General features: G+C 32.9%; 56 protein-coding genes (2 of these 56 cut by a window edge). 18 read left to right on the top strand and 38 right to left on the bottom strand.

All coding sequences use genetic code 11. The features are described from left to right. The 16 genes from JOOMADRAFT_RS04665 to hemA form a co-directional block, all read right to left on the bottom strand. On the bottom strand, positions 1-1,083 hold the 5' portion of the coding sequence (locus JOOMADRAFT_RS04665) for a CNNM domain-containing protein (RefSeq protein WP_008611651.1). Its footprint begins 24 nt before the window's first position; only the first 1,083 of its 1,107 coding nucleotides appear in the window; it begins with the start codon at positions 1,081-1,083; the stop codon falls past the left edge of the window. Positions 1,084-1,179: 96 nt separating this feature from the next. Beyond that, positions 1,180-1,683, bottom strand: a complete 504-nt coding sequence (locus tag JOOMADRAFT_RS04670; protein WP_008611654.1) for a DinB family protein — start codon at positions 1,681-1,683, stop codon at positions 1,180-1,182. A 4-nt stretch (positions 1,684-1,687) separates the two neighbouring features. Then, complete coding sequence (gene hemB / locus JOOMADRAFT_RS04675) at positions 1,688-2,677, bottom strand: porphobilinogen synthase (protein ID WP_008611655.1); 990 nt, start codon at positions 2,675-2,677, stop codon at positions 1,688-1,690. Positions 2,678-2,815: 138 nt separating this feature from the next. Continuing rightward, positions 2,816-3,793: a DUF4421 family protein gene (locus tag JOOMADRAFT_RS04680; RefSeq protein WP_008611656.1), complete on the bottom strand. Its 978-nt coding sequence runs from the start codon at positions 3,791-3,793 to the stop codon at positions 2,816-2,818. Then, entirely contained in the window at positions 3,781-4,686 is a 906-nt protein-coding gene (hemF, locus tag JOOMADRAFT_RS04685) for an oxygen-dependent coproporphyrinogen oxidase (protein WP_008611657.1), read from the bottom strand. Before hemF ends, JOOMADRAFT_RS04680 begins: the two co-directional genes overlap by 13 nt. Before the next feature lie 4 nt (positions 4,687-4,690). Beyond that, positions 4,691-5,314 (bottom strand): hypothetical protein, encoded by a 624-nt coding sequence (locus JOOMADRAFT_RS04690; RefSeq protein ID WP_008611658.1) that lies wholly within the window; start codon positions 5,312-5,314, stop codon positions 4,691-4,693. Between the two features lie 5 nt (positions 5,315-5,319). Further along, complete coding sequence (locus JOOMADRAFT_RS04695) at positions 5,320-6,867, bottom strand: hypothetical protein (protein WP_008611659.1); 1,548 nt, start codon at positions 6,865-6,867, stop codon at positions 5,320-5,322. A gap of 21 nt (positions 6,868-6,888) precedes the next feature. Further along, on the bottom strand, positions 6,889-7,266 hold the full coding sequence (locus JOOMADRAFT_RS04700; RefSeq protein WP_008611660.1) for a hypothetical protein: 378 nt from the start codon (positions 7,264-7,266) through the stop codon (positions 6,889-6,891). A 58-nt stretch (positions 7,267-7,324) separates the two neighbouring features. Continuing rightward, positions 7,325-7,723 carry a hypothetical protein gene (locus JOOMADRAFT_RS04705; protein ID WP_008611661.1) on the bottom strand — a complete coding sequence of 133 codons (399 nt, stop codon included), beginning with the start codon at positions 7,721-7,723 and terminating at the stop codon, positions 7,325-7,327. A gap of 24 nt (positions 7,724-7,747) precedes the next feature. After that, positions 7,748-8,257, bottom strand: coding sequence for a DUF6973 domain-containing protein (locus JOOMADRAFT_RS04710; protein ID WP_040879544.1), 510 nt, complete (start codon positions 8,255-8,257; stop codon positions 7,748-7,750). Then, positions 8,244-9,272: a uroporphyrinogen decarboxylase gene (hemE, locus tag JOOMADRAFT_RS04715; RefSeq protein WP_008611665.1), complete on the bottom strand. Its 1,029-nt coding sequence runs from the start codon at positions 9,270-9,272 to the stop codon at positions 8,244-8,246. The genes JOOMADRAFT_RS04710 and hemE overlap by 14 nt, the downstream gene beginning before the upstream one ends. A 91-nt stretch (positions 9,273-9,363) precedes the next feature. Beyond that, positions 9,364-10,008, bottom strand: coding sequence for a uroporphyrinogen-III synthase (locus tag JOOMADRAFT_RS04720; protein ID WP_008611666.1), 645 nt, complete (start codon positions 10,006-10,008; stop codon positions 9,364-9,366). 11 nt (positions 10,009-10,019) lie between these two features. Continuing rightward, positions 10,020-10,712 (bottom strand): potassium channel family protein, encoded by a 693-nt coding sequence (locus tag JOOMADRAFT_RS04725; protein ID WP_008611667.1) that lies wholly within the window; start codon positions 10,710-10,712, stop codon positions 10,020-10,022. A 127-nt stretch (positions 10,713-10,839) separates the two neighbouring features. Beyond that, positions 10,840-12,582: a TrkH family potassium uptake protein gene (locus JOOMADRAFT_RS04730; RefSeq protein WP_008611668.1), complete on the bottom strand. Its 1,743-nt coding sequence runs from the start codon at positions 12,580-12,582 to the stop codon at positions 10,840-10,842. A gap of 148 nt (positions 12,583-12,730) precedes the next feature. Continuing rightward, complete coding sequence (gene hemC / locus JOOMADRAFT_RS04735; protein WP_008611669.1) at positions 12,731-13,648, bottom strand: hydroxymethylbilane synthase; 918 nt, start codon at positions 13,646-13,648, stop codon at positions 12,731-12,733. After that, positions 13,645-14,898: a glutamyl-tRNA reductase gene (gene hemA, locus JOOMADRAFT_RS04740; RefSeq protein ID WP_008611670.1), complete on the bottom strand. Its 1,254-nt coding sequence runs from the start codon at positions 14,896-14,898 to the stop codon at positions 13,645-13,647. The genes hemC and hemA overlap by 4 nt, the downstream gene beginning before the upstream one ends. A 236-nt stretch (positions 14,899-15,134) precedes the next feature. Between hemA and JOOMADRAFT_RS04745 the strand changes: the two genes are divergently transcribed. The 5 genes from JOOMADRAFT_RS04745 (at position 15,135) to JOOMADRAFT_RS04765 (ending at position 20,025) form a co-directional block, all read left to right on the top strand. Then, positions 15,135-15,992, top strand: a complete 858-nt coding sequence (locus tag JOOMADRAFT_RS04745; protein ID WP_008611671.1) for an AraC family transcriptional regulator — start codon at positions 15,135-15,137, stop codon at positions 15,990-15,992. Between the two features lie 26 nt (positions 15,993-16,018). Then, entirely contained in the window at positions 16,019-16,795 is a 777-nt protein-coding gene (locus tag JOOMADRAFT_RS04750; RefSeq protein ID WP_008611672.1) for a ThuA domain-containing protein, read from the top strand. A gap of 242 nt (positions 16,796-17,037) precedes the next feature. After that, on the top strand, positions 17,038-18,066 hold the full coding sequence (gene hemH, locus JOOMADRAFT_RS04755) for a ferrochelatase (protein ID WP_008611673.1): 1,029 nt from the start codon (positions 17,038-17,040) through the stop codon (positions 18,064-18,066). Between the two features lie 6 nt (positions 18,067-18,072). Next, positions 18,073-19,434, top strand: coding sequence for an MATE family efflux transporter (locus JOOMADRAFT_RS04760; RefSeq protein WP_008611674.1), 1,362 nt, complete (start codon positions 18,073-18,075; stop codon positions 19,432-19,434). Between the two features lie 39 nt (positions 19,435-19,473). Continuing rightward, positions 19,474-20,025 (top strand): CopD family protein, encoded by a 552-nt coding sequence (locus tag JOOMADRAFT_RS04765; RefSeq protein ID WP_008611679.1) that lies wholly within the window; start codon positions 19,474-19,476, stop codon positions 20,023-20,025. A 17-nt stretch (positions 20,026-20,042) separates the two neighbouring features. Here the strand turns inward: JOOMADRAFT_RS04765 and JOOMADRAFT_RS04770 are convergent, their stop codons facing one another. From JOOMADRAFT_RS04770 to JOOMADRAFT_RS04780, 3 genes are all read right to left on the bottom strand, one after another. Continuing rightward, the gene (locus JOOMADRAFT_RS04770) at positions 20,043-21,668 is read right to left on the bottom strand and encodes a S41 family peptidase (protein WP_008611681.1); all 1,626 of its coding nucleotides are present in this window, start codon (positions 21,666-21,668) and stop codon (positions 20,043-20,045) included. Positions 21,669-21,766: 98 nt separating this feature from the next. Beyond that, on the bottom strand, positions 21,767-22,201 hold the full coding sequence (locus tag JOOMADRAFT_RS04775; RefSeq protein WP_008611682.1) for a deoxycytidylate deaminase: 435 nt from the start codon (positions 22,199-22,201) through the stop codon (positions 21,767-21,769). 257 nt (positions 22,202-22,458) lie between these two features. Beyond that, entirely contained in the window at positions 22,459-23,046 is a 588-nt protein-coding gene (locus tag JOOMADRAFT_RS04780; RefSeq protein ID WP_008611683.1) for a HupE/UreJ family protein, read from the bottom strand. 311 nt (positions 23,047-23,357) lie between these two features. Here JOOMADRAFT_RS04780 and JOOMADRAFT_RS04785 point away from each other — a divergent pair, with 311 nt between their 5' ends. Continuing rightward, the gene (locus tag JOOMADRAFT_RS04785) at positions 23,358-24,482 is read left to right on the top strand and encodes a PepSY-associated TM helix domain-containing protein (RefSeq protein ID WP_008611685.1); all 1,125 of its coding nucleotides are present in this window, start codon (positions 23,358-23,360) and stop codon (positions 24,480-24,482) included. Here JOOMADRAFT_RS04785 and JOOMADRAFT_RS04790 read toward each other — a convergent pair. The 4 genes from JOOMADRAFT_RS04790 to JOOMADRAFT_RS04805 all read right to left on the bottom strand — a co-directional run bounded on the left by JOOMADRAFT_RS04790 (position 24,454) and on the right by JOOMADRAFT_RS04805 (position 28,688). Further along, positions 24,454-24,972 (bottom strand): glycosyl-4,4'-diaponeurosporenoate acyltransferase CrtO family protein, encoded by a 519-nt coding sequence (locus JOOMADRAFT_RS04790; RefSeq protein WP_008611687.1) that lies wholly within the window; start codon positions 24,970-24,972, stop codon positions 24,454-24,456. The genes JOOMADRAFT_RS04785 and JOOMADRAFT_RS04790 overlap by 29 nt on opposite strands. A gap of 29 nt (positions 24,973-25,001) precedes the next feature. Beyond that, the gene (locus JOOMADRAFT_RS04795; RefSeq protein WP_008611688.1) at positions 25,002-26,141 is read right to left on the bottom strand and encodes a TlpA disulfide reductase family protein; all 1,140 of its coding nucleotides are present in this window, start codon (positions 26,139-26,141) and stop codon (positions 25,002-25,004) included. A gap of 226 nt (positions 26,142-26,367) precedes the next feature. Next, complete coding sequence (locus tag JOOMADRAFT_RS04800; RefSeq protein ID WP_008611690.1) at positions 26,368-27,537, bottom strand: S41 family peptidase; 1,170 nt, start codon at positions 27,535-27,537, stop codon at positions 26,368-26,370. Between the two features lie 422 nt (positions 27,538-27,959). Then, positions 27,960-28,688, bottom strand: coding sequence for a TerB family tellurite resistance protein (locus tag JOOMADRAFT_RS04805; RefSeq protein ID WP_008611691.1), 729 nt, complete (start codon positions 28,686-28,688; stop codon positions 27,960-27,962). 273 nt (positions 28,689-28,961) lie between these two features. On the opposite strand from JOOMADRAFT_RS04805, the gene JOOMADRAFT_RS04810 reads away from it, so the two are divergent. The 4 genes from JOOMADRAFT_RS04810 (at position 28,962) to JOOMADRAFT_RS04825 (ending at position 31,450) form a co-directional block, all read left to right on the top strand. Further along, the gene (locus tag JOOMADRAFT_RS04810; RefSeq protein ID WP_008611692.1) at positions 28,962-29,372 is read left to right on the top strand and encodes a BrxA/BrxB family bacilliredoxin; all 411 of its coding nucleotides are present in this window, start codon (positions 28,962-28,964) and stop codon (positions 29,370-29,372) included. Between the two features lie 48 nt (positions 29,373-29,420). Next, the gene (locus tag JOOMADRAFT_RS04815; RefSeq protein WP_008611693.1) at positions 29,421-29,900 is read left to right on the top strand and encodes an arsenate-mycothiol transferase ArsC; all 480 of its coding nucleotides are present in this window, start codon (positions 29,421-29,423) and stop codon (positions 29,898-29,900) included. A gap of 143 nt (positions 29,901-30,043) precedes the next feature. Continuing rightward, positions 30,044-30,778, top strand: a complete 735-nt coding sequence (locus JOOMADRAFT_RS04820) for a lysophospholipid acyltransferase family protein (RefSeq protein ID WP_008611694.1) — start codon at positions 30,044-30,046, stop codon at positions 30,776-30,778. Positions 30,779-30,793: 15 nt separating this feature from the next. After that, a complete protein-coding gene (locus JOOMADRAFT_RS04825) occupies positions 30,794-31,450 on the top strand; it encodes an HD domain-containing protein (protein WP_008611695.1) in 657 nt (218 codons plus the stop codon). Between the two features lie 107 nt (positions 31,451-31,557). Here JOOMADRAFT_RS04825 and JOOMADRAFT_RS04830 read toward each other — a convergent pair whose 3' ends face one another. From JOOMADRAFT_RS04830 to JOOMADRAFT_RS04850, 5 genes are all read right to left on the bottom strand, one after another. Beyond that, positions 31,558-32,334 carry an enoyl-CoA hydratase/isomerase family protein gene (locus JOOMADRAFT_RS04830; protein ID WP_008611696.1) on the bottom strand — a complete coding sequence of 259 codons (777 nt, stop codon included), beginning with the start codon at positions 32,332-32,334 and terminating at the stop codon, positions 31,558-31,560. Between the two features lie 12 nt (positions 32,335-32,346). Then, positions 32,347-33,774 carry an ATP-binding protein gene (locus JOOMADRAFT_RS04835; protein ID WP_040879545.1) on the bottom strand — a complete coding sequence of 476 codons (1,428 nt, stop codon included), beginning with the start codon at positions 33,772-33,774 and terminating at the stop codon, positions 32,347-32,349. A gap of 186 nt (positions 33,775-33,960) precedes the next feature. After that, positions 33,961-34,569 (bottom strand): FAD-dependent oxidoreductase, encoded by a 609-nt coding sequence (locus JOOMADRAFT_RS04840; protein WP_008611698.1) that lies wholly within the window; start codon positions 34,567-34,569, stop codon positions 33,961-33,963. Further along, positions 34,569-34,772, bottom strand: a complete 204-nt coding sequence (locus JOOMADRAFT_RS04845; protein ID WP_008611699.1) for a hypothetical protein — start codon at positions 34,770-34,772, stop codon at positions 34,569-34,571. The genes JOOMADRAFT_RS04840 and JOOMADRAFT_RS04845 overlap by 1 nt, the downstream gene beginning before the upstream one ends. A gap of 27 nt (positions 34,773-34,799) precedes the next feature. Next, positions 34,800-35,372, bottom strand: coding sequence for a MarC family protein (locus JOOMADRAFT_RS04850; protein ID WP_008611700.1), 573 nt, complete (start codon positions 35,370-35,372; stop codon positions 34,800-34,802). Between the two features lie 125 nt (positions 35,373-35,497). Here JOOMADRAFT_RS04850 and JOOMADRAFT_RS04855 point away from each other — a divergent pair, with 125 nt between their 5' ends. The 4 genes from JOOMADRAFT_RS04855 to JOOMADRAFT_RS04870 all read left to right on the top strand — a co-directional run bounded on the left by JOOMADRAFT_RS04855 (position 35,498) and on the right by JOOMADRAFT_RS04870 (position 41,005). Further along, entirely contained in the window at positions 35,498-36,067 is a 570-nt protein-coding gene (locus tag JOOMADRAFT_RS04855; protein ID WP_008611701.1) for a DUF3109 family protein, read from the top strand. A 488-nt stretch (positions 36,068-36,555) separates the two neighbouring features. Then, complete coding sequence (locus JOOMADRAFT_RS04860; protein WP_008611702.1) at positions 36,556-37,536, top strand: ribonucleotide-diphosphate reductase subunit beta; 981 nt, start codon at positions 36,556-36,558, stop codon at positions 37,534-37,536. A gap of 114 nt (positions 37,537-37,650) precedes the next feature. Then, positions 37,651-40,083, top strand: a complete 2,433-nt coding sequence (locus JOOMADRAFT_RS04865; RefSeq protein WP_008611703.1) for a ribonucleoside-diphosphate reductase subunit alpha — start codon at positions 37,651-37,653, stop codon at positions 40,081-40,083. A gap of 295 nt (positions 40,084-40,378) precedes the next feature. Further along, positions 40,379-41,005 carry an SDR family oxidoreductase gene (locus JOOMADRAFT_RS04870; RefSeq protein ID WP_008611705.1) on the top strand — a complete coding sequence of 209 codons (627 nt, stop codon included), beginning with the start codon at positions 40,379-40,381 and terminating at the stop codon, positions 41,003-41,005. A gap of 169 nt (positions 41,006-41,174) precedes the next feature. Here JOOMADRAFT_RS04870 and JOOMADRAFT_RS04875 read toward each other — a convergent pair whose 3' ends face one another. Continuing rightward, the gene (locus JOOMADRAFT_RS04875; protein WP_008611707.1) at positions 41,175-42,131 is read right to left on the bottom strand and encodes a phytanoyl-CoA dioxygenase family protein; all 957 of its coding nucleotides are present in this window, start codon (positions 42,129-42,131) and stop codon (positions 41,175-41,177) included. 218 nt (positions 42,132-42,349) lie between these two features. Here JOOMADRAFT_RS04875 and JOOMADRAFT_RS04880 point away from each other — a divergent pair, with 218 nt between their 5' ends. Continuing rightward, positions 42,350-43,192: an AraC family transcriptional regulator gene (locus tag JOOMADRAFT_RS04880; protein ID WP_008611708.1), complete on the top strand. Its 843-nt coding sequence runs from the start codon at positions 42,350-42,352 to the stop codon at positions 43,190-43,192. A gap of 78 nt (positions 43,193-43,270) precedes the next feature. Here JOOMADRAFT_RS04880 and JOOMADRAFT_RS04885 read toward each other — a convergent pair whose 3' ends face one another. Both JOOMADRAFT_RS04885 and JOOMADRAFT_RS04890 read right to left on the bottom strand, forming a co-directional pair. Next, positions 43,271-45,550 carry an inorganic phosphate transporter gene (locus tag JOOMADRAFT_RS04885; protein ID WP_008611710.1) on the bottom strand — a complete coding sequence of 760 codons (2,280 nt, stop codon included), beginning with the start codon at positions 45,548-45,550 and terminating at the stop codon, positions 43,271-43,273. A gap of 142 nt (positions 45,551-45,692) precedes the next feature. After that, positions 45,693-46,895: a porin gene (locus tag JOOMADRAFT_RS04890; RefSeq protein WP_008611712.1), complete on the bottom strand. Its 1,203-nt coding sequence runs from the start codon at positions 46,893-46,895 to the stop codon at positions 45,693-45,695. 328 nt (positions 46,896-47,223) lie between these two features. Here JOOMADRAFT_RS04890 and JOOMADRAFT_RS04895 point away from each other — a divergent pair, with 328 nt between their 5' ends. Then, the gene (locus tag JOOMADRAFT_RS04895) at positions 47,224-48,564 is read left to right on the top strand and encodes a deoxyguanosinetriphosphate triphosphohydrolase (RefSeq protein ID WP_008611713.1); all 1,341 of its coding nucleotides are present in this window, start codon (positions 47,224-47,226) and stop codon (positions 48,562-48,564) included. Positions 48,565-48,654: 90 nt separating this feature from the next. On the opposite strand, the gene JOOMADRAFT_RS04900 is transcribed toward JOOMADRAFT_RS04895, so the two are convergent. Continuing rightward, positions 48,655-49,683, bottom strand: coding sequence for a DUF3078 domain-containing protein (locus JOOMADRAFT_RS04900; RefSeq protein ID WP_008611720.1), 1,029 nt, complete (start codon positions 49,681-49,683; stop codon positions 48,655-48,657). A gap of 52 nt (positions 49,684-49,735) precedes the next feature. Beyond that, on the bottom strand, positions 49,736-51,505 hold the full coding sequence (gene dxs, locus JOOMADRAFT_RS04905) for a 1-deoxy-D-xylulose-5-phosphate synthase (protein ID WP_040879546.1): 1,770 nt from the start codon (positions 51,503-51,505) through the stop codon (positions 49,736-49,738). Between the two features lie 334 nt (positions 51,506-51,839). On the opposite strand from dxs, the gene JOOMADRAFT_RS04910 reads away from it, so the two are divergent. Further along, the gene (locus JOOMADRAFT_RS04910) at positions 51,840-52,289 is read left to right on the top strand and encodes a nucleoside deaminase (protein ID WP_008611722.1); all 450 of its coding nucleotides are present in this window, start codon (positions 51,840-51,842) and stop codon (positions 52,287-52,289) included. A 393-nt stretch (positions 52,290-52,682) separates the two neighbouring features. Here JOOMADRAFT_RS04910 and JOOMADRAFT_RS20130 read toward each other — a convergent pair whose 3' ends face one another. The 5 genes from JOOMADRAFT_RS20130 to aspS form a co-directional block, all read right to left on the bottom strand. Then, a complete protein-coding gene (locus JOOMADRAFT_RS20130; RefSeq protein ID WP_008611724.1) occupies positions 52,683-52,841 on the bottom strand; it encodes a hypothetical protein in 159 nt (52 codons plus the stop codon). Between the two features lie 94 nt (positions 52,842-52,935). Further along, positions 52,936-53,130: a cold-shock protein gene (locus tag JOOMADRAFT_RS04915; protein WP_008611726.1), complete on the bottom strand. Its 195-nt coding sequence runs from the start codon at positions 53,128-53,130 to the stop codon at positions 52,936-52,938. An 83-nt stretch (positions 53,131-53,213) separates the two neighbouring features. After that, on the bottom strand, positions 53,214-53,468 hold the full coding sequence (locus JOOMADRAFT_RS04920) for a cytochrome b family protein (RefSeq protein ID WP_008611727.1): 255 nt from the start codon (positions 53,466-53,468) through the stop codon (positions 53,214-53,216). Between the two features lie 4 nt (positions 53,469-53,472). Further along, complete coding sequence (locus tag JOOMADRAFT_RS04925; RefSeq protein WP_008611728.1) at positions 53,473-55,266, bottom strand: chloride channel protein; 1,794 nt, start codon at positions 55,264-55,266, stop codon at positions 53,473-53,475. Positions 55,267-55,329: 63 nt separating this feature from the next. After that, on the bottom strand, positions 55,330-57,078 hold the full coding sequence (aspS, locus tag JOOMADRAFT_RS04930) for an aspartate--tRNA ligase (RefSeq protein WP_008611729.1): 1,749 nt from the start codon (positions 57,076-57,078) through the stop codon (positions 55,330-55,332). Between the two features lie 473 nt (positions 57,079-57,551). On the opposite strand from aspS, the gene JOOMADRAFT_RS04935 reads away from it, so the two are divergent. After that, positions 57,552-57,671: the start of a toxin-antitoxin system YwqK family antitoxin gene (locus JOOMADRAFT_RS04935; RefSeq protein WP_008611730.1), read on the top strand. 237 nt of this gene lie beyond the right edge of the window; only the first 120 of its 357 coding nucleotides appear in the window; its start codon is at positions 57,552-57,554; its stop codon lies beyond the right edge, outside the window.

The following is a 57,671-nucleotide window of genomic DNA, read 5'->3' on the forward strand; positions in this document are numbered from 1 at the left end:
CTCTTCAATTGGCTTTTCAAAAATACCCATTCTTTCTGCTCTAATTTGCCAATTTCTACGTGCTAATAATTGTAAATCTTCTACATTATCACTTTCATCAACAATTTCGAGTCCTAGCATGGTTTCTATAATATCTTCCATTGTTACGAGTCCGCTTATAGAACCGTATTCGTCAACAACCAAAGCAATATGATCTTGATTTCCTATAAATTTTTCAAAAAGTTCTGGTAGCGGAATACTTCGTTTAGAAATTAAAATATCTCTGCGGAGGGTACTTAATTTTTCATCACCTTCTCCATTAATCATAGCTTCCAGTACTTGATCTTTTAAAACAAAACCAGTAATATTATCAACATTATTTTTATAAATAGGAATTCTGGAGAATCGAAGTTTCGGATTTCTATTAAAGAATTCTTGGATTGTTAAATCTTCCGAAGCTGTTTTCATAACGGTACGTGGAGTCATAATATCTTTTGCCCAAATCTGATCGAAACGCATTAGGTTTTTAATCATGGTCGACTCAGATTCTTGGAAAACCCCTTCTTCTTGAGCGATATCTGCCATAGCTGTAAAATCTTCTCTACTGAAAACAGACCCATGTGCACTTTTCCCACCGATAAGTTTTGTTGTTAATTTTAAAAGCCAGATAATTCCTGTCCATTTTAAGGGAAAAATCATTATAGTCAATGTCTTAGCAGTAAAATTTCCTAATCGTCTCCAATAGGTTGCTCCAATAGTTTTAGGGATAATTTCTGAAACAACAAGAATTAAAACGGTCATAATAGCCGATACAATTCCGACAATATTAAAACCTAAAATATCAATTTTATATGGTAATTTTTCAGCTTGAACCCCCACTAAAATTGCGCCAACCGTATGTGCAACGGTATTGATAGTTAAAATAGCAATAAGCGGAGCATCTACATTTTGCTTTAACTTTTCAAGGGTAAAGGCATATGTCTTTCCTTCTTGTTTCTTTACGTTTATAAATGTTGGTGTAACGCTCAAAAAAACAGCCTCGAGTACAGAACATAAAAACGAGAAGAAAATTGAAACGAGGGCAAATAAAATTAATAATCCCATATAATTGATTTGTAGCTAAAATACGTATATAAATACTAAGAAGCAAAAGAAGGGTTTATCCCTAATGATTGTCTAAATGTAAGAATACTCTTAAAATTACCATCCTACATATTTAGGAGGTTTGATATTGTTTAGATTTAAATAAACTATTAATTGTCCGCGGTGATGTGTTACATGGTCTTGTAATAAATTGAGGATTTGCAATTTGGTTTTTTTGCCTGCAAAGAAATCTACTTTATCTACAAGTGTTGAGTCTGGAGTTTTTATAACTGCATTTTTAACTGCATCAAAAGAAGTGGAAATTGATTTTAATAGGGCTTCTTTGTTACTGTTTTCTACTTTTTCATCCTTAATATCAGCCTCAAAATAAGTTTTACCGAGCCAATTCATGTTTTGTTGAATATGTAGGAGTTGTTCTTTAAAACTCATTTCGCGCTCGGTAGGCTTATAGTCGTACTTTTCTTCGGGCATTGATTGTGCTATTTGTAGTAAATAGCTTTTAGAGTTTTCCCATTTTTCGCTAAAGGTAGCAACCGAAAAATCTTGAGCAGATAACGTAGTTATTGTCAGGATAAAAATAATAGAGAATAGATTTTTCATCAATTTAAGAAATTAGTTTAACTACATCTTTTGCAAAATAGCTAGCAATAATATCGGCACCAGCTCTTTTAATTGCAAGAGTTTGTTCTAAAATAACTGCATCATGGTCGAGCCATCCTCTTTCAGAAGCGGCTTTTATCATTGCATATTCACCACTTACTTGATACACGGCTACTGGTACTTCAAAATTATTCTTAAGGTCTCGAACAATGTCTAAGTAGCAAAGTCCAGGTTTTACCATAACAATATCGGCACCTTCGTCTATATCCATTTGTGTTTCTTTTAAAGCTTCGGTACGGTTGGCAGGATCCATTTGGTAGGTTCTTTTATCCTTAGGAATATCTTTTGCATCTACAGGAGCAGAATCTAAGGCATCTCGAAAAGGACCATAAAAAGCAGAAGCATATTTGGCGCTATAACTCATTATTCCAGTATTTATAAAACCTTCGTTTTCTAATGTTTCACGCATTTTTAAAATTCTACCGTCCATCATATCACTTGGTGCTACAAAATTGGCTCCTGCTTGTGCGTGGGATAGAGCCATTTTGGCCAATACTTCTGCAGAAGGATCGTTTAATATTTGTCCGTTTTCTACAATTCCATCATGACCATAAGCCGAATATGGATCTAGCGCTACGTCGGTCATAACCAACATTTCTGGAACTGCATTTTTTACAGTTTTTATTGCACGTTGCATTAATCCATCTGGGTTGAGTGCTTCGGTACCTTTATTATCTTTTAAATTGTCTGGTACTTTTACAAAAAGTAAAACCGATTTTAATCCCATGCCCCATAATTCTTTTACTTCTTTTTCAAGTAGATCTAAACTGAAACGGAAGTAATTTGGCATGGAAGCAATTTCTTCTTTTATGTTTTTACCTTCTACTACAAATAAAGGAACCAAAAAATCGTTTGGAGTTATAATGGTTTCTTGTACCAAACTACGAATAGCTTCATTGGTTCTTAAGCGTCTGTTTCTTCTTAATGGATACATATTTTTGTTTTTTAATTTTATAATTCTGAATGCGGTTCAAAGGTTCAAAGGTTCAGAGGTTCAGAGGGGCAAAGGTTTTAATAGTATTTTCTTTACTTTTAAATTTCCTCATTTCCTCATTTCTTACTTTTACACGCTTCAATCTTCTTCAATCTTAAAAGTATCATTTATTTTATCGGCGGTTTTGGTTAGTATTTTTGGTGCTTTAAATCGGTAGCCTATATAAATATCTATATAAGCAATATTGTCGTCTAATTGGATATGGTTATGACCGTGGTATTTCAGTTTAGAAAAATCGGCATGAATCCCACCAAAATAGCGATTCAAATTAAATCCGAATACTCCATTTGCCGACATACTAAATAAGGTTGTAAAAATACCAGTACCCCCAAAATTATTATAATTAAGTCCTACACCTACAGAAGCACCTGCAGAAATAAACATATGGTCATTAATTACATAACTGTATTGATACCCAGGAACTAATCCTATGTTTGCCGATTGCAAATTTTGGTCAAAACCGCTGGATTCCATCACAAAATTAGTATAATCGTATGCTATTTTCGGAATCAAACTTCCAGCGCTTTTTGCTTGCCATTCCCGTTGTCCTACTGTTGCCCGATATGAAAACTTATCATTTAAAGAAAATGCAGTGGAGCCTTGTATTTTATTAGTTTCTAAGAGCGGAGCATCAAAATTTTCAGCACTACTTTTTACCTCAAACCCCCGTTGATGATAAAAACTTAAAGTTTGAATCAATCCTTTATAAATCCCTCTAAAATTTAGATTGTAAATATCAGAATCGGTGTCATCGCCGTTGTTTCCTGGTAAGAAAGAAGGTGAAAATCCGAATCCAAATTCAATAAATCTATATTGGAAACCTAAAGCTAGGCGCTGTTTTTTATTGGGGATGATATCATACGTAGTTTTATTTTCACCTTGATAATAATCAAAACTATTAGAAACATCTATAAAAGAAAACCGGAGTCCTATTAAACTATTGAATCTTTTAATATAGCCATCATCAGATACGGTGTCTTTTTTAACCGTTTGTTCCTGAGAAAAACAGTTAAAAGAGAGAAAGAATAAAGATATATATATACTTATCCGACCCATTCTTTTGGAGTTTCCAATACTTTGATTAATTTTTCTTCTTCGCTTCCTTGTTCAGGATGGTGGTTGTAAACCCATTGTACATGCGGCGGCAAACTCATTAAAATACTTTCAATACGACCATTAGTTTTTAGTCCGAAGAGAGTACCTTTATCGTGCACCAAATTAAATTCTACATAGCGTCCACGACGGATTTCCTGCCAATTTCTATTTGCTTTGGAATAAGGAAGTTTTTTTCTTTTTTCCACAATTGGGACATAAGCCTCTAAAAAGCTATTTCCAACTTCAGTAACAAAATTATACCAATCTTCCATGCTTTTTTCTTCGGAAGCTTTACAGTAGTCAAAAAAGAGACCACCTATACCACGAGCTTCATTTCGGTGTGCATTCCAAAAATACTCGTCGCATTTCTTTTTAAAATCAGGATAGAAATTAGCATCATGTTTATTGCAAGCTGTTTTGCAGGTTTGATGAAAATGTTTGGCATCTTCTTCAAATAAATAATAAGGCGTTAAATCTTGACCACCCCCAAACCAACTATCTATAATTTCTCCTTGCTTATTGTACATTTCAAAATAGCGCCAATTTGCATGTACGGTGGGAACCATTGGGTTTTTAGGATGTAGTACCAAGCTTAATCCACAAGCAAAAAAATTGCAATCTTCTACTTTAAAATATGCCTGCATGGTTGGAGGTAAAGGCCCATGAACTGCCGAAATATTTACGCCTCCTTTTTCAAAAACATCTCCGTTTTCTATTACTCGTGTGCGTCCACCACCGCCTTCTGGGCGTTCCCATAAATCTTGTTGAAATGTTGCCTTCCCATCTATTTCTTCTAATTTAGAAGTAATGGTATCTTGAAGCTGTTGTATATATTGGTAGAATTTATTTTTCATCTGTTTACTTTCCTTTATATGAAATTAATTTTCCTTCTATTATTGCGAGTATGCTGTAATATAAAATACCTAAGCATAAACCAGTTTGCGGAGCATCTAAAAATAAGCCGCCCGAACCTCCTAAGTTGTTTTTTAATTTATTGTAGCCTGATAAGTTTAGGAACTCATTGGTAAGTCCAAAAGGGGGAAGTATTTCCGAGCTAAAAGCTACTACAAAAATTAATATAAAATAAACAATAAGAGCTATAATAGAAAAAAGAATGGTTCGATCTTTAAATTTTTTATCGACATTAAAAAAGGCAAAACGCATTCTGTTTAAAACTACAAACATATACGTAATTAAAATTACGTTGTTGGGCATTGACTTGTTGAAGGCATAAGCAAAGAGTCCATAAAAAGGAACAAAGATGATGAGCGACCATTTTTTGGGCATTAATGCCATAAAAACACCAGAATGTACCAAAACAAATTCAAAAGCCATTAAGGATGACATTGAATAAATTTTTTCTGCTTGTGTTGGTTGCGGAAACACCCACAATTGTAATAATTGATAAACAATAAACACATTCATTAAAATGCCTGCATACTCAAATTGTCGGTCGTATTTTTCAATAATGCTGATGGACATGTTTTTTATGGTCTTGAAGATGTTTTTCGTTCAATTGTTTTTGCATGCCTGAATTTTAAATCATCCGTAAGAATGGCGAAAGTCACTTTTGAAGCATTTTTTACAATGAATTTCATGGTGTACAAAATATCCCTTTTGCCGGGCACTTGCTCAATAAATTTTTGAGTGAATGCTTCGCCGTTTGTAGCTAAGTTTTCGTTCATGTTATTAATGATCCATTTGGCATCCAATTCTTTTCCATCTTTATCAAAAAACCGGAATGATTGATAATCAATGTTCATGTACTTTTTGAAGTTCAAGCTTACCGTACTGTCGGCAATTTTAAGATCGTAATCGGTGTTGCTCATGTTGGAATTTAGCGCTACTGTTTTTCTTTTGGTGGGTTTAAATGTAGTAATGTCTATTTCGACCTTTTCTATTTTTGGGACGGGTTGATATAAACCGGAATGATAAGGACCAAAATACATCGGGGTATAGTACGGAACATTCTTGTCGGGTTTTAAGTTGATGGTTTTTCCATTTTTATCATAAAATTGAATGCTGTTCACCTTTGAATAGGCGCCGGCCAAAAGGGAGTCCATAACACTTTCGCTGTTGTTGAGGTAACCACTTAGATAGTACGAATTTTCCCGCCCAGGATAGGTATCGATTACAAGGCTGTCCAAGCTTTGTGCTATTGTTTTTTCAAGCTTTTCCCTGTCTGTTATTAATGGGGGCTTTTGGTATTCGTATTCAATTGATGAGTTATCAGAGCTGCTGTATTTCATATAGCTGCTGTAGTACAGGTCGGGTTCTATTGTCATAAACTCTTCAAACATATCTGGGGCATGATAATTTTTTACCCTGTTTATCATAAAAACGCTGACATCATCATTTTCATGAGATACAAATTTGGTGTAAAGCGGTATTCCGGTTTTTTTGTCCAAAACATATTTCACCGCAATATTTGTGGTATCGTATTCTTTTTCCATAACACTCTTTCCGTAAAGGATCACTTCTTTTCTTGTGATGTTTTTTACCGTATAATCATATGTTACGACTTGGCTCTTGACATTAAGGAATTCACTGGAGATGGAATCGGTAACGCTCCAAGAGTATCCTTTTTTTAATACAATGCCTTCGTATAATTTATTGTTGCTAGGGTTGTGATACTTGCCAAATTCTTTTAAGGCTTCTTGTATCTTGTCAAAATCGTCGATGCCTGTATGGCTTACCAATTTTAAGGTTCCTTCTTCCGGTATAAAAATGAAAGGCTTGGAAATGATCTCCCTTACCTTTGTACTGTCTTGTCCCAAGCTTTCTGGGTTGTCGCTGTCCACCGTAAATATAGGAGACTTTACCTGAAACCGATCCACCTTCATGCGATACCCTTTGTTTTTTAAGAAAGTGGTCCCAATGATTGTTTTAAGGGCAAGGTCAATGCGTGAGGTGTTGAAAACAACCAATTCGGTCTCAAAAGGATACTGGTGATCTTTTTTTGGGTTGAATTCTAGTTTTTGACCAAAACCTTTAACTACGGCTAAGAATATTATATAAAAGATGAGTTTTTGCATACTGAAATAAATCTTGATGAATTAGTCTTTTGGAAATCGTTTTTTTACTTCTTCGTTGTAATCCTCCACAAATTTTTCAAACCATTCGGTAGATTGTTTTTGTAGTTTTCTCATTATTTCAACATAATCAACAAAAGAGTCTTTATGAATTCCGCCTTCACAGGCTGTAGCATGTTTAATATTTGGAAATATAGGGTCTGGAGTTATTTCTATTGTTTTTAAACGAATATTATGTTTTACATTTTTTTCTTTGAAGAGGATCTCATCGGGTTGTTCAGTAACGATTTGTGCAAGACTAACAACGTCATTTTCAAAAAGCGGATCTGCAAATTCCGATAATGGAATAAATCCGTCCTTATCCATCTTAAACTTATAATTTTCAAAATTGAATAAACTCATTTTTTAAATTTAGTGTTAACTTAAATCCCTCATGGAGGGTTTTATTTCTCTTGAATAGTTATAACCTGTAGGATTGCGCTTTTTGTATTTTCTGAATTAAATCAAAAGAAAAAGTTTTACTTTCCAATTGAGCGTATTCATAAATAGCGATTGTTTTTTCTGCTAGGTTTGATTGATTTTCTTTGGATTCAACTTCAATAATTTTCAATAGTAAATCTCCTAATTGTTCGTAATTTTCAAAGGATAAATTTTGAGTATGAAGCTTTTCTAACAATATATCAACATTGGTTTCTATAATAAATTTTATAGATAATAAGTAAGCAGTTTCTAATTGTTTATCTACTTCTTGCCTTTGTTCTTTTTCCCATAAATCTGGAACAAATTCAATGTTTAATAAACTTTCTAAAATGCGACTTAATCGTTCGTTTTCTTCATCTTTTAACCCTTTGCTTAGCATGATGTTCAGCGTTTATATTTTTGTCTATGTATCAATAAAAACAAGCTTGTTGTTTGCTAATTTTATTTCATCTAAATTTGTTATTTGAATTGCTTCATTCGTGTTGTCTAACAAACTAGTAATAGATATTTCAAGATTTTTATTAGACGAATATTGTTTTTCAGCAAAACAAATTCCAACAGTATTATTATGAATATCCATAGCCCTTTCAAGCGGATTGTTTATAAAAGTATCTTCGTGCCAATCGGTTATAAATTTTGCCCATGAGGTGCTTTTTTTAATATTTTTCCCCGCTTTTAAACTAAAGTTAATAATTAAAAAAGTCCATAGTGCATGCCTGAAGGCATTAGCAATATTATTTTTATGGTGTGTATTTCCAAAGTGTGTTGTGGTAATAGAAATACATTTTTTAGTTGCTTTTATAAAACAATAAAACAAAATTGGGCGAGAAATAGCAATGCCTAAAAGTCGGATTAACTGACTCCAAGAAAGCGATTTTATAATTCGCCCAACATTCATTTTATTTATGCTCATATTCTTTAACCGCCTCAATAAATGCTTTGGCGTGGTCAACAGGGATATGTGGTAAAATACCGTGCCCTAAATTGACAACATATTTATCTTTTCCAAACTCATCAATCATTTCATGAACCATTTTTTTGATGGTAGGGATAGGAGATAGCAATCTTGACGGGTCGAAATTACCTTGTAAAGTAATATTTCCGCCAGTTAAATAGCGTGCATTTTTAGGAGAACATGTCCAATCTACTCCTAAGGCAGAAGCTTTACTTTTGGCCATATCTCCAAGTGCAAACCAACATCCTTTTCCAAAAACAATTACTTCGGTTTCGTCTGCCAAGGCTTCTACAATCTGATTAATGTATTTCCAAGAAAACTCTTGATAATCTTTAGGAGAAAGCATTCCACCCCAAGAATCAAAAATCTGTACTGCATTGACACCATTTTTAACTTTTTCTTTTAGGTAAAGAATGGTAGTATCTGTTATTTTTTGAAGTAAAGCATGTGCAGCTTCTGGTTGTGAAAAGCAGAAACCTTTGGCTTTGTCAAAACTTTTAGAGCCCTGACCTTCTACAGCATAGCATAAAATAGTCCATGGAGAACCAGCAAAACCTATTAGCGGAACTTCATTGTTCAACATTTCTTTGGTAAGCTTAATAGCATCCATAACATAGCCTAATTCTTCATTAATGTCTGGAACAATAACTTGCTCTACATCTTTAGCAGAACGAATAGGGTTTGGAAGCCATGGGCCAACACCAGGTTTCATTTCTACCTCAATATTCATTGCCTGTGGAATAACCAAAATGTCGGAAAAAAGAATAGCAGCATCTGGTTTTACAATACGAATTGGTTGTACAGTAATTTCTGCTGCTAACTCTGGTGTACGGCAACGGGTAAAGAAATCGTATTTTTCTTTGAGTGCCATAAATTCTGGCAAATACCTTCCAGCTTGACGCATCATCCATACTGGTGGTCTGCTTACAGATTCTCCTTTGAGGGCTTTTAAAAATAAATCGTTTTTTATCATGTCTTTTTTATAATCCAATTATGCGCTAAGCATTTTTTTTTCGATAACCGAGATTTGAATGCTCCAATATTTAGCGTTAAATTTTTTTAGTTTACTTATAATGTTTTATAACCTGAATAATAACGTTCTCAATAGTACTTCTATTTGCTGTTATAATGTTATTGGTGTGTTTTCTAGCTTCAGCCTCGGTGGTTTTACCGATGCAAAAAACTGTGGTTTCTTCAAATAAATTTCGTTGCGCAAAACTTTCTACTGCACTGGGGCTAAAAAAGAGGACACCATCATAAGTACGAATCATATTTTTTGAAGTTAAGGCTGTTTTATAAACTTCAATTTCTGATAGTTTTATCTGATTCTTTTTTAACAATTTTGGCAATTCTTCTCTACGGATGTTTCCACAGAATAGGGTAAATTCTTTTTCTGAATGCTTTCTTACAATCTGCTCTGCCAATGCCTGTGCTTGATATGATTTTTCTGTTACAGAAAAGCCTTTTTTCTTTAAGTAGGCCTCCGTTTTATCTCCTACACAGAAACAATTTTTTATTGTAATTTCACGATCAAGAATTGATTTAACTGCATTTTTGCTTGCAAAAATTGCATTTTCTATAACAGTCGGACTTTCAAATTCTATGGGTGATATTTTAATGAAATCTTCATCAAAGCAATTTATATTTTCTTTTAATAATAGTTCTTTTTGAGGGTTGGTTAATTTTTTGGTGCTCAATATTTCTATCATATATCAAAAAATTAGTTAGTCATTGCGTCTCCAAAGGTTGCAATATCTTCATTCCTACCAAAAACAATTAGCAGGTCGTCCTTTTTTATTTTAGTATCATTAGCAGGAAGTCCAATTACTTCTTTTTTCTTTAACTGATTTCCTAAAAAGTTCTTTTTATTGCAAGGGCGAATAATGGTAACAACATTTAAATTATACTGTTTTCTAAAATCTAAATCTTGAAGCGATTTATCCTGAAAAGAGTCATTTACCTTTACTTCAGAAATCGAATATTCATCATCTAAATTAAAATTATCGAGTACATTTCTTAAGTTTATTTTTCCTGTAAGATTTGCAGCAGCTTCTTGCTCTGGGTGGATAATATGCTCAATTCCCATAGCTTTAAGTACGGTGTCATGCACAGGAGATAGGGACCTACTGATAATTTTAGCTGAAAATTTTTCTTTTAAAATTGCAGTGGTAATAATAGCAGCTCCTTCATGTTCTCCAATAGCAACTACTGCAATATGTGTGTCTTTTAACGGAAGAGAATCGTATGCCAATTCGTTGGTTGCATCTAAGCAAATGGTGTGGGCAATTTTATCTTTTAATAGATTTACCTTCTCCATTTTTAGATCTACTCCAATTACTTCATTTCCCGATTCGGTAAGCTTTAAAGCTAAAGAACTTCCAAAATTTCCTAAACCAAAGATGATAATCTTCACGCTAATAAATTTAAGTTAAACATTCAATTTTCAATACTTTCAATAATTATGCAAGCAATTTCTACTTTTTAAAATGCTTTTAGCACAGGTCTTGGTTATACTTAATCCCTTTGTGGGGAGGTCATAATTAGTTAATTAATATATTTTCCTTTGGATATTCATAAAACTGATTATTCATCTGTCTTAAAAATCCAATAAGAATATTAAGCATTCCTATACGCCCTATAAACATTACAACAATAATAACCGTTTTGCTTGGATAGCTTAAATAAGGCGTTAGATTTAAGCTTAGTCCAACTGTACTGTATGCAGAAAACGATTCAAAAGCAACAGAAATCAAATCTCTTTCTGGTTCAAAAAACAGTAACAATAAAATAGCAATACCAATAGTTATTAACGAAATAGAAACAATAGCAAAAGCTCTGTTCAACGTGGCATTGCTAATACATCTGGTTCCAATTTCTATTCTTTTTTTATTTCTAGCAATGGCAAAAATATTTAAAGTTGCTAATGCAAAGGTAGTAGTTTTAATACCTCCTGCAGTAGATGCTGGCGAACCTCCAATCCACATTAATAATATTACAAATAGTAATGATGGCATTGTTAAATGAGAATAATCTATGGTGTTAAAGCCCGCAGTTCTCGGGGTTACAGCTTGAAATGCCGTAGCTGTTATTTTTCCAAAAGCAGTATGGTGTTCTCCAAGTGTATTGGTTCCTTCAGAAAAATAGAAAAAAGTAAACCCAGCTAAAAGCAACAGTAGCGTTGTAGCCATTACTATTTTAGAATTTAGTGTAAGGAGTCTTACTAAATATTTTTTGTGCTCTTTGGTAAAGAGATTTAAGATATATAGTTTGATGTAATTATAAAAATTGAAAACAATATTGTAGCCTAAACCTCCAAATATAATGAGGAACATAATTACCCATTGGAATGGATAATCAAAACGTAAATTTTCATTAAATAGTCCATCTGGGGCATTAGAAAATCCTGCGTTACAAAATGCTGAGATAGAATGAAAGATGCTAAAAAATATAGGATGTTCTAATTTTGATAAATCATCAATAGAAAAATATATAAAAATAGCTCCAATCCCTTCTAAGGAAAAAGTAAAAAGCACAATATTCATTGCAAATTTTAAAGTGTCTTTTAGCGTTTCCGAAGCTACGTAGTCTTTTACATACAGCGTTTCTTTAAAAGAAGATCCTCCTTTAAAAAAGTAAGCAAAAAAGGAAGTGAAAGTTAAGATTCCTAATCCGCCTAATTGAATTAAAAATAGGATAACTCCCTGTCCAAAAAGTGTAAAATCTGTTGAGGTATCCATAACTGCCAATCCTGTTACACAAACGGCACTTGTGGAGGTGAAAAAGGCATCAATAAAGTTAATTTCTCCAACTGTAGTTGCTTTTGGGAGCATTAATAAAAACGCTCCTAACAAATCAAATATAAAAAAGCTACCTACAAATAAGATAGCTGGGTTGAAATATACACTGTATAAATACCTGATTAAAATGGTAAGTCTTAATACTAAATAAAGTAGTAAAGCACCTTCTAAAAAGGGTTTTATTTTATATAAATAATGTTCTAAAACATGGTGAGAAGCAAAAATATATACAAAAATGCTAAGTAACACAACAGAAGCAAAGATACTTACGTACGTAAGGCTTATGAGCTTTCTGGTTTTGTCTTTTTGAATAAAATAACGATATATATTAGTGCCTAAAAGAATTAAAATTAAAGCACTTATAATAATAAGTTTATGTGTTCTAAATTTTTCGTACACAAAGAAGCCAAAATCGAAAATTAGAAAGCTAATCACGATAAAGTCAATTATTAAGAAAAACAGTCTTTGTGGACTTAATTTTTTCACACGAGTAAATTTAATTTTTTATATAATTAAGTAAAGAATCATTATCTATACAATCCCTTCGCTTTATTCAACTCCTCTTCTAAAGGCAACTATACTTTGACTCAGCTCAGTACGGAGCTTGGTTGTTATAAAACCTTCTGTGAGGGTTTTATAAGCTTAATTCTTTTTTAAGTTTTATCATAATTTCTTCACCACCTTCTTTAAGGATTTCTTGAGCGCATAAGGCACCAAGGCCTTCGCAATTCTCTATGAGAATCCTTTTTTCTACGGTTACTTTATGTTTTCCATCTAAAGAGAACAAACCACCAATAAAAGTTACATAATCAATATCTATTACTGCAAGCGCCCCAATTGGTGCCGTGCAGCCACCCTCTAAAGTACTTAAAAATTCTCTCTCTATAGTGGTGCAGATGTCAGTTTCGTAATCGTTTAATGTTTCTATAGCCTTGCGTGTGGATTTATCGTTTTCCATGGCCACCACTAGCATTGCTCCTTGTGCCGGAGCAGGAATCATCCAATCTAGTACCGTATGATTTTGTGGTTTTAAATTAATTCTTTCCAATCCTGCGGCTGCAAATATGGCTCCACTCCAGTCGTTGTTTTGTAGTTTCTCTAATCGGGTATTTACATTCCCACGTAAATCTACAATAGTGTGCTTTGGGTATCTATTAAGCCATTGCGCTTTTCTACGTAAACTTCCTGTTGCAATTGTAGCATGTTTGGCAAACTCTTTTGGTTTGTCTTTATGTAATAATATGTCAAAAGTATTTGCTCTAGGCAACACAGCTGCTTTTACAATGTTTTTAGGGAGTTTTGTAGGAACATCTTTCATACTATGAACGGCTATATCTACAGTCCCATTTAACATAGCTACGTCTAATGTTTTTGTAAAAACCCCTGTAATTCCTAATTCGTGTAATGGTTTATCTAAAATAAGATCTCCATCGGATTTTACAGGAACAATAACAGACTCAAATCCGTTTTTTGCTAATAAATCTTTTACATGGTTAGCCTGCCATAGTGCTAATTCACTATCGCGAGTTCCAATTCTAATTACGTTATTCATTTTGAAGTCTCTAATTGAAACACTTTTTTAATTAGTTCAATACTTTCGTCGGAGGTGTTCGAACTGTCTTTTAAATGGTTGGCGAAGTGTGTTGTAATTTTCTGAATAATTCGATTGCTGATAATTTCTGCCTGTTCATCATTAAAATCGTTGATTTTTTTACGTTGAAAGTCAATTTCAGCATCTTTCATTGTTTTTAACTTCTTCTTTAAAGCTTTAATTGTGGGGGCAAATTTTCTTGTTTCTAACCAATGTTTAAAATCAGTTTCTACCTCTTCAATAATACTTTCTGCTTTTGGAATAAATTGCTCTCTTCTTTTTAGCGTATCATCTGTAATTTTTGATAACTGATCCAAATGTACCAAAGTAATATTTTCTAACTCTTCTACATTTGTATCTACATTTTGGGGGATAGACAAGTCCAAAATTAATAAATCTTTTGAAGTATGTATAAGTTCTTTTGCAATGGTAGGCTTCTGTGCTCCCGTTGCCACAATAAGGACATCACTTTTTCTTATTTCTTCCTGTAAATCGCTGTATTCTTTTACAATAAGATTAAACTTCCCAGCAATTTTTTCGGCTTTATTTTTTGTTCTATTAATTAAAACAATATGATCGTTCTTGGTGTGCTTTACTAAATTCTCACAGGTATTGCGACCTATTTTTCCCGTTCCGAATAATAAAATATTCTTTTCTGAAATGTTTGGAATTTTGGCCAAAATATATTGTACCGAAGCAAAAGCCACAGAGGTAGCCCCCGAAGAAATTTCTGTTTCATTTTTAATACGTTTACTTGCTTGAATTACACAATTACACAAACGTTCTAAAAAATGATTGGTAAGGTTCCGTGCTTTTGAAGCAATAAAACTTTGTTTAATCTGACTGATAATTTCAAAATCTCCCAGAATCTGACTATCAAGTCCTGTTCCAACTCTAAACAAATGCGAAATAGCTTCGTTGTTTTTATACACATAACCTATTTGCTGAAATTCATCTACAGTTCCGTTAGAATTTCCGCACAACAATTGTATTAATTGAAAAGGATGTTGAGCAAATCCGTAAATTTCGGTTCGATTGCAAGTAGACGTTACCAAAATACCATCTATACCAGCAGATTGAGCTTGATCCAAAAGCGCATTCTTTGCAGTTTCGTCCAAACTAAATTTTCCTCTCAATCCGGCATCAGCTTTTTTGTAGCTAATTCCGATAATGTAAAAAGATCTATGTTTTGAAATATTATAAGCTTCCATTCAGTTTTTTCTGAAGTCGGAGCAAAATTATATTTTAAAGATTTATAAAAATAACGCTAGAAGAACTTTTTATGTCGCTTTAGGAAAAACACTCGCCTTTTGATTTGATATACCGCAAAATACCGTATTTTTGAAGTGAATTAAGTGATTGACGAATTATTTGTTTAGAACAATTCTAAATAATATGATTTGTTTTTACTACAAATGTAAGTTTAAAAAATAACGCTATAAGTGCTATGGAGGAAATTATAATTGAAGATGGATTTACATTATTGAAGCTTCAAAATGAAGCTCATGATATTCAGCATATTACTAAGCAAATAGATAGTAGTTTTATTCAATTTCACTTCTGCTTAAAAGGGAGTGCTATCTTTCATTTTAATCAAGGAAATTATGCCTTGGACTTAAAAGAGGAGGAAGCATTGATACTTTATAATCCGCAACGGGATTTACCAATTAATCTAGAATTAAATTCTAAAACTTGGTTAATCTCAATATTGATTCCCATAAAAAAGTTTCATTCTTTGTTTTCTTCTGAAGCAAATTATATTCATTTTCTGGATGATGACAATATTGATAAAAAGTATTACAACACCTCTCCAATTACACCTGTAATGTCTGTGGTATTGAGTCAGATGATGAATTATAACCTCCATCAGTCTATAAAAAGTTTGTATTTAAAAGGGAAAGTATACGAGTTGTTAGGTCTTTATTTTAACAAGCCTGAAGATGCAGATATAGAACAGTGCCCTTTTTTAATAGACGAAGATAACGTACGCCGTATTAGAAAAGCAAAAGATATAGTTATTGCCCGAATGGCAGAACCGCCTTCATTACAAGAGCTATCGGATGAGATAGGACTTAATTTAAAACGATTAAAAGAAGGTTTTAAACAAGTTTATGGAGATTCTGTTTATAGTTTTTTATTTGATTATAAAATGGAATATGCTCGTAAGATGCTTGAAACAGGCGACTCTAATGTAAATGAAGTAGGTTTAAAAGTAGGATATAGTACGGCTAGTCATTTTATTGCTGCTTTTAAAAAGAAGTATGGAACTACGCCTAAAAAATATATTATGGCATTAAATCAATAAATTAGAACACAAAACCAACACCAAGAATGAAACATTTATTATTCAGTTTCATCCTACTTATTTTTATAGGATGTAAAGAAAATTCATCAGCAAATAATAAAAGTGAAACTGATTTTGCAATTCAAAAAGAAGAAGTTGCTTCAGAAGAGCATGTTTTAGTATTTACAAAAACAGCAGGTTTTAGACATAAATCTATTGAAGCAGGAGTAGCGTTAATTAAAAAATTAGGAAAAGAAAATCATTTTTATGTAGACCATACCGAAGACTCATTGCAGTTTTCTACAGAGAATTTAAAAAAATATGATATGGTCATGTTTTTGTCTACAACTTTAGATGTTTTAGGCGATGCAGAACAAGATGCTTTTAAAAAATATATTCAACAGGGAGGAAGTTTTATGGGGATTCATGCGGCTTCTGACACCGAATATACCTGGCCTTGGTATGGTAAACTAGTAGGCGCTTACTTTGAAAACCATCCAAGTGGTACGCCAGAGGCAACAATCAAGGTTTTAGATAGAAATCATATCTCCACAAAAATGCTTCCCGAGTCTTGGGTTAGAAAAGATGAATGGTATAATTTTAAAAATATCAATCCAGCTATTCATGTGTTGATGAATTTAGAGGAATCTTCTTATAAAGGAGGAACCAATGGAGAAAACCATCCAATTGCTTGGTACCATGAGTTTGATGGAGGACGCTCTTTTTATACTGGTGGCGGACATTCCATCGAATCTTTTTCTGAGCCATTATTTGTGGAGCACGTATTAGGTGGGATTTTTTATTGTTTAAATAGGAAAAGCTAAGACGAATTTCGTAAAATATGAATTGATAATTTCTATGATACTATAAAAATCTAAACGGGGAAACAGGCATTATAAAAACATCAAAAAGAGTACTTTTGCAAAGTAAATTACCTCGGAATAAGTTGACGAGGTATCAAAAGGAAAAATTAAAAAACATTCCGAAGCAAGCTCTTCGTTAAACTAAGGGCAGACTTTGGAGCATTCAAATCTCGATTATCGGGTAAATATAGATAGTAGCATTCATGAAGGGAGTTTTATTAGTGAATTTGGGTTCTCCAGATTCTACAGATCCAAAAGATGTAAAGAAATATTTAGAAGAATTTCTAATGGACGAACGCGTAATAGATATGCCTTTATGGTTACGTACGTTTATTGTAAAAGGCATTATTTTAAATACGCGACCGAAAAAATCGGCTGCTGCATACCAAAAGATTTGGTGGGAAGAAGGTTCGCCATTAATTGTGCTTTCCGAACGCTTACAAAATAAAGTAGATGCGCTTACGAGTGTGCCGGTAGCTTTGGCTATGCGTTACGGAAACCCTTCTATACATAGTGGTTTGGAGGCTTTAAAAAATGAAGGAGTAGATGAGGTGTTGCTAATTCCTCTCTATCCGCAGTTTGCTATGGCTACTACGGAAACTATTTTGGTGTTGGCAGAAGAAATTCGTCAAAAGCATTTCCCAGAAATGCAGTTTACCAATGTGCCTGCTTTTTATAATCATCCAGATTATATCCGTGTATTGGCAGAGTCTATTCAGGAGAACTTACAAGATAAAGATTGGGAACATGTGTTGTTTTCATACCATGGAGTTCCAGAGCGACACATAAAAAAATCGGATATTACAAAATCTCATTGTAAAATAGATGGACAATGTTGTCAAACGGCATCACCTGCACATCAATTTTGTTATCGTCATCAATGTTACGAAACTACAAGACAAGTTGCCGAATATTTAGAATTAAAAGAAGGAAGTTATACCACTTCTTTTCAATCGCGTTTAGGAATCGATCCTTGGTTACAACCTTTTACAGATAAAACTATTAATAGTTTTCCTGAAAAAGGAATTAAAAAACTTGCTGTAATTACCCCTGCTTTTGTTTCTGATTGTTTAGAAACATTAGAAGAAATTGGAATGGAAGCACGTCATGAATTTAAAGAAAATGGGGGAGAGGAGTTCCATCTAGTTCCTTGTTTAAATGATGATGAGGCATGGATAAAAGTGCTTTCTCGTTGGATTGATGAGTGGGCGCACAATACGGTAACCGCATAGCATAAAATGGCAAAAACAACATCTAAAGAATTAGGGACAGATTCCATTGGAAGGCTGTTGGTAAAACAGGCTGTTCCAGCGTCTATAGGGATTCTGGTAATGTCTCTAAATATATTAGTTGATACTATTTTTGTAGGAAATTGGATTGGCTCTGTGGCCATAGCCGCCATCAATGTAGTGTTGCCTGTTTCTTTTTTTATTGCCGCTTTAGGAATGGCTATTGGAATTGGGGGTTCGTCTATTATTTCAAGGGCATTAGGAGCAGAAGACAGCTCAAAAGCTTTGAAAACCTTTGGGAATCAAATTACATTAACGCTTTTGCTTACCAGTATTTTTGTTGTGGGAGGCTTATATTTTATTGATGGTATTATTCCAAGTTTTGGAGGAAAGGGAGCTATTTTTGAGCCTGCTAAAATCTATTATAAAATTGTATTGTATGGGGTTCCATTTTTAGCACTTTCCATGCTTGGTAATAATGTAATTAGAGCTGAAGGAAAGCCTAAGTTTGCTATGGTGGCAATGATTATTCCATCCTTAGGAAATTTAATTTTTGATTACCTTTTTATCAATGTTTTGGATTACGGAATGGAAGGGGCTGCATGGGCTACTTCGGGGTCGTATATTTGTTGTTTTGTATATATTTTGTGGTTCTTTTTATCGAAAAATTCAGAACTGAAAATTAAATTTACTCACTTCGGATTGAATAAAAATATTGTTACTGAAATAGCTTCTTTGGGAGGCGTTACGCTTGCACGACAAGCAGTGGTAAGTGTTACATATCTGTTTTTGAATAATATTTTATTTGAACTTGGCGGCGCTTCTTCGGTTACCGTTTATGCCATTATTGGACGGATGCTTATGTTTGCATTATTTCCAGTTTTAGGAATTACGCAAGGTTTCTTACCAATTGCAGGGTTTAATTATGGAGCCGAAAAATACCAACGCGTTCGAGAATCTATAAATACAGCCATTAAATACGCTATGATTTTGGGGTTTTTAATTTTTATTTTGATAATGATTTTTCCTGAAACCATTACCAGTATTTTCACCAATGACGGAGAGGTTCTTTCAAAAGCACCAGGAGCAATGCGATGGGTTTTTATGGCTACACCAATTGTGGTTATTCAGCTAATAGGTTCTGCATATTTTCAGGCTATTGGAAAAGCAACTCCAGCCTTGTTGCTTACGTTAACAAGACAGGGTTTTTTCTTTATTCCGCTTATATTAATTTTACCAAATTTTTATGGAGAATTAGGAGTTTGGATTTCATTTCCTATTGCAGATACATTGGCTACTATTGTAACAGGGTATTTTTTAAATAGAGAAATTAAACGGACTTTAAAGGTTACTCCAACCGTAGAGGCTTAGTTATTTGTTAGTACATTTGTTTATAGAAAAGGATATAAAATGGTAGATTATTACAATTACATAAAATCTTTACATTTAATTTTTGTAATCACTTGGTTTGCTGGACTATTTTATATTCCACGTCTTTTTGTATATCAAATAGAAGCTTTTTATAAGCCTTCACCAGAGAAAGAAATTCTAGGAAAGCAACTTAAGTTAATGGCAAAACGTTTGTGGTTTATTATTACTTGGCCTTCTGCTATTCTCGCAGTAATTTTTGCTATTTGGTTGCTTATTTTAGCTCCAGCATTTCTACAGCAAAGCTGGATGCATGTAAAACTACTGTTTGTTTTTTTACTGATTTTATATCATCTAAAAACACATCAAATATTTAAACAACTGCAAGTGGATAATGTAAAATACACTTCTCGTTTTATGCGTATTTGGAATGAAGGTGCAACAATTATCCTTTTTTCAGTAGTTTTTTTAGTGATTCTTAAAAATAGTATTAATTGGATTTTTGGGGTAATAGGAATCTTTTTATTAGCTATATTATTGATGCTTGGGATTAAACTTTACAAAAGAATTCAAGATAAAAATCCGGAGGCATAATAATTTTATAAGGAGTGTTATTGTTCTACAGAAACATCTTCAATAGTATTTTCTCCTTCTACATCGTCAACATGAAGTAGCGCCCGCAACATTGGATCGCTATCTTTTAAGATTTGTTGTTGAGCATTTTCTCCGTATAATTGCTCGGCTAAGGTAGCTTTTATATGCAGTTTTAAATTCTCTCGATATGGGTTTAGATCTATTTGTAGACCTCTATCTTCAGCGTAATAAAGAAAAGCATCTACAGTTTCTTCATCTATGTTTACATTATTTATAAAATCTTCTTCAGAAGTTTCTGCATAAATATCTCGGTTTCTATCAAGGTATTCGAAAACGTAAAACGACATAAATCCAGAATCGAGCATGGTATTAACCCAAGCCTCTTCCTGACTCCCTTCTATTGGCACAAAAACATCAGGAATAATTCCACCACCCCCGTATACAATTTTTCCTTTAGGAGTTTTAAAAATAAGAGAATCTGCTACTTTAATGCTGTCTGCTGAACGAAGTTCTCCATTTTCGTACCTTTTATAAAACTGTTGGTAGTAATCTTTAGTTCCGTTTTCATAAGAGCGTTGAATAGATCTTCCAGTAGGAGTGTAATAGCGAGAAACAGTAAGGCGGACAGACGAACCGTCTCCTAGTCCCATTTCTCGTTGTACGAGTCCCTTTCCAAAAGAACGGCGACCAATAATTGTTCCGCGGTCGTTATCCTGAATCGCTCCAGCAACAATTTCACTAGCAGAAGCAGATTTTTCATTTATCAAAATATATATATCGCCTTCTTCAAAGTCTCCTTTTTTTGAAGCATATGCTTTTTGAATTGCACCACTTTTATTTTTGGTGAATAAAATTAATTTATCGTCCTCCAAAAACTCATCTGCAATTTGCTCTGCAATGCCTAGATAGCCTCCAGGGTTATTTCTTAAATCTAAGGCTAGTTTATCAATCCCTTTTTCTTGAAGTGAATTGAGTGCTTCTTTAAATTCTTTGTAGGTGCTTTCTGCAAAACGATTAATTTTTATGTATCCAAAATTCTCGTTAATCATGTAAAAAGCATCCACACTTTTTAAAGGAACTTCAGACCTTTTTATAGTTAGCGTTACTATTTTATCTTCTGAGGGTCTGTAAATAGTAAGTTTTACATTGGTTTTATTATCCCCTTTTAAAGTGTTTACAATTTCTTGACTGCTAAGTTTTTTTCCATACAAGGTATCGGTATCTGCTACTAAAATTCTATCGCCTGCTTTTACACCTGCTTTTATGCTTGGACCATTTTTTATTGGTTTAATAACGGCTAGCGTGTCTTTGTACATATAAAAGCTTATTCCAACACCAACAAAATCCCCTTTCATACTTTCGGCCACTTTTTCAACTTGTGCCTTTGGGATATATACGGAATGTGGGTCTAGTTTATCCAGAATATTATTAACGGTAACATCTACAATGCTATCGGTATTAACATCGTCTACATATTCGTAGTCAATGTAATCTATTAGTCGATTTAGTTTGTCTTTTTTGGAATTTGTAGAGAAAAGTCTTTCAGGACTATCGTTAAAGTTTAATTTTCCGCCAATAAAAATACCTGCTGCCAAGGCTGCACATATAAATAGTGGCAATAAATAGCTTTTGTTTTTTAACATATGCTCACTCAGTGAGGGTTTATGTTCGAACACATGCCTAATGTTATGAGCAGGTGCGAACGAATTTTATTAATAATTAAAAGGCTTTTAATAAAAACTTATTCTTCTTCTAAATTTTCAAGATGAACCAATTCTACTCCTGCTCTTTCTAAAAATAACAAGCCTTCATCATCTTTATAAGCACGAGTATAAACTACCCTTTTAATTCCAGCTTGATGCACTAATTTGCTACATTCTTTACAAGGAGAAAGTGTTATATATAACGTAGCTCCTTTGCAAGATTGTGTAGACGAGGCTACTTTTAAAATAGCATTGGCTTCTGCATGTAAAACGTACCATTTTGTAAAATGTTCTTCATTTTCGCATTCATTTTCAAATCCTGTTGGTGTTCCGTTATAGCCATCAGAAATTATCATTCTATCCTTTACAATAATTGCGCCAACTTGTTTTCGTTTACAATGAGATAGTTTTCCCCATTCTTGAGCCATTCTTAAGTAGGCACGGTCATATCTTGCTTGCTTTTTTTGAGCCATTCTTTTGCAGTCATTACCTCTATTTTAAGAGGGATAAATAATTCAAGATTAAGGTATATACATAGTGCCAACCATTATGAGCAACTTAATGTATTAATATAGTACATTTCTATTAAATTAAGCGCTAATAGTTATGAGTTAATAGGAAACTACTTTTTTATATAGCCTTTTATTTCGAAACGAAGATAAAGGCTTTGTTGTTTAATTACAATAACAAAGAAGTTAATTTTATCCTATAAAATAGATGTGAAGTTTCTTTAACTGAAAGCACATGAGTTTATTAGCATCGGAATAACAAACCCAACAACGATAGAAGAGATTACCATAATCCAATCTCGTTTATTGAATCTGAAGATAGACTGACAGATAAATCCTAATATCAATACAATTAAAACTACAATAATTTGAGAAGCTTCAATTCCTAAAGCAAATTCCAAAAGCGGAATCATTTTATTAGAAGAACTGGCTACAATTTGTTTAAAATAAGTAGAAAATCCTAATCCGTGAATCAATCCGAAGAATAATGTAGTAAAAAAAGTAAGACCAAATTTTTCTTTTCTTGCTCCCTTCCCAGCAGTAAAAATATTAAATACGGCTGTTACAAATATAGTTACAGGAATTAAACATTCTATTAAATTAGAACTTACAGATACTACGCCATAGGTTGCTAGGATTAGCGAAACGGTATGGCCTACAGTAAACATTGTTACTAACCATAATATTTTTTTCCAATTGGAAAAGGTATAAGGCACTGTTAAGGCTATAAAAAACAGGATATGATCGTATGCGTTTATATCCAGTACATGGTTAAGTCCAAGTTTAAAATAGAACCAAAATTGATCCATAGATTGTAATTAAAGGGTTTTTCAAATTTACTATTATTTTATAAATGGAATTCATTTTTTAAAAAATCCTTTGATATAATATCCTTTTAAGTGTTATAAATTTCTACATACTAAAGCTTTTCAGTTAGATAAAATAATTTATTTAAATTTAGTCTAAATAAAATTGCAGATGATATACTATGATTTTATATTTGCTTTTTATTTAGGATAATTCCTTTTTAATAGGACTCATATTTTTAGCTTGTTTAGCGACTTTGTAAATGAAAGTTTATAAGGTCGCTTTCTAAGTTATTACTCATAAAAGAAATAAAATGGCAAAAAAGAAAACTTACGGCTTTAGAAAGTTTATAAACGATGTACATCTTTGGTTAGGGATAGGAAGTGGAATTGTACTTTTTTTGGTATGCTTTAGCGGAACTTTTTTAGCTTTTGAGCATGAAATCAAAGATTTATTTACTGAAAAAATGGTAGTTACTCCTACCGAAAATGTAAAATCTATTACCGAGTTAACTTCTTTAGTAAAAAATAATGTAGATGGAGAACTTAGTCGTGTTACACTTCCTTCTAATGCTAAGGAACCATATATTTTTACCATAAAAACAAGTCCAAAAGATCGAAGAGGAACTGCATTTTATGTAAATCCTTATACCGCTGAAATTCTAAAAGCACCAAAATCTAGTGCCGATGGTTTTATGATGTTTATGTTTAGAATGCATCGTTGGATTATGCTCGATGTACCCATTGGAAGACCTATTGTTGGAATTGCTACCATTATATTTTTAATACTTTCTGTTACTGGAATTGTGCTTTGGTTTCCTAAAAAAGTAAAATGGAAAAACATGAAAAGTGGTTTTAAAATTAAAATGAATGCGAATTGGAAACGTGTCAACCATGATTTACACAATACATTAGGGTTTTACGCTTGTATTTTTATAGTAATTATGGGGCTAACAGGACTTTGTTGGTCGTTTGAAGGGTATCGAGAAGGTTTAGGGAATTTAATTGGAGCCAAGATTTTTAATCGTGGGGGAGGACCAAAATTAGAAGCAAAAGCCAGTGATGGAGCAACTATTTCCTTAGAAGAAGCAATTGCTATTTCTCAACAAGAGTTTGACTATGAAGGGGACACCCGTATTTCTTTTCCGAATGAAAGAAGTGAGTTTTACAATATAAGTAAAAACAATGCAACATCTTTTTCTCCTGTTACTTCAGATGTTTTAACATTAGATGTGTACGGAAATGTGTTGAACAAAGAATATTTTAATAACAAGCCTTTAAATGTTAGAATAGCCAGCCTAATTAAGCCACTGCATACAGGAGAAATTTTTGGAATGTTTTCTAAAATAATCTATTTTTTAGCCTGTTTAATAGCCACAAGCTTACCCATTACAGGAACTTTAATATGGATTAATAAAATGAAGAAAAAGAAAAAGTAATTAATACCAATACAAAGCTACCAGTACTAGCCATCGGTTTTACTTGTTTTTTAATGAGTTTATCAATTCGTCTTTTATTTTCTTGTTGTAATAATGAAGGGTATAAATTCATTAAAAGATTCACAAGCATAATGATTAGTCCTAATAAGAAACTTTGGGTAAAGCCTTTATAAATGGCAATAATTGAAACAAAAATAAATGCTATTAAGTGACTTATTTCTGCTATAGTCATTTCTTTACGGACTTCTCTTAAATTCATTTTTTTATTTTTCAATGTAATTTTCTGATTGAAGAACTTAAAAAGGGTGTTTTTTACAATCCATTTGAAATATGATAGTCCAATGTTATTATTCAGAGTTTCACTTTCAATAAAATTGAAATTTGATATTTTTTTATAGAATTCAGTTTTTACCAGGATGCTATTAAATAGCATTCCAACTATCCATGATATAAATGATATTGATATTCCAAATACTAAATACTTTATCATGAGTTTTTATGAGTTAATTATAACTTAGATTAATTTCCATTTTTTACTTGCATTTTAATTTCATCTATCAATTCATCATTATAACCATCCCACTTTTCTACAACTGTTCCATTCTGATCAAATAAATAGTATGTTGGTGTTCCATAAACATGATATTTTGTATAGACATTACTATACCTCCCATTTTTGGCATATAAGCTATTCCATGTTAGGTTATTAGATTTGTATTTATCAATCCAATCCTTTTTGTCATTATCAATGTTTACCGTTATAATTTCTAAACTATCACTTTGTTCTTTTGAAAGTTTTTTGATTTCTGGGAGCGCTTTGAAGCACCAGCCGCAATAATTAGAAGAGAATTCTAAAAGAACATATTTATTTTTGAAAAATTCTGAAAAAGGAACTTGTTTTCCATTCTGATTCTCTGCAGTGAAATCATAAAATTTATCTCCTTTTTCTAACGGTTTGTTTTCTAAATAGGTTTTTAAGACTTTGAGATATTTTGAGTTTTTATAATCAGAAGTAAGTTTTGCGATTTGATTTTCTATAAATTTTTTAGAATAATAAGTCTTATAAGTAATAAGCTCTGTAAGAGCATAATCTGAATTTATATTATCCTCGATAAATTTCTTCCTTATTTGATCTGTTTGGTTGTCAATTTTGGTAATAATCCCGTTTTCTCTCGACCAATATGCATTTTGTAAACTATCATTCCATTTTCCTTCTTGTCTTAAGGTAAACATTTTTTGTAATTTTTTGTTTCGCTCTTTATTCAAAGCCCCAGTTTGACTATCAAGGATAGATTTATATTTTTGATATTTTGAACCAGTTATAGTTAAGGCATCTGGAAAATCTTTCTTACTACCAGAAATTTTCACATCTTCATTACCAATAAAAATAAAGGTGCTGCTAAAGTCGTTTGAATTTGACTTAATTTGAATATTGATAGTAGTAGGGGATTCTGCTATAAATCCTATAGAAGTAAACTGATTTTCTCTTAATGTTGTTGAGTCTAGAACCTTACCTGTACTTGTATCTGTGATTTTTACTTTTGAATTTTCTGGAAAACCTTCAAGCTTAGCTGAAATTTTAAAACTATCGTTAGATTTTTGGCAAGATGTAAAGAAAATTATGAGGCTTGAAATTGTTAAGAAAAGAATTTTTTTCATTTTAAATCGGATGGTTTTTTGTATTGTGAATTTTTCAAATAAAACAGTAATATTCCGTGGAACTTGAATTACTTATCAAATCAGAAAAAATCTAAAAGAGGAAATTACATATAATTTCTTTCTCAATTAAGTGTTTTTAAAGATATTAAAATTGAAGAAGAACAATAACTTATGAGAAACTAAGCTTAGTCTTTATATAGTATCTTGTTCACGCTGGCTACGGTTGTTATTTTGCAATTTCTTCTTTTACTATTTGATCTATCCAGTCCGATTTGTTGTCTAATTCAAAATTGGGTTTTATTCCAATATTTTCATATCTGCCATACTTACCAGAACGTTTTGTAGATAACACAACGTTATATTTTAAACAATTTGTTTTAGCTGAAAATGAATTATTTCCATATCCATATGCAACCATTCCTCTTGAATTTTCTCCTGCTATAATAGTTCTTTTGTCTTCTTTTAAAGCCAAGGTGGCTAATTCTGCAGAGCTCCCAGTTTTGAAATTTATTAAAACGTATATTTTTCGGATTGTTTTGTTTCTTTTTAAGGATTTAATTAATGGTTTTAGTTGATTTATAGAGCCGCCACCATTGTTTCTTAAATCAATTATAAGATTTTCTCTAGTTAATTTTTCTAAGTTATTTTCGTAAAAAGTAGCAGCTTCTTTCATTAAACTACTAGTTCTTCTTAAAGTCTTGATTCCAACGTAATCAAAGGAAGAGTTTATTGATTTATAGGTAAAATTATCTTTAAAATTCTTGTTGAAAAAGTAATTATTACTCTTGTTCCAAAACGTTGAATGAATTCTGCCATTTAAGATTTCAATGTTTTTTTGATAGAATAACAAGCCATTTTGAAAATATTCGAAAATCTCGAAATTATTATTGGCTGTTTTTTCAATTCGGAGTCTTATTTTTCCTTTTTTCCACTCCTTTGAATCCGACTTTAGTGTAATTCCATACCAAATAGTATCATTTTCTTTTTGCACTAAAACTTTATCACTTCCAGCATAATAAATCCCCGAAACTTGATCTGTACTTTTTAGTGTAGTATCGATTTCTTTTGAATACGTAGGTACATTTTCAGTAATATTATCTGGGATGAAATAAACCTGATTATGTTTGTCCTCAATAAAGGAAATATACTTTTGTAAATAGCCAACACAAAAGAACTTACTCAAACTATCGTTTGCTATTTCGCGTTTAATTTCTTCTTTCCATACATTGAAATCCGATTCTCTAGCTTCTTTTTTAATTTGTGTTTTATAACTTTTGGAGTTTTTAATAAGCTTGGACATGGTGTCAAGTTCATCAATGCAATTACAATCTTGCCCTTGACTGTAAACTAGACTTATTATAAGGAATAATAAAAGTGGTAAATTCTTTTTAATCATATAAGTGTTTTCAAAATTTTTCTGATAGGGGTTAACATTTAAGAGCAGACTTAATTACGAGTTTAAGCATCTAATTTAGCAAATAGTTATAGAATAGAAAATTAGAGTTATGAATGAAGGTATGAGAGAAAAGATAACAGATAAAAGATTTTAAAGTAGTTTGTAAGGTTGAAAGTTTGTAAAGTAGAAAGGGTAAGGAGTGCGAAGTCTGTAGTAAAAAGTTATGCTGTTAAAAAGAAAAAAACTGCTAATTGAGCACACCCGACTCCCGACTTCGGTCTTCTGACTTTTTCACATCTTCAAATTGACAGATTCATAACTTTGCGCCTCTGTCCCTCTGCCCCTTTGCATCTTTGAGCTTAAAGTTTGTAAAGTAAAAAGTTAATGAGTTAAGAAAAATAAATTTTTTAACAATTAACTACCTAAATCCCCCTTTCTTTCTGAATCTGCTCATAAGCACGTTGTACTTCTTTGAACTTTTCTTCGGCACCTTTTTTAATAGCTTGGTCGTTGCTTCGAACTTTGTCTGGATGGTATTTTTTTACCATTTGTCGGTAGGCAGATTTTACATCTGCATCGCTAGCATTTGGACTAACTTCTAGGATTTTATAGGCATTATCTGCCGCTTCTATAAACATTGCCATAATACTTTCAAAATCGCGATAATGGACTTTTAAATAACCAGCAATTTCTCTAATTTTTAAAGTTTCAGATTGCGTTACTGCACCGTCTGCTTTAGCAATTCCGAAGAGAAAATGAATTAATTGTACGCGAGTTTCGTAACGAGTACGTTGGTTGAGGTATGCACAAATACGTTCCGCAGAAATCTCTCTTTTTTTAACTACTTCATTAAAAGTTCTAAAAACAGCATTGGCTTTATCTTTTCCGTAGGTGGTAACAAAATAAGAACGCACATATTGCAGTTCATTTTCATTTACTTTGCCATCGGCTTTAATTACAATAGAACACAGGGAGAGTAAATTAAGTTCAAAATCGGCCGGAGAAACTTCTTTTCTATCATTAAAAACAGTTTCTACATTAATGCCTCCATTTTTAAAACTGTCAATTACACTTCCTATAATAAAACCAATAATAGCTCCAGGGAATCTCAAAAAAAAGTATCCACCAAAGGCAAGAATCCATTTAAACATATGTTGTTTTTTGTCTTAATTATCAATAAATACACAGAGGTATTTAATAGAAAGTTCAAATATAAGTTTAATTTGTTTTTAAGTAAAGAATCGGCTTTGTAGTTTGAAGAATTAAGCAGTTTCCTTCGAATTTTTTAAGTGGATACCTCAAGATAGTAGATTGTAATTGTAAGTAAATTCCTTTTTTACTGAATGGGGCGCAAAGTGTATGTTTTTATTTATCTTTGCGACAAAGAATTATAACTGAAATAAAAATTTAAAAATATAGCGATTATGTATCCAGCAGAATTAGTAAAACCAATGAAAGAAGACCTAGTTGTAGCAGGTTTTGAAGAGTTGCACACTCCTGCAGATGTAGATGCTGCCATGGACAAAAAGGGGACTACACTTGTTGTAGTAAATTCGGTTTGTGGTTGTGCGGCTGCCAATGCAAGACCAGGTGCTAAAATGAGTTTGAAAAATGCTAAAACTCCAGATAATTTATATACTGTTTTTGCAGGTTTTGATAAAGAAGCAACAGATCAAGCAAGAGGTTATATGTTACCATTTCCTCCGTCTTCACCATGTATGGCGTTGTTTAAAGATGGAGAATTAGTGCATATGTTAGAAAGACACCATATTGAAGGGCGTCCTGCAGAAATTATTGCAGACAATCTTACAGAAGCGTATAATGAGCACTGCTAAATTATAGCAAATGTTTTAAGTAATTTAAGACTTTAAAAGACCACGTTTATGCGTGGTTTTTTTATTTTTGCTGAACACTTTAAGCCTAATGTTGTGGAAAAAAGAATACTGTTTCTATGTACAGGAAATTACTATCGGAGTAGGTTTGCAGAAATTCTATTTAACTATTTAGCGGAAAAACAAGAGTTGCCTTACAAAGCGTTCTCTAAAGGCTTACGTTTATCAAAACGAAATAAAGGGCCACTTTCTGTGTATACTGAAGATTATTTAACTACTCTTGATATAAATATATCGGGACATCTTAGAATGCCAATTCCAGTTTCAAGTGATGATTTTGAGTATTACCACCAAATTATTGCAATGGATGAAAAAGAACATCGTGCTTTAATGAAAACGTATTTTCCGGCAGCGGAGGATAACATAGAGTATTGGTCGTTTGCCGACGATTATATAGAAGCTCCAGCGCAAGTATTGCCAAAATTAGAAGGAAAAGTTCGTAATTTTGTAGCGCATTTAAAAAAAGAATAGTTGAGGTTTTACAACTCGGATAGCGTATAATTAATTTAAGACTGTATTGAAGTTGTAACTTAGTATATCAAGCAAAATTTTATAATATATTCTCGAGATTCTTCGGGAACTTAGTGAAAGAATAATTATTTCTGAAAATTAGAATGAGAAAGATTTTAGCATATCCACTTACAGTTATCTATTTTATTTTCTTCGGACTTATATTGGTGATTTTTCATCCAATCCAATGGTTTTGTTTTAATGTTTTTGGATACCAAGCCCATAAAAAAAGCGTTGATGCCCTTAATTACTGTTTAACATATTCGCTCTTGCTTTTAGGAAATAGAGTGAGCTTTAGAAATAAGTATAAAATAGCTACCGATAAACCTTGTATTGTTGTTGCCAATCATCAAAGTATGTATGATATATCTCCTATTATTTGGAATATGCGTAATCATCACCCAAAGTTTATCAGTAAAAAAGAACTAGGGAAAGGGATTCCTAGTATTTCATATAATTTGAGACATGGTGGTTCTGCTTTAATCGACAGAAAAGATAGAGATCAAGCCTTAAAAGCCATTATTAACCTTGCTAATTACGCAAAGGAGAATAACCGTTCGGTAGTTATATTTCCTGAAGGAACCCGTAGTAGAGATGGGAAGCCTAAGCCTTTTCAAACGGGCGGATTAAAAATATTATTGAAAAAACTACCCGATGCTCAAGTTGTGCCTATTTCTATAAATAATTCATGGAAAACCCTTCGTTATGGAAAATTCCCAATGGGGATAGGGGCGCATTTAACTTTTGATGTGCATGAGCCAATGGGAGCTAGAGACCTTCCGTTGGAAGAACTTATCGCTAAAATAGAAACCACAATTAGTAGTAATATTAATTATTAATAAGGAACTCGTTTAATGAAAAATACCGATGTAATAGAGCAGACTATTGCTTTTGTAAAAGAAACCTTGAAAGATGCTGAAGGCGGACACGATTGGTTTCATATTCAAAGAGTTTTTAAAAATTCACTTTTAATAGCTAAAGATGAGACTAAAGCAGATCCTCTAGTGGTGGGGCTTGGTGCTTTATTGCACGACATTGCCGATGCTAAATTTTACAATGGGGATGAAACAGTAGGACCTAAAATAGCAAGTACATTCTTGAAAAGTATTAATGTGGAGGAAGCTATAATTGAACATGTAATTAATATTATCGAAAATATATCTTTTAAGGGAGGTAATTTTGAGCAGAAATTCAACTCTTTGGAGTTAGATATTGTCCAAGATGCAGATAGATTGGATGCTATAGGTGCTATTGGTATTGCCAGATGTTTTAACTATGGAGGATTTAAAAACCGTAAACTATATGATCCTGCCATTCCTCCAAAGTTGAATATGACTAGAGAGGAGTACAAAAAAAATGACGCTCCAACGATTAACCATTTCTATGAAAAGCTTTTATTGCTAAAGGATAAAATGAATACCAAATCGGGAAAAAAATTAGCTCAAAAGCGCCATGACTACATGGAAACGTTTTTAAAGCAATTTTACGATGAAGTAAATGGTGTTGTTTAGTTCGATCTACACTTATCCATAAATATTTAGTGATTTATGGGAGTGTTTTATCTAAAAGAGCAAAGTCGATAAATTTATTTCGACTTTGCTCCTAAAGACAAATATTATTATTTTCCAGGGAAGTTTGCTTTTCTTTTTTCTAAAAAAGCGGTAGTTCCTTCTTTGAAATCGTCAGTTCCAAAACATTCTCCAAACGATTCTATTTCTTTTTTGTAACCATTGTTGTTGTAGCCAGCATTTATAGAATTAATAGCAGCTGCAATAGCTACGGGAGAATTGTTTATAATTTTTGTAGCTATTTTTTTACAACAAGGAATTAGGAGTTCTTGCGCCACCATTTGGTTAATTAATCCAGACATTAACGCTTGTTCTGTGCCAATCATGCCTGCGGTTAAAATCATTTCCATGGCACGTCCTTTTCCAACTAGTTGAGGAAGGCGTTGTGTACCTCCATATCCTGGAATTACTCCTAAAGAGGTTTCTGGCAATCCCATACGTGCATGATCGCTTGCTATTCTAAAATGGCATGCCATAGCCAATTCTAATCCGCCTCCTAAGGCAAAACCATTAATGGCAGCAATTACTGGAGTTTGCATTCTTTCTACCTGATTGAATAGCAATTCTTGTCCTTTAGCGGCAAGTTGAGAGCCTTCGTAAACCGAATAATTAGCAAACTCGGCAATATCTGCACCTGCAACAAAAGCTTTTTCTCCAGCACCAGTAATAATAATTACTCGTACGTCTTCATCTTCATCTAAATCTTTAAATGCATGATGGAGTTCTTCAATAGTAGCTTTATTTAATGCATTTAGTTTTTTTGGTCTGTTGATGGTAATTAAACCAATTTGGTCTTCAATTTCAATCAAAATGTTTTCAAAATCCATAGCTGTTTTTTTTTATTCAGAATGCGACTTAAATTTAGGAAAAGAAACTGTAAAAACAGTGCCTTTATCTAAAACAGACGACATACATATATGTCCGTTATACGTTTCTACAATATTTTTTACCATACCTAAACCTAATCCCATACCGCTAGTTTTGGTAGTAAATTTAGGTTCGAATATTTTTTCTTGATTTTCTTCAGCAATCCCAATCCCATTATCGGCAATAGAAATTTTTATAGTATCTTTTTCAGAATATACGTTTACAACAATTTTACCTTCTCTGTCTTCTGGAATTGCTTGAATAGCATTTTTAACTAAATTGGTAATAACTCTTATGAGTTGTGTACGGTCTAGTTTGGCAGTAATTTCTTTTTCATCAGCAATAAAACTTATATAGTCTTCATTAAAAATATCTACAGAAAGTCTAACCACTTCAATAACGTTGAGGGTTTCATTTTGTTGGGCTGGCATATTTGCAAAACTTCCAAAAGCAGAAGCAATATTGCTCATAGTATCGATTTGCTGAATAAGGGTTTTGGAGAATTCTTCTATTTTATGTTTTGCATTTTCATCGTTGGGGTCAAATTTACGTTGGAAACTCTGGACACTTAATCGCATTGGAGTAAGCGGATTTTTAATTTCGTGCGCTACTTGTTTAGCCATTTCTCGCCAAGCTTGCTCTCTTTCGCTTTTTGCCAAAAGAGTGGCGCTATTTTCCAACTCGTCAATCATGCCATTATAAGCATCTACTAAGGCGCCGATTTCTTCACTTGGGTCGTCCAAATAAATTTTTTGATTACGTCTGCTAAGTCTAGTTTGATATAATTTCTCACTAATAGCTTTTAAGGAACGGGTAATATATTTTGAAATAATATAGGCTAGCATAACTGCCAAAACCAACAATAAAATATAGACAGCAGCTAAGCGAAGTAAGAATTCTTTTAACTCATCGGTATTAAAGGTGTCGTCCTCGTAATAGGGAATGTGGAGAATTCCGATAGGTTTGAATTTAGGATCTAAAATATAGCTGTAAGACGATTGAAATCTGTCTCCCGCAGCTTTTGTTTTTTCTACATATCGTTTGGTTATACTCGATGATAAACCATGAATTATTGCTTGGTCTAGCTTGCCATAATCATTGGCTGCTTCAATTCTAGGCTTGGAACTTATAATGAGATTTCCTTCGAGATCGTATACATTAAAATTAATATCTAATACATCAGACGCCTCGTAAATAGCATGTTTGTACTCTAAAATATACTTTAAATTCTCCGTCTTTACTTCCCAAGTGGTATTTTTTAAGATATAATCAATTTGAGCGTTAAGTTGGTCTTCTTTACGTTGGAGGTATTCTTTGTGGTAATCTTCTGCCTGATCTTTGTACTGAAATATTGTTACCCCTGCAATGAGTACAGAAGCTAAAATCACTATAAAAATCATAGTGATAAAAATGCGAGTACGAAGCGATAATTTATTGTACACAGACTAAATTTTTCCTCATGGATTAGTTTAAAAATGCAATTACTGAAACTAATTTCACCCTAAATATAACAATAATTACGCCAAGAAATAGCCCTTGTAAAGCGTGTCTTTTGTTTTATTGCTGAAGTTTTAAAAATGAAGCGTTTATTCTGCTATTTTATCGTGTACTTTAGTGTGCTTTCCGCCGTTCCAAACAGTTAAAATATCGGTACCTACTTGAGCGCCACTTCCTGCGGCAATAGTAAACTGACTGCGCCCACCAGCTAGCGTTCCAGCTACATACAATCCTTCTGTAATTAAATGATTGTTGTTTTTAAGTTGGATTCTATTTTTATCAGCAGGACTTAAAGCATGTGGTTCTATGTAGTGTTTCAAACCATCTATGTCAAACATATCGGTATATCCCAATGCAACTACTATAATCTTAGCTTCGTAACTTTTTTTATTGGTAATAACGGTATAAATCCCTTTTTTTTCTTCAACAGAAAGAACTTTTTCATTTTCAATTTGAAGAACTTCTGGGTATAAATTAGCAAGTTGTTCTTTACCTTCCTTTAAAATTTGTGCTCCTGTAGTTCCTGGTGCAATACCTAAAACATTATTAAACAAAGCCGATTGTAGGTGAGATGCTTTTTGATGCATTACAATACCTACTTTTTTATCTTTTGCATAGGGGGCTTTTTTTGCAGAACCCAGTACAAGCGCACATTGCATTCCAGCAGCTCCACCTCCAATAATTAAAGCGTCTAACATTACTCTTTTTCTTTAACTTTTTGCTGAATTTTTTTTGACTGATAAAAAATCATTAATAGTAGGATAGCGCAAAATGCAGCTATAATTCCAATTACAGCAATAAGACTATCTCCAGCAAAAGGATTATTTAGATCCAACATTGTTACGTTAAACCCTATCATGGCTACTGCAACTAAAATAAGTATAATTGTTAAAGCTTTCATCCGAAGTGAGATTTGAAATATTTTAATTTAAAATAAACCTGTTACGTTACTAGCAAATAACTTAACAGAAATGGCTAGCAAAATTACACCAAAAATTTTACGAATCACAGCCAATCCAGATTTACCTAGAATCTTTCCAATTCTGCTAGAAGATTTTAGCACAGCATATACTATAATTATATTGATAATAATAGCCAAAATAATATTTTCTACATGGTATTCTGCTCGTAAAGATAATAAGGTTGTCATTGTTCCAGCTCCAGCAATTAAAGGGAATGCTAGCGGTACAATAGAAGCAGTTTCTGGAGCATCATCTTTATAAAGGGAGATTCCTAAAATCATTTCTATAGCTAAAAAGAACAGGATAAAAGAACCTGCTACCGCAAAAGAATTGACATCAATCCCAATAAGTTTTAAAATCTCTTCTCCAATAAATAGGAAAGCAATCATAATAACAGCAGCAACAATAGAAGCTTTTTCAGATTGAATATGACCTACTTTATTCCTTAAGTCTACTATAATTGGCACATTTCCAACAATATCGATAACTGCGAAAAGGATCATTCCGGCAGTAGCTATTTCTTTGATGCTAAAATTCATTTCTTACAGATTTTGAAAATCGCTGCAAAGCTATAAATAACTAATTGATTTATAGTGGTAAAATAGATTAAAAAATAGCGAATTTTTTTACACTTTCAGCCCATCAAAAATGGTATATTTGCAGCATGTTTCAATTAGGAAAAACCATAGTATCCGAAGAGATTTTGGAGAACGATTTTGTATGCAACCTGTCGGCTTGCAAAGGTGCTTGTTGTGTAGATGGAGAGGCGGGAGCCCCAGTAGAAGATGAGGAAACGAAAATCTTAGAAGAGATTTTCCCTAAGGTAAAACCTTTTTTACGCAAAGAAGGCATTGAAGCTATTGAGCGCGATGGAACCTTTGTAAAAGGGGAAGATGGAGAGTGGGAAACGCCTTTGGTAAATGGAAGTGAATGTGCATATGTTACTTTTTCCGACAATGGAACTGCCTTGTGCGGTATTGAACAGGCATATAATGCGGGAGAAGTTTCTTGGAAAAAACCAATTTCTTGCTATCTATATCCTGTTAGAATAAAACAATATCAAGAGTTTGCTGCTGTGAATTATCATAAATGGCATATTTGTGATGATGCTTGTTCTCTAGGAAAAGAACTTCAAGTGCCTGTATACAAATTTGTAAAAGATGCTTTGATTGAAAAATTTGGAGAAGCATGGTATTCAGAATTAGAAGAAGTAGCCAAAGATTTGGGGCATTAATCTCTTGTGGATATTTTTAAATTCCTGAACTTTGTTGTTAGCTTATTTTGAGGTGGTTAATTTTAGACAATATATTTTGACTAATTACTTAAAAAGTTTCTTACATTTTCTAAACAGGCTATTATATTTTTTCATAATTTTTATTTCAGAAAAAGTATTTAAAATTCAATTTTTTTTACAGCACCTCTAGCGTTATTTTTATGTTGCTGAAAGTCATTGGTTTAATGTTTTTGGCTGATTATCGCAACATTGCAAAATATTCTAACGTTGTTTTTTGTTTAAAAAATGCTTATTTCAACAAATTGATTAACAATGCCTTAACATCCCTTTGTTTATCAGCGCTTAACATACATTTCAACAGTGCATGTTAAAAACTTTTAAAATTATTAATGTTAATAACCTTTCAATTTCGCCGTCATTTTTCAATCTTTGTTAGTCCCAGGTCACAAGAAATTTTCAAATAATAAAACGCTTAAAATCAGTAAGAAATGTCAACAGCTATAGAACCAATTTTACAAGAGAACAAAGACAGATTTGTTATTTTTCCAATTCAACACCACGATATCTGGGAATGGTATAAAAAACAAGAAGCATGTTTTTGGACTGCTGAGGAAATTGATTTACACCAAGATTTAACAGATTGGAATAATAAGTTAAATGATGATGAGCGTTATTTTATAAAACATATTCTAGCGTTTTTTGCAGCATCAGATGGAATTGTAAATGAAAATTTAGCAGAGAATTTTGTAAATGAAGTGCAATATTCTGAAGCTAAATTCTTTTATGGCTTCCAGATTATGATGGAAAATATTCATTCAGAAACATATTCATTGTTAATTGACACTTATGTGAAGAATGAAAAAGAAAAAGGACAACTTTTTAAAGCAATTGAAAACTTTCCTGCAATTAAGAAAAAAGCAGATTGGGCTTTAAAATGGATTGAGTCTCCAAGTTTTGCAGAACGATTAATTGCCTTTGCTGCTGTTGAGGGAATTTTCTTTTCTGGAGCTTTCTGTTCTATTTTCTGGTTGAAAAAACGTGGTCTAATGCCAGGATTAACATTTTCAAACGAATTAATTTCTCGTGACGAAGGGATGCATTGCGACTTTGCAGTTCATCTTCACAATACACACTTGAAGAATAAAGTAAGCAAGGAACGTATTAAAGAAATTATTGTTGAAGCATTAGACATCGAAAGAGAGTTTATTACCGAATCCCTCCCTGCAAGTTTAATTGGAATGAATGCTAAATTAATGACTCAGTATTTGGAATTTGTTACCGATAGACTTCTAGTAGAAATGGAATGTGAGAAAATTTATAATTCTACCAATCCTTTTGATTTTATGGATATGATTTCGCTTCAAGGAAAAACTAATTTCTTTGAAAAAAGAGTTTCAGAATACCAAAAAGCGGGAGTTTTAAGCAAAGATGACGAAGATCAGAAAATAAGCTTCGACGCAGATTTTTAAACAACGATATATTTAATAGGAGGCAACTCCGTAAATAAAAAATACACCTTAGTTCAAGTCTTGGGAAAACTTGAACAGGACTAACTATCCTTTAACTTTAAAATTTTGTAGCGTATGTATGTAATTAAAAGAGACGGTAGAAGAGAACCTATAATGTTCGATAAGATTACGGCACGAGTTCGTAAACTTTGCTATGGGTTAAACGAATTGGTAGATCCAGTTAAAGTTGCCATGAGAGTTATTGAAGGGCTTTATGATGGAGTAACTACTTCAGAGCTTGATAATTTGGCAGCAGAAATAGCGGCTACTATGACAACCACGCATCCAGATTATGCGCGTTTAGCAGCTAGAATTTCGGTGTCTAATCTTCATAAAAACACTAAGAAATCGTTCTCAGAAACAATGGCCGATCTTTATAATTACGTAAATCCAAGAACAGGAAAAGCGGCGCCACTACTTTCTGATGAGGTTTATGAAGTGATTCAGAAAAATGCAGATAAATTAGATTCGCTAATTATTTATAATCGTGATTTTGGGTATGATTATTTCGGATTTAAAACATTAGAGCGTTCTTACCTTCTAAAGCTAAACGGAAAAATTGCAGAGCGTCCGCAACATATGTTGATGCGTGTTTCTGTTGGAATTCATTTAGACGATTTAGACAGTGTACTTGAAACATACGAGTTAATGTCTAAAAAATATTTTACACACGCTACCCCCACTTTATTTAACTCTGGAACCCCAAAACCGCAAATGTCTTCTTGCTTTTTAATTACTACCAAAGAAGATAGTATTGATGGGATTTACGATACTTTAAAACAAACTGCTAAAATATCTCAATCTGCCGGCGGTATTGGCTTATCTATTCATAATATCCGCGCTACAGGAAGTTATATTGCTGGAACTAATGGTACTTCTAACGGAATTGTACCTATGTTAAAAGTTTTTAATGATACAGCTCGTTATGTAGATCAAGGAGGAGGAAAGCGTAAAGGATCGTTTGCAGTTTATATAGAACCTTGGCATGCCGATATTTTTGATTTCTTAGACCTAAAAAAGAACCATGGAAAAGAAGAAATGCGTGCTCGCGATCTTTTTTATGCCATGTGGATGCCAGATTTATTCATGAAACGTGTAGAAGAAAATGGGGAGTGGACACTTATGTGTCCGAACGAATGCCCGGGACTTTGCGATGTGCATAGTGATGAATTTGATGCCTTATATTTAAAATATGAAGCAGAGGGGAAAGGAAGAAAAACAATTAAGGCAAGAGAACTTTGGGAGAAAATATTAGAATCTCAAATTGAAACAGGTACGCCTTATATGCTTTATAAGGATGCTGCCAACAGAAAATCAAACCAAAAGAATCTAGGTACAATTCGTTCTTCTAACCTTTGTACCGAAATTATGGAGTATACATCTCCAGATGAGGTTGCAGTTTGTAACTTGGCTTCTATTGCGTTACCAATGTTTGTTAAAGGAAATGAATTTGACCACAAAGAATTATATAAAGTAACTAAGCGGGTAACTAGAAACTTAAACCGAGTTATCGATAGAAATTATTACCCTGTAGAAGAGGCGCGTAATTCAAATTTTCGTCATCGTCCAATTGGTTTAGGAGTTCAAGGATTGGCAGATACTTTTATAAAACTGCGTATGCCTTTTACTTCTGATGAAGCTAAAAAGCTAAATCAAGATATTTTTGAAACTCTTTATTTTGCTGCCGTTACTGCTTCTATGGAAATGGCAAAAGAAGAAGGTCCTTATGAAACTTATAAAGGATCGCCTATTTCTCAAGGAGATTTTCAACACAACTTATGGGGAATCAAAGACGACGAACTTTCTGGAAACTGGGATTGGGATAAATTGAGAAAAGAAGTTAAGAAAAACGGAGTTAGAAACTCACTTTTAGTAGCGCCAATGCCTACAGCTTCAACTTCTCAAATTCTAGGAAACAACGAATGTTTTGAGCCATATACCTCTAATATTTATACCAGAAGAGTACTTTCTGGGGAGTTTATAGTTGTAAATAAACATTTGTTAGAAGATTTGGTTGATTTAGGATTATGGACCGAAGAATTGAAGCAAGAATTAATGCGTGCTAATGGTTCTATTCAACATATTGAAACCATTCCGCAGGACATTAGAGATTTATATAAAACGGTTTGGGAGTTAAGTATGAAAGATATTATCGATATGTCTCGACACAGAGGATACTTTATCGACCAGTCGCAATCTCTTAACCTGTTTATGGAAGGGGCAAATTACGCCAAACTTACTTCAATGCATTTTTATGCATGGAAAAGCGGACTTAAAACGGGAATGTATTATTTAAGAACTAAATCGGCAGTAGATGCTATTAAGTTTACTTTGGATAATACTAAGAAAACGGAAAAAGTACCAGCAGAAGCGGCCGAGGTTAAGGCATCTGTAGCTGGAAAAGCAGCGCCTGTAGCAGTAGAACCGTTATCGCCACAAGAATTAAAAGAAATGTTGGCAAAATCGAGAGATGCTGAAGACGACGATTGTTTAATGTGTGGATCTTAGATCTTTTCATTTATATTGATAAAAGGGAAGTTGGTAATTACCAGCTTCCCTTTTTGATTTTTATACAGATAATTTTCCTCGATAATTGAGGTTTAAGTGCTTCAATGCTTACGATGAAATTTTTTTAGTTCGATTTTTATCAATGAAAATCGACAAAGGAGATTCACGAAAACAAAAATTAAACAGAAAACTTATTTAGAACGGAATTGCTTTCTGACTATTAAAATACTCTAAAACTTACGTTAATCAATATTAATATTTTGGACGAATTTTTTAGATATCTTATCTTAATGAAATGGAAAATGTATTAGTAGCGGGTGCCAATGGTACCACAGGAAAAATAGTAGTAGAACTTTTAAATGAATCTCAATATTTCTCGCCAATTGCGATGGTTCGGAAAGAAGAACAGCTAAAACAATTTCAAGAGAAAGGTGTAAAAACCATTTTAGGCGATTTGGAAGAGGATCTAGCGCATGCAGTAAAAGATGTAGATAAAGTTATTTTTGCTGCAGGATCGGGTGGAAAAAAGGTTGTAGAAGTAGATCAAGAAGGTGCAAAGAGATTAATTGATGTATCTAAAGTAGCAGCAGTTAAAAAGTTTGTGATGTTAAGTTCTATGGGAGTGGATAATCCAGAATCAATTGCTCAGTTAAAAGATTACTTAGTAGCAAAGCAAAAAGCCGATAGTCATTTAAAAGAAAGCGGCCTAAATTATACAATTGTTAGACCTGGAACTTTAAAAAATGATGCAGGAATTGGCAGTATAGCATTAAAAAGGAATCTTAATAAAAGAGGCGAAATAAGTAGAGCAGATGTGGCTCAAACATTAGTACGGGTGTTACACGATAATGCAGCAAACAATGCAGTGTTTGAAATTATTGAAGGGGATACTTTAATTGCAGAAGCAATAGATAAATTTTAAGATTTTAGAGAGTTAGCTCTATTATTGTTTTGAATAGTGAATTACAAAAAAAAAAGTAGCTATCTAAAAAGTATCCAAGCTCAGTTTGACAAGTTCAAATTACTTTTTAGATAGCTACTTTTTTTATAGAAGTAAAATTTTACGTTTATAAATTGGCGTTAGTGTTTTGCTATTTACGCTCCCATTTTTTTAATCCTAAAAGTTTTTCACCTAATTCGGTAAGTTCAGCCGTAGGATAATTCTGTTCCCGTTTATGTGGATCTCCAGGAAAGGCATATCCCTCGGGAGCTGTTTTATTTCTCCAAGAATTAATACGCCATTCTTTTAATTCGCTATTGTTTTCTTCCGCAGGCATCATGGAAATGTACTGAGCTATTCTTACTTTGTCTGAGTTGTTTGGGCGTATTCCATGAGGTTCACTACTATTAAAAATAAGTAAATCTCCAGCTTCCATTGGTACTTTAACAATTTTATCCTGTAGATTACTCACATCTGGTTTAAAATGATCTCTATCTTCTGGCTGTGTAAGTTTCCAGGTGTTGTAATTTTTATACAACCACGGAATGCATTGAAAACCGCCCATGTTTGGGTCTGTTTGATCTGCTAAAGCTAAAACACCTTGTACGTTTTGGGGCTTTGTTTCTGGATCATAATCCCAATGTATAAATCCTTTATATTCAAACCCTGGTTTTAACGGAAAATTTAAATTTGCTCTGTCAATAGTTACCCATAGTTTTTCTATTCCCCATACATCTACAAAAGCATCATATACTTTTTGAGTTTGTCTATTATTCCATAAATGCTGGTTGTTATATACTTCTATCATTCCAGTACCTGTAAGTTCTTTCATCTTCATTTCGGTATACGCTTGTGCATACCAAGTTTTACTATTATTAGGGTTTTTACTTTCAAATTCCCATAAAAAATCAGCAGTTTCAGTTGCTTGTTTTTTTGATACTGCATTTTTAATTACCACATAGCCGTTGTGTTTCCAAAATTCCCATTGTTCCATGGTAAGTACTCGCAATGTGTTTTCTGATGCATTTTCTCTTAACTGATGTACGCTACTTTTGGACATCGAAGGGTTTCCAGGAATATCTTGATGGTCATTTTTAATTTTTCTCATTTTTGTGCTATTTTAATTGTTTAATATTTATTTTTCAAGCTATTTACTTGAAACAAAATTAAAATAGATGTGTTTTTATTAATTTATCAATTTTAGCATATATTTGAAGTATTTTGATAATTTTAATGAGTAAACTATCATTTTAATCAATTTAGAACAATTGAGTACATATTTGAAGAATTGCTATATCATGTCTACATTCATATAAAACCAAATAAATGAAAACTCAGCTTGAAAGTATTCAGCCTAATTTTAATAGTTCCTTTAATTTACTAAGGAATGATTATTTAAGTGATACTTTTTTATGGCATTTTCATCCAGAATATGAATTGGTTTATATTGATAATGCTTCTGGAACAAGACATGTAGGAAATCATATTTCAAAATACAAGGAAAGTGATTTGGTTTTTATTGGGAGTACTATTCCACATCTTAATTTTGATTATGGAGTAAAAACACCCTACAACAATATTGTATTGCATATTCATCCAGATTTTGTAGTCAATGTATTAGAGAAAACTCCAGAGCTTTTTCTTATTTTAAAGATGTTCCAGAAGGGACAGCATGGGCTTTCTTTTCCTGAATCTATCAAGGTTCTGGTAGGAAAAAAAATTAAAAAATTAGGGAATCTTAATGCTTTTGATAGGTATCTGGAAGTATTAAAAATATTTGAAATAATTGCTAATTCTGATTTTAAACTGCTTCATGAAAAACCTTTTATCAATCAGTTCAGTTTAAAGGAACAAAAAAGATTGCAACTTATCTATCAATATACAGAACAACATTACCATAGCAAAATAACAATTAATACAGTGGCCAACTTATGCAATTTAAGTAATGAAGCTTTTTGTAGGTATTTTAAAAAGGTTACAGGAAATTCTTTCATCACTTTTTTAAATCAATACCGTATTAGTAAGGCAAAAACGATTATGATGAGTGGTAAGAATGTTTCGGAAGCTTGTTTTGAAAGTGGTTTTGAAAGTTTGTCTTACTTCAACAGAATTTTTAAGAAAGTAACTCAAGAAAATCCTAGTCATTTTATAAATCAGCTTCATAAGTAGAATGTTTATATTAATTCTAGGCAAAAAAAATTGGATAGCAAAGCTACCCAATTTTTAAAATAGTATGTTTTAGAAATGTTATTTCTCTTCTTCGGTAATAATTTCAGCTTTAGGAACCGAGCTATCATATTGATCATTATAAAGCTCTAAAAGATTCATAGTAGCTACTACAAGGTCTTTAGTCTCTGTTAATAAACTGAAATAAAGCGAAGTGTTTTTTGGACTCGATTCTTCCGTACGAGTTCTAGAAATTTGTTTTTCAATTTTCTTACTCACACTTTTTAATAAACCTTCTTTTTCTTTAAGAATAGAGCTAATATCGTCAAAAGTACGTGCATCAAAGGTCTTTTTGATGTTTTTAAATAAAGACTGAATATCATTCTGAAGGTCTAATAATTCTCGAGTTTGATTAAACTTTAGCTTTTTATGATTGTTATTTACGTGTTTGTAAGACGATTTTCCTATGTACTCTAAAGATTGAGCCATGTCTTGAAGATAGCCTAAAACATTAATGTAAAAATGACTAGCACCAACGCTAGATTCATCTAAATTTTTAATAAAATAGAATACACTTTCTTGCAATTCATCAATCTCAGAAGTTAGTTTATCATTTCCTTTCTTAGATTTTTTGAGCTGTTTTAAATCTTCTTTTGAGAGACCAGTAATAGCATCTGTATAAATTTTATAAGATCTATTAGCTACCGCTCCAATGTTGTCTGCACTTTCCTCAATAACCCCTTGGATAGAGCTGCTTTCTGCTCTATTTAGGCTGTCTTCTTCTTTTATTCCGCTAGATTTCTTTTTGTAGTTAATATAATTTCTTACTAAAAGAACAATTGCGAAGAATAATAAAATAGCAATTGCTGCTGGCCCACCAATGTATATTAAGTATGCCATAGTAGCCGCTGCAATAAATGCAGAAAAGGCTGTAAAAAACCATCCACCAATAACATTAAAAACTCCAGCTACACGGTAAACTGCACTTTCACGCCCCCAAGCTCTATCTGCCAAAGAAGACCCCATTGCAACCATAAAAGTTACATAAGTTGTAGACAAAGGTAATTTCATTGAAGTGGCAATAGAAATTAAAATACCAGCAATCATTAAGTTTACCGAAGCTCTAATTAAATCGAAGGCAGGAGCTTCGTGGTTTTTATCTTTACCAGTTTCTACTGCTGGTTTTTCAAATTGGGCATTTAGTTTGCGTTGCGTTTCTTTTGGTAATAATAAGTTGATGCCTTGACTAGTTTTTGTAGAAGCTCTAACAACCCATCTAGATAATAAATTAGGCTGAAATTTCTCTTTTCCTTCGTTCTGTCTAGAAAGTCTAATTTCTGTTTCAGCAACAGATCTAGCTTTTTTAGAAAACCATAGTGTCAACACCATTATTCCTCCTGCTATAAAAAGTAATAGTGGTTCTGTTGGTACTTTTTCTGCAAGAGAACCCATGGCAAATTGATCTGGAGCAACGCCAGAAACCGACCAAGCTTCATAAGAGTGATAAGCTGCCATTGGAACCCCAATAAAGTTTACCAAATCGTTACCAGAAAAAGCCAATGCAAGTCCAAAAGTCCCCATTGCTATTACTATAATGAGGATGTTTCTTTTGAAGATTTTCATGTATAACTGTGAGAATAATGTCCAGAAGATAAAACTTCCTATTAGAACAAAAATCTCATTTCCTTCTGTAATTTCTTTAATGTTACTGTAATAAGGAGTTCCTTTTAGTCCTTTCATAAAAATGAAATAGGTAATTCCTGTTAAAGCGAATCCACCGAAAAGAGCTCCAAAATGCTTCATCTTTTTTTCATAATGAAAAGAAAATATAAGTCTGGATATAAACTGAACAATTGCACCAACTGTAAAAGCAATAACTACGGAGAGTAAAATCCCAGAGATAATTACAAGAGCTTGATCTGAGTTTATGTATTTTGATAAATCGGCTAGTGTTTCGGTGTCTGATGCGCCAATTTTTATTAATGCTACTGCTACTGCGGCTCCTAATAATTCAAAAACAATAGAAACTGTTGTAGAAGTTGGCATTCCTAAAGTATTGAAAAAGTCGAGTAATAGAATATCTGTAATCATTACAGCCATGAAAATAATCATGATCTCATTAAACATAAATTCTTTAGGAATAAAGATCCCTTTACGGGCAACTTCCATCATTCCGCTAGAAAAAACAGCTCCGATAAAAATTCCTAAACTGGCAATTATCATTATAGATTTAAACGAAATTGCTTTAGAACCTATTGCAGAATTTAAGAAGTTAACGGCATCGTTGCTAACTCCTACAACAAGGTCGGCTATAGCAAGAATTGCCAAAGCTACAATCATTAATAAGTAGATATTCTCCATAACATCAAATATAATTATTCTTATTTATATAACTACTTACCATTCAGTTTTTTACAAGCAAGTAGTCTATTGTCTTGATACTAAGTATCAAATATTTTTACTCGATAATCGAGATTTAAATGCCCCAAGGCAGTTTACTATTTTAAAAATGAACCTCAATTTGTAGTCTAGCTAGAAGCTGATTGCTATCTTCAACTATTGATAAATAGCTAAAATCTGTTTGAACTTTTAGTTTATGACCAACAATGTATTTTGAAATTCCTAATGTATATTGGTTTTCTGTGCTTTTTAAAGTTAACGATCTGTCTAGATCTATATTAGTATAACGGGTACTTACTTCCCAGTTATTTTTAAATAAATATCCAGTTTGTAAATTTAAGCCATTTCCTACAGCTACAATGTCTCCTGTTAAACTTCCGTCAGAATTTTTTGCAATAGGGTCATCGGCATTTCTATCGGCATATTCTCCCATAAAAGAAAAACCATTATATTTAAAAACAACATCTACAAATAGTGTAGAAATATCTGTTTGATATTCTCCAACATCATTTTGCATAAAAGTCCCCATATTACTACGTGTTTTTATAGCATCATCATTAAAATCGTAGGTGGCGGCAACCATAAGTTTTGGTTTTTCTTCTCTTTTTAAGGCTGAGCCTTGGTATTCGTTATTACCTTTAAAGGCTCCAAAAGGAAGTAATTCAAGTCGACTAGTGTATTGATAGCCTCCTTTATTTCCTACGGTTACATTTCTTCCTTCTCCTTGAGAAAATGCAAAGCTCTCTCTTATTAAAAAATTAGGAGTAGCGTACCAAAAGTGTCTTAGTTGTGCTCCAATGTCTCTGTCAATATTGAACTGAGCATTTAGAAGAGAACGATCTACAAATTGAAGATTCCCAGAAGAGATTACACGCTCTACGTTTCCAGGAAGCTTTGTTTGTCCAGCCCAAAGGCTAAAGTTTTTATAAAAATTCCATTTAATTAAGGCATCGTATATGTATCTAGGCGTGTTATTAGTGTAAATAGAACCGCCAGAAATATCCCTGTTGGATAAACCGATTTCAATTTTGTACGTAAGTTTTTTACTGAGAATGAAGCCGTCAAATTTTAAACGGGCTCTACGAATTAAAAAATTGGTTTCAGAATTGTTTATCTCACCATTCGCTTCGTTCCATGTAGCGGTGCCTAGCAACTGCATTCTAGTAGCGAATTTCATACCCCATGTGCTGTCTTTTCCAACGATATTTAAAATTCCTTTACCAAAGCGTGGTGCTTTGATTTCTTGTGCATTCAATAGACTGCATGAGAAACCAAACAGCAATAACGCTGTTAATAAATATTTCATTTCCTTCTTAGTTTTTGTCGCTGCAAAGAACAGATTGTAATGTTAAGAAATTGTTTCCTGAATATTATATAATTAAGAATAATATACAAAAAAAAGGCTGCCTTTTCAGACAGCCTCGCATATTTCGGTAACTAAGTCGACAAAAACTAAAAGCTAATGAAATATCTATATGTTTAAACAATACTGCAAAAATCAATTTTTAGGTTGAATACAATGTAAATAAATAATTAAGTTAGTATTAATTTTAGCTGATATTAGAGTTATTATTTTTAAAAAGTTTCTTTTTTTAACCATTCTCTACAGTATCTTGCAAGTCTAAATTTGTAGTATGAATTGGGAACAATTACTCTCGCTTAAAAGGTTTAACGACACGCATAAAAGACTTCGAAAAGAACAAGATGAAACCCGTTTGGGGTTTGAAGTTGATTATGACAGAATTATATTTTCTTCTGCTTTTAGAAGTTTACAAGATAAAACGCAGGTAATTCCGCTTTCTAAAACAGACTTTGTGCATACTAGACTTACCCATAGTTTGGAAGTATCTGTGGTAGGGAGAAGTTTAGGAAGAGCAGTAGGGAAGGCAATTTTAGAAAAACATCCTTATTTGGCAGAGGTGCATGGGTACAAGTTTAACGATTTTGGGGCAATTGTTGCCGCTGCCGCGCTTTCTCATGATATTGGGAATCCTCCTTTTGGACATAGTGGAGAAAAGGCTATTGGGGAGTATTTTAAGAATGGAAAAGGAGAAAAATACAAATCGCAATTAACCGATAAAGAGTATCAGGACTTGATAGATTTTGAAGGTAATGCTAATGGATTTAAAATTTTAACTGAAACTCGTAAAGGAATTATCGGTGGTTTACGATTAAGTTATGCTACTCTTGGAGCTTTCATGAAATACCCTAAACAATCCCTTCCAAAGAAACCAACTGGTAAAATAGCGGATAAAAAGTTTGGATTTTTTCAATCTGAGAGGCCTGTTTTTGAAGATGTAGCAAATGAATTAGGACTTTTACAAACTAGAACTGGAGAAGAGTTATCCTATGCTCGGCATCCATTAACATTTTTAGTAGAAGCTGCAGACGATATTTGTTATACTATTATAGATTTTGAAGACGGAATAAATCTAGGGTTAATCCAAGAAGAATATGCGTTGGAATATCTTATAAAACTTGTTAAAGATTCTATTAATACCGATAAATACCATTCTCTTACTACAAAAGAAGATAGACTTGGTTATTTAAGAGCACTTTCTATTAATACATTAATTGCCGATGCAACTAGGGTCTTTATTGAAAATGAAGATGCTATTTTAAAAGGAGACTTTCATGTTTCACTACTAGAAAAATCTAAATATAAAGCGCAAATAGAAGATATAATTAGTTTAAGTGTGGAAAATATATATCGAAGTAATGAAGTGCTTCAGAAAGAAATAGTAGGATATAAAATTATAAATCAGCTTTTAGATGTTTTTTGCGGGGCTGTTATGAGAACAAGAGAGGATTGTGCTACCAATTATGATAAACTTATATTGAATTTACTTCCTGAAAAGTATAAAATAACTACGGGAGGCTATGAGTCTTTACTTTCTGTTACGCAATTTGTTGCTGGCTTAACAGATGGAAATGCACTTTTGATTTTTAATAAAATAAATGGAAACTTGGTTTAGTTGTAGCTTATTTACCTCAATGTAGAACTTATCTACATACATAATCAGAGCGCGTGCTTTGAGAAATTAAAATCCTCTATCTATGAGGAATTAAAAATTATAAATAACTCCTACGCCCAACGATTGTTTAAATTGAATTCGGGGGCCATAAGTAATTTTTTCACTTGTATTTGGATTTTCAATTTCTTCAAACTTAATATCGTTATCGTAAATAAGTTGGGTGCCTATATTTGCCACCACATAGTCGTTTACTTTAAATTCTACGTCTATTAACCAGTTAATATCTATATTTCCGAAGCTGTTCAAATAATCGCTATATAATGTTAATCTATTAGAGAGAAACATGTCTTCGTAAATTTTAGTTTGATAGGAGTTGGTTATTAAAAAACCTAATTCTGTAACTATATTTTTACCATCTTTTATTTTTACTCCGTTAGCGTCGTAAATTGCTTTGTCAACACCAAATGCTCCTTGGTCGGCTAAATCTTGATCCAATACAATAGTTGATTTTTGAGTTATTGGAGAGATGTATAATTTAAAATCTTTATTTTCAGGAGAAAATTCACTACCAAAACCGAAGAGGAAATACCCCGGTGCCATAAATCCTGAAATTGGGTCATCGGTATTTGGATATTTATAACCGTTGGAAAATTGAGTGTTAAAGTTTGCTTTGGCAGAGAAATACCAGCTTGATAAATCTTCCATTCTAAAGCCTAAGGTGGAATTTATTGCAAAAGCATCTTCTGTTTTACGTATTTTTTGACCTTCTTGTACATTCAAACCATAACGCATAATCATTTCGTTATTCCACTGTACTTTTTCATGCTTATAATTTCTTTCGAATTGAGCATTTCCCAAACCGCTAATAGAATTGTTTCCCCCGGCACTCCAGTTTACAAAAGCAATTTCGCTAATATTAACACCTATTTTATTAATGCGCTTCCATCTTGGAGGTAGCGGCTTATATTCTTTTATAATTTTGGATAAATTAACGGTGTCCTTTCCAGAAATAATAAAAACTTCTTTAGTTCTTGAATTGGTATAAACATGTTGGTCGTCATCTTGTGCTTGAGCCAACGTTAAGAACATGAAAAAGAAGAGAATGAAAGAAATTCTCATTTTAAAACTTGAATATTAGTTAGGTTGTACAAAAATGGTAAAAAAAGCTATCTTATAAAAATTTATTAATTTGATATGCAATACTCTCAGGATCTATACCTGCAATTTGCTGTAGTTCTTCAACGGTTCCTTGCTCAATAAATTGTTCGGGAACTCCTAAGAATTTAATCTTTTTTGTGTAATTATTAATAATAGTAAATTCGGCTATGGCGCTTCCCATCCCACCTTTTAACACCCCATCTTCAACGGTAATGATGGTTTTATATTTGGTGAAAATTTGATGCAGCATTTCCTTATCTAAGGGTGCAATAAACCTTAAATCGTAATGAGCAATTTTATCGGTTTCTGTGCTTTCAATCGCTTTTGTTACATTTTTAGCCATATTACCTATGCTAATAACGGCAATTTCACTTCCTTCTTTTAGTAAAACACCTTTTCCAATCTCAATTTTTGTAAATGGTTGTTTCCAATCTAAGGTAACACCCCTACCGCGTGGATACCTTATGGCTATTGGAAAGTCCAATCCCAATTGAGCGGTATACATTATGTTGCGAAGTTCAACCTCATTTCGGGGTGCGAAGATGATGAGATTTGGAATGCATCTTAAATATGCAATATCAAAAACACCATGGTGTGTTGCTCCGTCTTCTCCCACCAGTCCAGCTCGATCCAAACAAAAAATTACAGGGAGTTTTTGCAGAGCTACATCATGTACAACTTGGTCATATGCGCGTTGTAGAAAGGTTGAGTAAATATTGCAAAAAGGAATTAAACCTTGGGTTGCCATTCCAGCAGCTAGGGTAACTGCGTGTTGTTCTGCAATTCCAACATCAAAGGCTCTTTCTGGAAATTGTTCCATCATGTATTTTAAAGAGCTTCCAGTAGGCATAGCAGGAGTAATTCCAACAATTTTCTCATTCTCTTTTGCAAGCTCTATAATGGTGCTTCCAAATACGTCTTGATATTTTGGAGGCTGTTTAACGTTGGGTTTTATTATGAGTTCGCCAGTTAGTTTGTCAAATTTTCCTGGTGCATGGTATTTTACTTGGTCTTCTTCTGCTTTTTTTAAGCCTTTTCCTTTAGTGGTGATAACATGTAAAAACTTTGGCCCTTTTATTTTTTTTAAACGTTCTAATTCTTTTAAAAGGCGTGGTAAATTATGGCCATCTATTGGACCTCTGTAATCAAAGTTTAATGCTTTGATGATATTATTTTTAGCAAGCTGTCGGTCTTTTTTTACATTGGTAAGATATTCTTTAAGAGCACCAACACTTGGGTCAATTCCTATAGCATTATCATTTAAAATAATGAGCAAATTGGCATTGCTGACGCCTGCATGATTTAGTGCCTCAAAAGCCATTCCGCTAGCAATAGAAGCATCTCCAATAACTGCAATATGTTGTTTTTCGGTTTCGCCTTTTAGGTTTGATGCCATTGCCATTCCAAGCGCTGCTGAAATGGAAGTGGAGCTATGTCCAACCCCAAAAGTATCGTATTTGCTTTCCTCTCGCTTTGGAAACCCGCTGATGCCATTTAATTGTCTATTAGTGTGGAAGATTGATTTTCTACCAGTTAAAATTTTATGACCATAGGCTTGGTGACCAACATCCCAAATTAATTGATCTGCGGGAGTGTTAAAAACATAATGTAGTGCAATGGTAAGTTCTACCACGCCTAAACTCGCTCCTAAGTGCCCTTCTTTTGTTGCAACAATATCAATAATAAAATCTCGCAATTCTTTTGCTAAAAGGGGAAGCTCTTCTTTGTTTAATTCTCGAAGATCTTCAGGTAGGGTAATGTTGTCTAACAGCGTTTGCTTCATCTTACAAAAATACAAACAAAGCATTATTATTTTGCATAATTTGTCTCTAAGTTCAATGCCTTAGTTGTAAGCTTTTATAAGCTGAAGTAGAATTTGATTTTTTTATTTGAAGCTCTATTGAAGGATTTATTTTAAAAAGGAGTCATCACCAAAAAGGAAATGAATAAAGCAAAGGTTTTATAGTAATTTCAGTTTAGTAGTCTTTTCTCTTTTTCTTACAACGAAGCGGTCTTATTTCTTTGTCCAGATTGTACTGTATATTTATATGAAATATTGAAATAAATACTTGTTCTTGCTGAAAAATATTTTTATTTCAAATTGTATCTTTGTTTTTATGATAGAACCTTTTGACGATTCCTATTTTATGAAAAAAGCCATGCAGGAAGCGGAAGCTGCTTTTGATAGTGGTGAAATTCCTGTTGGGGCTGTGGTAGTGGTAGATAATAGGATTATTGCTCGTGCACATAATCTTACGGAAACCTTAAACGATGTTACAGCCCATGCCGAGATGCAGGCAATTACTGCTGCTGCCAATTTTTTAGGCGGGAAATACTTAACGGGTTGTACGCTTTATGTTACTTTGGAGCCCTGCCAAATGTGTGCCGGAGCTTTGTATTGGAGTCAGATTAGTAAAATTGTTTATGGTGCAACCGACGAAAACCGTGGGTTTAAAACTATGAGAACAAAATTACACCCCAAAACTGAAGTTGTTTCTGGTGTAATGGAGCAAGAAGCGTCAAGCTTGATGAAACGTTTTTTTATTGAAAAACGTAATTTGAACTAATGTAACCTTAAACTATTAATAGATGGCATTTAACTATTGGTTATCTATTAGTCTATTGTATCGAGGAATTTTTAGTTGAATGTTACTAGGAAGACTTCTTTTTCTTCAAAAGAATAAGATTAAAAATGCTAATACTAAAAGCGGTAACCAAGAAAGAGACTCCAATAATTCTATTTTTCAGTATAAAAAACTAAGCACTCCTAATACTATAAATATTATTGTGAGTGTAAACATTACATATTTTACTCGATAATCGAGATTTCAATACTCCGAAGCTTGCCTCGAAATGTTTTTTTAGTTTTTCCTTCTAATGCCTCGTGAGTTTGTTCCGAGGGGGGGTACTTGTTTCATTTTGAGTAATGGCTTTTAAAAAATTGATACCCTCTTTTAAAGCTAATCGTTGGTTTTGTTTTTATACACTAAATAGATAAGTCCGATTACAAAACCGATGGCAAGTAAAATATAAGCTATTATTTTTAGAGCAAACACAAAAAGTGCTATTAAACCTGCTAGTGTACAAAGAAGTCCGATTATAAAAAGTGTAGATTTCATTATTCAGTTTTTTATGAATGTATGAATAAGAAAACATTAAAACAAAAAAAGTCGTCCGTTTGGACGACTTTAATTCTACAAAAATAAAATATCTTTAGCCGATTACTTGCACGTGTGCAGCAACCATACCTTTTCTTCCTTCTTCTTCTTCGTATTCTACTTTGTCACCTTCGTTAAGCTCAACACCTTTAAGTTCAGTTACGTGAACAAAAATGTCTTTACCTGTTTCGTCGTTGGTAATGAATCCATAACCTTTTGATTCATTGAAAAATTTTACTGTACCAGTCATTATAAATTGTAATAAAAATTAAAGTTCAAATGTACCAATTAAATTGAAAGGACAAATAAAATTATAAGAATTTCTTGTAAAAATTATTGATTTTCAGTGTTTTCCCCCTTTTTGCCGTTCATTTTATCAACATTATCCTTGGTTAACATATAATCTGTTATTTTTTTGCCTTTGGAGCGAGAGTATAAAAAGAGAGGTATTAATATGAAAGCGAAAGAGATAACAGCAATCCCGATAATTCTATCTCCTAAAAGGTCGTTATCTTCCCATTTATAATAATAGCCTACAGCTATGGCTATTAAAATTGCAAAAAACACTATTTGAACAACTCTTTTCATTTTTCTATTTTGTAAAAGATATTAATTTCCTTCTGTAGGCTGTTAATAATTTAGATTTAGAAACAAAGCCATAATATTTTCCATCTTTAATAACAGGAAGGTTCCAAGCGCCACTATCTTGAAATTTTTGCATAACCTTGGTCATATTATCGGTTTGCATTTTAATTACTTCGGGTGGATTTTGCATTACATCGCTAGCCTTTATTTCTTCATATAAACTTTGATCAAACATAATAGATCGGATATCGTCTAATAAAATAATACCTTCTAAATAATTTGTTTTTTTATTCAGAACAGGGAAAATATTTCTATTAGATTTTACAACAGCACTGTGGACAATTTCACCTAATGTCATATCTGGATAAAGAGGTACAAAGTTAGTTTCTATTACAGTGCTAATATCCATTAATGTAAGAACCGCTTGGTCTTTGTCGTGAGTTATAAGTTCTCCTTTTCTGGCCAATTCCATGGTATACACAGAATGCGAGACAAAATATTTAGTAATAGCAAATGAAATGGTTGCTGTAATCATTAAAGGAATAAACAATTCATAACCTCCAGTTAGTTCTGCAATTAAAAAGATGGCGGTTAGTGGAGCGTGTAACACTCCTGCCATAAGTCCTGTCATTCCTACTAATGTAAAATTGCTTTCAGAAACTGGGGAATTTAAAATCCCGATATTATTTAGCACTTTAGCTAAACAATTTCCCATGATGCTTCCCATAAAAAGTGTTGGTGCAAAAATTCCACCTACACCACCAGCGCCAAAAGTAATGGCACTAGCAATTATTTTAAAAAGGATTAAACCTATTAATAGCGCTACTACAACCCATACATTGTCTAAATCGATATTAAAGAAATTGTTTTCTAATGCCGCTTTTGGATTGCCTTGTACTAAATGGTTTATTACTTCATAACCCTCTCCATAAAGAGGCGGGATGAAGAAAACTAAAATCCCTATGGCAATACCTCCAATGATTAATCTTTTAATAGGAGAATTCATTTTTTCGAAAAAATCATGAATCCAGGCGTATACTCTTGTAAAATATATAGAAGTAAATCCTGCAACAACACCTAATAAAATAAAGAAAGGAACGTCGTTAAGTACAAATCCGTCTTCCAATTTAAAAGGTAATAAAATATCACTTCCGAAGAAAAAATAAGAGGTAATAACTCCAGACAGTGAAGCTAATAAAAGTGGCAGTAAGGATGCTAAAGTTAAGTCGAGACTAAATACTTCAACAGCAAAAATTATAGCAGCAATTGGCGCTTTAAAAATAGAAGCCATGGCACCAGCTGCGGCTGCTCCTATAAGTAAAGTTCTGCTTGCTTGATTCATATGAAAAAGCCTTGCAATATTGGAGCTAATTGCAGCACCTGTTGCAACTGTTGGCCCTTCCAGTCCTACAGAACCTCCAAAACCTACTGTAAAAGGAGCGGTAAGAATACTCCCTACCATTTGAAATTGCCTCATAATTCCCTTCCGTTTTGAAATAGCAAAAAGAGTAGAGGGGATACCATGACTCACACGGTTTCTTATTATATATTTCATAATAAGAAAGGTAAGAGTTAGACCAATTAAGGGGTATACAAAGTAAAATGCATGATGGTATTCTTGAATAAGTTTACCTTCTAGTAATAACTGAATAAAATGGGTTAGGTTTTTAAGTACAACAGCACCTACTCCCGAAGTAAATCCAACTAGGATACTTAGAATGTAGATAAATTGTTGTTGAGAAATATGTTTAGCTCGCCAAATTAATATGCGGGTAAATAAGTTCTTTTTAGACTGTGGCATCGCCCATATTTTTATATAGTTTAAAAAACGCTTGCAAATATAATACTTACAAGCGTCTGTTTTTTAAAGATTTAACTTTATATGAAGTTCTTTTAATTGCTCTTCGTCAATTTTGGCAGGAGCATCAATCATAACATCTCGACCAGAATTGTTTTTTGGAAATGCAATAAAGTCTCGAATGGTTTCTTGACCTCCAAGAATAGCCACCAATCTGTCAAATCCAAAAGCGAGTCCTCCGTGTGGTGGCGCCCCATATTGGAAAGCGTCCATTAAGAAACCAAATTGAGCTTTTGCTTCTTCTTCGGTAAATCCTAAATGTTTAAACATTAATGCTTGTAAGTCTTTATCGTGAATTCTAATAGAGCCCCCTCCAATTTCATTTCCGTTAAGTACTAGATCGTAGGCATTGGCTCTTACATTTCCTGGTTCGGTATCTAGCAATTTAACATCTTCTGGTTTAGGCGATGTAAATGGGTGATGCATGGCGTGGTAGCACGCTGTTTCTTCATCCCATTCTAATAGCGGGAAATCTAACACCCAAAGTGGAGCAAATTCGTCTGCTTTTCGTAATCCTAAACGTTCTGCCATTTCCATACGTAAAGCACTAAGTTGTGCTCTAGTTTTATTAGCAACGCCAGAGAGTACGCAAATTAAATCGCCTGCTTTAGCGTTTGTGGCTTCTGCCCATTTTTTAAGGTCGTCTTCGTTGTAAAATTTATCTACGGAAGATTTAAAGCTTCCATCTTCATTACATTTTACATATACCATTCCTAAAGCGCCAACTTGTGGACGTTTTACCCAATCAATAAGTTTATCAATTTCTTTTCTAGTATAGGAAGCAGCTCCTGGAACGGCAATACCAACAACTAATTCAGCATCATTAAAAACTTTAAAATCTTTATGTTGCGCTACTTCGTTAAGTTCTCCAAACTCCATTCCGAAGCGAATGTCTGGTTTGTCATTACCATATTTTCGCATAGCTTCATCATAAGTTATACGAGGGAAATTGGTAATATCTATTCCTTTTATTTCTTTTAAGAGATGACGTGTTAGTCCTTCAAATACATTTAAAATGTCTTCTTGTTCTACAAAAGCCATTTCGCAGTCTATTTGTGTAAACTCTGGCTGTCTGTCTGCACGAAGATCTTCGTCTCTAAAACATTTTACAATTTGGAAATATTTATCCATTCCCCCAACCATAAGCAGTTGCTTAAAGGTTTGTGGAGATTGTGGAAGTGCGTAAAACTGACCTTCATTCATTCTAGAAGGGACCACAAAATCTCGTGCTCCTTCTGGAGTAGATTTAATTAAGTAAGGAGTTTCTACTTCTATAAACCCTTCATTAGAAAGGTAATTTCTTACTTCAATCCCTACTTTATGTCTAAAAATAAGACTGTTTTTAACTGGATTACGACGAATATCTAAGTAACGATATTTCATACGAAGGTCGTCTCCACCATCCGTTTCATTTTCAATAGTAAATGGAGGTGTTTTGGATTCGTTTAAAACAGTGATGTTTTTTACTAAAACCTCAATAGTTCCTGTAGGAATATTAGCATTTTTAGATTCTCTTTCAATAACAGTTCCGTCAACTTGAATTACAAATTCTCTTCCTAAACGCTGTGCTGTTTCCAATACTCCATTAGGGGTACGTTCCTCATCAAAAATTAGCTGAGTGATTCCATAGCGGTCTCTTACATCTACCCAAACCATAAAACCTTTATCTCTTACTTTTTGTACCCATCCAGAGAGGGTTACTTCTTTATTGATGTGCTCTTTGCGTAACTCGCCACAAGTATGACTTCTATACATGAATTCTTAACATTTAATAAGATGCAAAGGTAATAAGTTCTTAGGTAAAAGAAACTTTTTCAGTTGTAAATTACAGCACTGCCTATAAAGTGTTTTTTTTTTGATTTAAATCCCTCATTGAGAGTTTTATTTCCTAGAGCCTGTCTTGAGTTTACCAAAGGACTCTACGTCTAAATGGATTAAATTATTTTCTTTTGAATACCTCGTAGGCTTGCCTCGAGGTAGTTGATTTGACCTGTTTGAGTATTGATTTAAGTCGAAAAATGATCTTTTTTTACCCTCATTGAAGTCTCCAATGTTAAGTTTTAGTCGAAAATGAAAAATTAATATTGGATAAATAATTGATTATCAGTAACATATGAGTTTAATGTTAACTTAATGTTATGTAAATGTGTTTTTTGTGTAAATTATTTCGTTACCTTTGTTATGATAATGTAAAGTACTAATAATTTAATAACGAAAAATATAGAATCATGAAAAAATCAATTTTAATTTTTGCGATGCTTTTTTCGTTAGTTATGGTAGCTCAAAATGTTGAGAATAAACCAAAACTGGAGAAAGAAGGAGAAATGGTAAAGGCTACCTATTTCCAT

It is taken from the genome of Galbibacter orientalis DSM 19592 (assembly GCF_000260115.1).
GTDB lineage: Bacteria > Bacteroidota > Bacteroidia > Flavobacteriales > Flavobacteriaceae > Galbibacter > Galbibacter orientalis.

Coding starts and splice junctions, on each gene's coding strand:
- JOOMADRAFT_RS04925 (WP_008611728.1), bottom strand. CDS start 55,266: ATGCCACAGTCTAAAAAGAACTTATTTACCCGCATATTAATTTGGCGA.
- JOOMADRAFT_RS04820 (WP_008611694.1), top strand. CDS start 30,044: ATGAGAAAGATTTTAGCATATCCACTTACAGTTATCTATTTTATTTTC.
- JOOMADRAFT_RS04870 (WP_008611705.1), top strand. CDS start 40,379: ATGGAAAATGTATTAGTAGCGGGTGCCAATGGTACCACAGGAAAAATA.
- JOOMADRAFT_RS04790 (WP_008611687.1), bottom strand. CDS start 24,972: ATGATAAAGTATTTAGTATTTGGAATATCAATATCATTTATATCATGG.
- JOOMADRAFT_RS20130 (WP_008611724.1), bottom strand. CDS start 52,841: ATGAAATCTACACTTTTTATAATCGGACTTCTTTGTACACTAGCAGGT.
- JOOMADRAFT_RS04785 (WP_008611685.1), top strand. CDS start 23,358: ATGGCAAAAAAGAAAACTTACGGCTTTAGAAAGTTTATAAACGATGTA.
- JOOMADRAFT_RS04800 (WP_008611690.1), bottom strand. CDS start 27,537: ATGATTAAAAAGAATTTACCACTTTTATTATTCCTTATAATAAGTCTA.
- JOOMADRAFT_RS04835 (WP_040879545.1), bottom strand. CDS start 33,774: ATGATTTTTATAGTGATTTTAGCTTCTGTACTCATTGCAGGGGTAACA.
- JOOMADRAFT_RS04865 (WP_008611703.1), top strand. CDS start 37,651: ATGTATGTAATTAAAAGAGACGGTAGAAGAGAACCTATAATGTTCGAT.
- hemH (WP_008611673.1), top strand. CDS start 17,038: ATGAAGGGAGTTTTATTAGTGAATTTGGGTTCTCCAGATTCTACAGAT.
- JOOMADRAFT_RS04915 (WP_008611726.1), bottom strand. CDS start 53,130: ATGACTGGTACAGTAAAATTTTTCAATGAATCAAAAGGTTATGGATTC.
- JOOMADRAFT_RS04910 (WP_008611722.1), top strand. CDS start 51,840: ATGATAGAACCTTTTGACGATTCCTATTTTATGAAAAAAGCCATGCAG.
- JOOMADRAFT_RS04690 (WP_008611658.1), bottom strand. CDS start 5,314: ATGTCCATCAGCATTATTGAAAAATACGACCGACAATTTGAGTATGCA.
- JOOMADRAFT_RS04810 (WP_008611692.1), top strand. CDS start 28,962: ATGTATCCAGCAGAATTAGTAAAACCAATGAAAGAAGACCTAGTTGTA.
- JOOMADRAFT_RS04775 (WP_008611682.1), bottom strand. CDS start 22,201: ATGGCTCAAAAAAAGCAAGCAAGATATGACCGTGCCTACTTAAGAATG.
- hemF (WP_008611657.1), bottom strand. CDS start 4,686: ATGAAAAATAAATTCTACCAATATATACAACAGCTTCAAGATACCATT.
- JOOMADRAFT_RS04750 (WP_008611672.1), top strand. CDS start 16,019: ATGAAACATTTATTATTCAGTTTCATCCTACTTATTTTTATAGGATGT.
- JOOMADRAFT_RS04700 (WP_008611660.1), bottom strand. CDS start 7,266: ATGAGTTTATTCAATTTTGAAAATTATAAGTTTAAGATGGATAAGGAC.
- JOOMADRAFT_RS04880 (WP_008611708.1), top strand. CDS start 42,350: ATGAAAACTCAGCTTGAAAGTATTCAGCCTAATTTTAATAGTTCCTTT.
- JOOMADRAFT_RS04695 (WP_008611659.1), bottom strand. CDS start 6,867: ATGCAAAAACTCATCTTTTATATAATATTCTTAGCCGTAGTTAAAGGT.
- JOOMADRAFT_RS04680 (WP_008611656.1), bottom strand. CDS start 3,793: ATGGGTCGGATAAGTATATATATATCTTTATTCTTTCTCTCTTTTAAC.
- JOOMADRAFT_RS04825 (WP_008611695.1), top strand. CDS start 30,794: ATGAAAAATACCGATGTAATAGAGCAGACTATTGCTTTTGTAAAAGAA.
- JOOMADRAFT_RS04845 (WP_008611699.1), bottom strand. CDS start 34,772: ATGAAAGCTTTAACAATTATACTTATTTTAGTTGCAGTAGCCATGATA.
- hemA (WP_008611670.1), bottom strand. CDS start 14,898: ATGGAAGCTTATAATATTTCAAAACATAGATCTTTTTACATTATCGGA.
- JOOMADRAFT_RS04875 (WP_008611707.1), bottom strand. CDS start 42,131: ATGAGAAAAATTAAAAATGACCATCAAGATATTCCTGGAAACCCTTCG.
- JOOMADRAFT_RS04780 (WP_008611683.1), bottom strand. CDS start 23,046: ATGGATCAATTTTGGTTCTATTTTAAACTTGGACTTAACCATGTACTG.
- JOOMADRAFT_RS04885 (WP_008611710.1), bottom strand. CDS start 45,550: ATGGAGAATATCTACTTATTAATGATTGTAGCTTTGGCAATTCTTGCT.
- JOOMADRAFT_RS04765 (WP_008611679.1), top strand. CDS start 19,474: ATGGTAGATTATTACAATTACATAAAATCTTTACATTTAATTTTTGTA.
- JOOMADRAFT_RS04805 (WP_008611691.1), bottom strand. CDS start 28,688: ATGTTTAAATGGATTCTTGCCTTTGGTGGATACTTTTTTTTGAGATTC.
- JOOMADRAFT_RS04720 (WP_008611666.1), bottom strand. CDS start 10,008: ATGATAGAAATATTGAGCACCAAAAAATTAACCAACCCTCAAAAAGAA.
- dxs (WP_040879546.1), bottom strand. CDS start 51,505: ATGAAGCAAACGCTGTTAGACAACATTACCCTACCTGAAGATCTTCGA.
- JOOMADRAFT_RS04710 (WP_040879544.1), bottom strand. CDS start 8,257: ATGAGCATAAATAAAATGAATGTTGGGCGAATTATAAAATCGCTTTCT.
- JOOMADRAFT_RS04895 (WP_008611713.1), top strand. CDS start 47,224: ATGAATTGGGAACAATTACTCTCGCTTAAAAGGTTTAACGACACGCAT.
- JOOMADRAFT_RS04760 (WP_008611674.1), top strand. CDS start 18,073: ATGGCAAAAACAACATCTAAAGAATTAGGGACAGATTCCATTGGAAGG.
- hemB (WP_008611655.1), bottom strand. CDS start 2,677: ATGTATCCATTAAGAAGAAACAGACGCTTAAGAACCAATGAAGCTATT.
- JOOMADRAFT_RS04900 (WP_008611720.1), bottom strand. CDS start 49,683: ATGAGAATTTCTTTCATTCTCTTCTTTTTCATGTTCTTAACGTTGGCT.
- JOOMADRAFT_RS04705 (WP_008611661.1), bottom strand. CDS start 7,723: ATGCTAAGCAAAGGGTTAAAAGATGAAGAAAACGAACGATTAAGTCGC.
- JOOMADRAFT_RS04745 (WP_008611671.1), top strand. CDS start 15,135: ATGGAGGAAATTATAATTGAAGATGGATTTACATTATTGAAGCTTCAA.
- JOOMADRAFT_RS04890 (WP_008611712.1), bottom strand. CDS start 46,895: ATGAAATATTTATTAACAGCGTTATTGCTGTTTGGTTTCTCATGCAGT.
- JOOMADRAFT_RS04815 (WP_008611693.1), top strand. CDS start 29,421: ATGCGTGGTTTTTTTATTTTTGCTGAACACTTTAAGCCTAATGTTGTG.
- JOOMADRAFT_RS04860 (WP_008611702.1), top strand. CDS start 36,556: ATGTCAACAGCTATAGAACCAATTTTACAAGAGAACAAAGACAGATTT.
- hemC (WP_008611669.1), bottom strand. CDS start 13,648: ATGAATAACGTAATTAGAATTGGAACTCGCGATAGTGAATTAGCACTA.
- hemE (WP_008611665.1), bottom strand. CDS start 9,272: ATGATAAAAAACGATTTATTTTTAAAAGCCCTCAAAGGAGAATCTGTA.
- JOOMADRAFT_RS04770 (WP_008611681.1), bottom strand. CDS start 21,668: ATGTTAAAAAACAAAAGCTATTTATTGCCACTATTTATATGTGCAGCC.
- JOOMADRAFT_RS04855 (WP_008611701.1), top strand. CDS start 35,498: ATGTTTCAATTAGGAAAAACCATAGTATCCGAAGAGATTTTGGAGAAC.
- JOOMADRAFT_RS04920 (WP_008611727.1), bottom strand. CDS start 53,468: ATGAAAAGAGTTGTTCAAATAGTGTTTTTTGCAATTTTAATAGCCATA.
- JOOMADRAFT_RS04840 (WP_008611698.1), bottom strand. CDS start 34,569: ATGTTAGACGCTTTAATTATTGGAGGTGGAGCTGCTGGAATGCAATGT.
- JOOMADRAFT_RS04850 (WP_008611700.1), bottom strand. CDS start 35,372: ATGAATTTTAGCATCAAAGAAATAGCTACTGCCGGAATGATCCTTTTC.
- JOOMADRAFT_RS04670 (WP_008611654.1), bottom strand. CDS start 1,683: ATGAAAAATCTATTCTCTATTATTTTTATCCTGACAATAACTACGTTA.
- JOOMADRAFT_RS04795 (WP_008611688.1), bottom strand. CDS start 26,141: ATGAAAAAAATTCTTTTCTTAACAATTTCAAGCCTCATAATTTTCTTT.
- aspS (WP_008611729.1), bottom strand. CDS start 57,078: ATGTATAGAAGTCATACTTGTGGCGAGTTACGCAAAGAGCACATCAAT.
- JOOMADRAFT_RS04830 (WP_008611696.1), bottom strand. CDS start 32,334: ATGGATTTTGAAAACATTTTGATTGAAATTGAAGACCAAATTGGTTTA.